Raw genomic sequence first — 56,938 nt, 5'->3', positions numbered from 1 at the left:
GCCGCGGACGTCCCGAGGGACGGTCCGAGGACCAGCGCCGGCCGGCCCGGCGCCGGGGCGGGGCGGGTCAGGGCGACGGTCGGGACGCGCGTCGTTGCGCTCACCGGGCGGCACCCGCGCCGGCGACCGGGCCGAGGTGGGGCCCGCCCGACTCGTCGACGGGTGCGCCGCGGCCGGTGAGGTGGACGAGGCGGAGGTCGGCCGGCGGGCCGCCGCGGCGGCCCGGAGCCGTGCGGGGGCTCGCACCCGGACAGGAGGACGTCACACGTGGACGGTAGGAACGCGCCACCCATCACGTCCAATACTCGTTTGCCGTCGATCCATAAGCAGGGCACATAAGATGAGCGTGTGGAGCTGCGCCATCTCCGGTCGTTCGTCGTGCTGGCCGAGGAACGGCACTTCGGCCGCGCTGCGGCGCGCCTGCACATCGCCCAGCCGGCGCTCTCCCAACAGCTCCGACAGCTCGAACGCGAAACCCACACCAGGCTCATGGACCGCTCCACCCGGCGGGTCGAGCTCACCGAGGCAGGCCGGCTGCTGCAAGACCGGGCGGCGGAGATCCTCGCCGCCGTCGACCGCACCTCGACCGACCTCACCCTGCTCGCCGCCGGCCGGGCCGGGCAGGTGCGGCTCGGGTTCGTCGGCACCGCGACCTACGACGTCCTGCCCAAGGTCGCGCTACGGGTGCGCGACGAGCTACCCGACATCGAGCTCGACCTCCGTGGCGAACTGCTCGGACCGGAGCTCATCGACCAGCTCCGTCAGGGGGAGCTCGACATCGCCGTGCTCAGACCCGGCTCCCCCGTCCCCGGCGAGCTCGAGTCCCGGCACCTCCGCGACGAGCCCCTCGTCGCGGTCCTGCCCGCCGACCACCCCGGGGCCCGGGCCGACCGTGTCCGCCTCCGGGACCTCACCGGCATGCAGCTGATCACCCACCCGTCCGGGCACCGGTCGACGATGCAGCCGCTCGTCCTCGACGTGTGCCGGCGGGCGGGCCTCGACCCCGATGTCATCGAGGTCGGCGAAACCGGGACGCTGGTCGTGTTCGTCGCCGCCGGTCTCGGATTCGGACTCGTACCGTCGTCGGTCCGGGCGCTGCGCCTCGACGGGGTGGCCTACGTCCCCCTCGCCGGCCCGCCGGAGCTCGCTCCGCTCGTCCTCGCGTCGAGGCCCGGACCGTCACCGGCCGTGGCCCGGGTGGCCGCTCTCCTCACCGCCGTCGTCTCCGACTCCGCGTCCGCCGGGCCCGGCCCGCCCGGCTGACCTGGCCCGCCGTCATCCCTCCGTCCATCAGGGCACGGCTTCGCGCCCGCCACGGATCGGGCGTTTCGCCCGGAAGTGAGTCGGCCGTCACTCGGCCTCCCCGGCACCTCATGGCAACCTCAGAGGTGACATGAGCACCCGGTCCGCGGGGGCCGAGCGACGAAAAGGGTAGGACGCACCGCATGCACGAGGCACTGAGGCCGATCTACGAGCGTGTCCTGTCACGCAATCCCGGTGAGGCCGAGTTCCACCAGGCCGTCGGTGAGGTCCTCGACAGCATCGGTCCAGCGGTCGGCAAGCACCCCGCCTACGCCGACGCGAGGATCGTCGAGCGGATCTGCGAACCCGAGCGGCAGATCATCTTCCGGGTGCCGTGGGAGGACGACCACGGCGGAATCCACATCAACCGCGGGTTCCGCGTGGAGTTCAACAGTGCGCTCGGGCCCTACAAGGGCGGCCTGCGGTTCCATCCGTCGGTGCTGCTGGACACGGTGAAGTTCCTCGGCTTCGAGCAGGTGTTCAAGAACGCGCTCACCGGGCTGCCGATCGGCGGGGGCAAGGGCGGCTCGGACTTCGACCCACGGGGCCGGTCGGATCGCGAGATCATGCGCTTCTGCCAGAGCTTCATGCTGGAGCTCTACCGCCACATCGGGGAGCACACCGACGTCCCGGCCGGCGACATGGGTGTCGGGGCGCGCGAGCTCGGCTACCTGTTCGGCCAGTACAAACGCATCACCAACCGGTACGAGTCCGGCGTGCTCACCGGGAAGGCCCTCATCTACGGGGGCGCCCAGGTGCGGCGCGAAGCCACCGGCTACGGGACCGTCTTCTTCGTCGAGGAGATGCTGCAGGTACGCGGCGAGTCCTTCGAGGGCAAGGACGTCGTCGTGTCCGGCTCGGGGAACGTCGCGATCTACGCCATCGAGAAGGTCCACGAGCTCGGCGGACGGGTGGTGGCCTGCTCCGACTCGGACGGGTTCGTCCACCACCCGGACGGGATCGACCTCGACCTGCTCAAGGAGGTCAAGGAGGTCGGACGGGAGCGGATCAGCACCTACGCCGACAAGGCTGCCGGTGCCACCTTCGTCGACGGCGGGTCGATCTGGGAGGTGCCGTGCCAGGTGGCGCTGCCGTCGGCCACACAGAACGAGCTCGACGCCGACGGTGCTGCGGCACTCGTGCGCAACGGCTGTGTCGTCGTGGGGGAGGGCGCGAACATGCCGACCACCCCGGCCGCGCTGCGCGTGCTGACGGAGGCAGGGGTCGCGTTCGGACCCGGTAAGGCCGCCAACGCCGGGGGCGTCGCCGCGTCGGCGCTGGAGATGCAGCAGAACGCGTCGCGGGACTCGTGGACGTTCGACTACTCCGAGACCCGGCTGCGCGACATCATGCGTGACATCCACGCCCGGTGTCATCGGACCGCCGAGGAGTACGGGGTTCCGGGCAACTACGTGGCCGGGGCGAACATCGCCGGCTACGCGCGGGTCGCCGAGGCGATGCTCGCCCTCGGTCTCATCTGAACCGCACGGAGGGCACGACTCTGAACCGCACGGAGGGCACGACGAGTCGGGCTGTGTGCGTCGGCGGGCGCCACAGCCGCCCGATCTCGGGGTGCCACCTCGGCCCGGCCCGCATCGAACGACGTCGTCGCGACCCTCGATGCGAGCACGGCGTGGCCTGACGTCTCGACGCGGGCCGCGCCGCACCTCCCGCGTGGGCGAGATCGCCCGGCCGGATCAGGTTGTCGGCCAACGGGCGACCCGTTCGTCGTGGTCGTGCGGGAGCGACGGTGCAACCCCCGGTGCGCGCTCGGGCAGCCCCGCGGAGAAGCGGCCGCCCGCGTGGGCCGGCTATCGCGCGTGACGTTCCCCTGCGCGAGGGCTGGTCCGGCCGCGGCAGGACGCTGAGCCGGCGACCGGGGTGCGTCGAACCGCCGTGCGTGGTGTGCCGGGACCCGCTGCCCGGGCCGATGTGCCCGCCAGGCCCGCGCTCGCGGTCGCGGCCTCCCCGTACTTCGCGCGGAGAGCCTGGTCGGCGGCGTGCTCGGCGGCTTGCACGAGATGCTCGGGGTCGACGTACGTGCTCAGCCGCGCGGTCCGCAGCAGGAGCGAGTAGGTCAGGGCACCGCCCGGCTGCTCGCCCGCTCGGTCGCCGGCTTCCGCCCCGTCCTCGCTGATGAGGTCGAGTTGCAACGTGGCGGGGACGTGGATGGCGATGGCGGCCAGGACGACCGCTTCGGCGTGGGAGCGCTCGATGTGTCGGGGAAGGTGCAGGCGCAGCAGCCCGGCGACGGCCGTCATCTCACGAGGACCGGTCGGTGCCGGCGGCGCTGCCGCTACGGGGCGCGCGGCACGGCGATGGTGGAGCCGCCTCGTGCGAAGGGACCACGGAGCCGAGAACGGTGTGCATGTTCGTCACCGACCCCGTGACGCCGAGGACTGTGCGCTTCTGGGCGGACGTGATCACTGCATTCCTTTCGTGCGCGAGCGTCGCGCCGTCGGCCCCCGCACGCGTACGTCTGACCGGACGAACTCCGTGCGCGGGAACAGGTGGACGGCGGACACACGGTCTGAGGGGCGGCAGGCGACAGAGCCCACGATGCCCCGGATCCGGCGCAGCCGCAGGGGCGCTGACACACCAACAAGGAGGGGCCCACAGTGCCGGGGTTCGGCAACGTGTCGCGACGGCGCTGAGCACGTCACGACGAGCGGTGCCGCCCGCGGCGGAGCCGACGGGCCGGACCCGGATCAGCCGAGGCCGGAACCCACCCACGCAGCGGCCCGTCAGTCCCGAGCGGCCGGGGTGGGCAGGTCGCGCTGGGGCCAGCCGAGCAGCCGGGCGCCGAGAGTGGCGGCGTGCACGGTGAAGCGATTGGCGGGGTCCGTCGGGTCGTACCCGGTGAGGTCGGCGATCCGGTCCAGCCGGTAGGTGACCGCCCGCACCGACAGTTGCAGCCGGCGGGCGGTCTCGGTCACGACGCAGCCGGCCGCGAAGTAGGCGTCGAGGGTGGCCAGCAGGGGACCGGCGCCGCCGCGGGCCTTCGCGAGTGGGCTCATCACCGCATGGACGAGGTCGGTGATGGCGGGCTGGTCGCGCAGCAGGACCCGGTAGATCAACAGATCCTCCGCGCGGACGACGGGGGTCTCGAGGCGCAGGCGCGCGGCCATCCCGAGCGCCTCGCGCGCCTCCTCGTACGAGCGCGCGATGCCGTACGAGCCGGGGTGGGGCCGACCGACCGCTATCCGCCACGGGCCACCGCGAGGGGCGCGACGCAGATCGGAATGCATGAGCTCGCCCAGGCCACGCGTCTTACCGACGGCGCCCGAGCCGGCGGTCGTGGCGGGCGCGACGACGACGATGCTGCCGTCCTTGGTCGCGACCAGTACGTCGCGGTCCCCGATTCCCTGGACGACTGCGCGTTCGAGGCTGCTCAACGCCGCCTCGGCATCGGCGAGGCGGCCGGTGGGCGTGGCCAGGGCGACCTGGTGCGGCTGGGCCATGTCCATCCCGAAGGGCTCGGCCCGCTCGACCAGCGCACCGACGTCGGCGTCGCCGCGGAGCAGATCCTCGATGAGCTCGCGGCGCTGGGTCTCCTCGCTGCGCATCATGTCGCGGCGGGCGGCGGTGTACCCCTCGGCGAGGCTGGCCACCGCACGGTCGACGGCACGCATGACCGCCTCGGCCGCGGTCGCGGTGGTGTCGGCGTCCGGGAACCTGACGACCGCGGGAAGCTCGCGCCACAGCCGCCACGCGGCCGACAGGTACAGCTGCACGGCGTTCCCGGCCGAGACGCCGAGCTCCGCGGCGCGCCGGCCGTTGAGCCCGACAGCGTCGAGTTCACCCTTGTCCGGTCGGCGCCCGGTCGTGGCGGCCTCGGCGAGCACGGGGAGGAAGCCGCCGAGCAGTTCCACCGGCACGCCACCGGCGCCGCGGCTCGCGTCGCGCGCCACCCGCTCCAGCCAGGCCGGGTCGGGAAGCTGCTCTGACAGCCGCGGTGCCTTCGCCGGTGGACGGGTCATTTCTCATCTCTCTCTACGGGGCCACCTCCGAGTGTGCTCGATGCCGGATTTCCGAACTGCCGGGGTACGGCAATCCGGTGACCGCCGACGTGAGAGGGATCAGGGCTCGGGGACCGGCGCCAGCCGTTTCGTGCCGCGGTCGGCTCACCTGCGTGCGCGCGGGGGTGTCGCCGACCGGGTGCTGCCCGGCCGCGTTGCCGGGGGCGGCGGCACGAAACACGAGGTGCGCGTCGCCGATGTTCGGCGACGCGCACCGATGAACCTGAGTCGTCCGCGCCGACGGCGCCGGGCCGCTCGTCAGCCGGCAACCCGGTCGGTCGGCGACCACGTGTCCGGGCGGTAGGGGACGGCGCGGAGCAAGGTGACCTCCATCGACTGCCCGTTCGAGAGGGTGTACTGCACCTTCTCGCCCTGCCTCCTGCCGGGCAGGGAACTCCCGAGAGGGGACTCCAGCGAGCAGATCATGAGGTCCGGCGGGTAGGCGCCGTCCTCGTTGTGGGCGAGCAGGAACGTCTCGGTCTCCTGATCGTCCTCGTACCGGATGGTCAGCAGCATCCCCGGTTCGGCCACCCCGTCATCGGGTGGGGCCTGCCCCACCAGCGGGTTCTGCAGCAGCTCCTGCAGCTTGCGGATCCGGCTCTCGCGTTCCCGGCGTTCGGTCAGCAGCTGCTGGTCGGTGTGGGGGTCGGAACTGTCACCGGCGAACTGCTCGTTGGCGAGACCACTCATGCCGTGATCACGCTGACGCAGCAGTTCGACGAGTTCGTTCTTCAGTCGCTCGTAGGCACTCTCTGCAAGCCAGACCTGCGTCTCGGCCATCCGTCTACTCCTCGGGAATGTTCTGGTGGGGCGCACCGCGCTACCGATGCCGCTTCGGTGCAGATGACGATGAGCACGGCCCGTGGTGACCCGGACCGTGCTCGGGAGCCGCGTTGCGGCGACGCCGTGGGTGCGTCGGCAACCCACTGCTGCCCCGACTCCGAGTCCCTTCCGCCTGACCGCGGTTCGGGGCTCTCGCGGCATCGTTGCTGCCACCTCTACCACAACGGCGATGGTGGTTCCCCGAGGTTGCCGGGCGCCGGAAAGCTCGACCGCGTCCAGATTGCGGACCCATGGCCTGACGACCTCGGACTCCACCGGGCATGGTGGGTCGTGGGCCTGCCGCAACCTCCCTGCATCACCCACCGGCAGGCCCGCCAACCGCGTTCGCGAGACCCGTCGGGCCGGCCGACGATCAGCGGGCGCACCGATTCGTCGGCATCGCACACGTCGTTGCCCGGATGCGCTGTGGCGGCGGCGGCGCAGCCGCACGCGGTCGGCGATGTGGGCGGGTGCGGCTCCCGTCGCCGCGTCGGCGACGAGGTGGTCCTCGGACCAGGGCCCGGCCGCACGGCGCGGAACCGACGTCTCGTCGACGGCCGTGACGGCCCGCCCCCAGCCGAGCGGGACACGGGTCCGGACTCCGGGACACGGCACCGCGAGGGGCTCGGCGAGCCCGGGCACGCCGAGGTCTAGTCCGCCGCGTCCTTCCACGCCTGATCGACTCGTTCCTGGGCCCGGTCGAGGGCTGATCGGGCTGCGGCACGCGGAACGTCCGCGGCGAGGCGCTGCGCCGTCTCGGCAGCGCGCCGGTCGGTCAGCACCCGCTCGACGCTCGCCCGGAGCAGCCCGAGCGCCGCCGCCGTGGCGCCCGGTCCCACACCGGCGTCGTCCAGGTCGACGATGTACTCGTCACGGTCCTGCTGCGCGGCTTCGGCCGCGGCTCGCGCATCGACGAGGCGCGCCTGTCGGGCGAGCAGCTCGTCGCGCTGCTCGTCGGCGAGGGGTAGACCGTCGCTCCGGCCCAGGTCGTCGTCGTTCCCGGCCATGCCCCGGATCGTAAGACGGAACCGTGCTCGCCGAAAGCGGAGGCAGGCGCGAGCGGGCGGGGTCCGGAACGGCGGGGCCGGCCGGTCGCGCGACGAGCCGGGCGCTGTCGTCAGCGCGGGATCGCCGGCCCGCCCGATCTCACCTGAACCCCTGCCAGCGCAGCGGGTCGCCCTCCAGCGCCGCGCGGTCCCAGTGGGCGTGCTCGGCCGCGGCCTCGTAGGTGGAGTGCAGGAACTCGGCGACGAGCTTCTCCGGGTCCGCTGCGGTCCGGACGGCCTCGTAGGGCAGCAGGAACTGCTGGAACTCGTCGCTGAAGAAGGCCTCCTCCGGTCGGATCGGGTGGGTTCGGAAGCCGTCGGGCTCGGGATAGGCGTAGGAGTAGAACGCGCCCTCCTTGCCGCCGCCGGGCCAGAACCCACAGCTGGACAGCTCGTGGGAGTAGCCCTCGACCATCACCCAGTCCCCGCAGTTCGGTGCGCCGCCCGGGTGGGTGGGGGCGGGACGGCCGGAGAAGCGGGTGCAGGCCAGGTCCATCGCGCCCCAGAAGAAGTGGACGGGGCTCACCTTGCCGAGGAAGTGCGACCGGAACTCGCCGATGACCCGGTCCGCCGCGACGAGCTGGCGCCAGAACAGGTGCGCGGCGTCGGCGTCGTAGGACGCGTGCTCGTGGTCCGCGGCGAACGGGATGGCGGGATCGACCTCGTTGGGGCCTGCCGAGATCGTGGCCTCGATCCCCAGCTCGCCCAGCGCCGACAGGGTCCGGTCGTGGAACTCGGCCACCGACATGGGGGCCAGCGCGATCTCCCGGGTGCCGCCGTCGCTGCTGCGGATCCGCAGGCGGTGGTCGACGAAGTCGAACTCGATGTCGAACGACCCCGAGGCGTGGGGCACGGCCGAGGTGGTCAGGCCGCGGGGTGAGACGTAGAGCGTTACCTGCCACCAGTGGTTGACCAGCGGTGCGTGGGCGAGGCGGATCTTGCCGACGATCTGGGTCCACATGTGCAGGGTGTCGCGGGTCGCGGTCCAGGCCGCCACCTCGAGTGCGGGCCAGGCGGCGGTGGCTGCGGGGTTCGTCATCAGATCGTCTCCGTGGGGGCGTCGGTGAGGCCATGGTGCCCGACTCCCGGCCGTGCGGGGCCGGCGCGGGCCGGACCGGTCACAGGACGTGCTGGCCGTACATCTCGCCGAGGGGGTCGGAGATCAGCTCGATCCGGGCGCCGTCGGGGTCGCGGAAGTAGACGGACACGTCACTGTGCACGGCGTGCTCGACGCCGGCGTCGGTGAGGCGACCGACGAGCTCCTCCCACCGCTCGGGTTCGACGCTGATGGCGATGTGGTGCAGTCCGCCGAGCACCTCGGCGTACGGGCCGACGTCGAGTCCAGGGAAGTCGAAGAAGGCCAGCAGGTTGCCGTTGCCGATGTCGAAGAAGAAGTGGGAGGAGCCGGGGTAGTCGCGGTTCTCGATCAGCTCGGTGAGCGGGAAGCCGAGCACGTCCTGGTAGAAGCGGACGGTGCGTTCGACGTCGGCGGACACGAGCGCGGTGTGGTGCAGTCCGCGGGCGGTCGAGGCGGGACGCTCGCCTGCGGGGCGCAGGTGCGCGGAGCGGATGCGGGCGCGTTCGGCTTCGTGCACGTCGGAGGTGGAGGTCATTGCGTGGTCCTCTCTCATGCGCCGATCGTGGCGTGCATCTCCCACACCAGGATCTCGGCGGGTTCGGTGGCGGTCACCCGCTGGCCGCCGGTGGCGGTGAAGCGGACGGCGTCGCCGGCGGACAGCGGGCCGGCGCCCTCGAGGGTGACGTCGCCGCGCGGGACGAACAGGTGGAGGTAGGGGGCCTCCGGCAACTCGACGCTCTGGCCGGGCTGCAGCCGCGCGACGTGGAGCGCCGCGTAGCGGTTGCGGATGCGGATCGCGGCGTCGCCGTGGGCGTCCATGCCGGACGCGACGGGGACGAGCGCGCCGCTGAGCAGTGCATCGTCGATCTCGAGCTGCTCGTAGCCGGGGGTGATGCCGCCCTCGTCGGGCACCACCCACATCTGTACGAAGTGGACGTCGTCACGGTGCTCGTCGCCCTGCAGCCGCCAGGAGTCGTTCTTCTCGCTGTGCAGGATCCCCGTGCCGGCGCTCATCCGTTGGGCGAGGCCCGGGTAGATGACGCCGCTGTGCCCGGTGCTGTCCTGGTGGACCAGCGATCCCTGCATGACCCACGTGACGATCTCCATGTCCCGGTGGGGGTGGGTCTCGAACCCACTCCCGGCCGTGACGACGTCGTCGTTGTTGACGAGCAGGAGCCCGTGGTTGGTGTTGTCCGGGTCGTGGTGGTGACCGAAGGAGAAGGAGTGCTTGCTGTCCAGCCAGTCGATCCGGGTGGAGAACCGGTCGTCCGCACGCCGGACGTCGGTCCGAGGGGTCAGGGTGGGGGTGCTCATGTCCGGTCCTCCGTGGGTGTTCGGGTGTGTGGCGTCAGGCCTGACGGATCGCGGAGATCTCGAACTCGAGGACGATCTTGTCGCTGACGAGGACGCCACCGGTCTCGAGGGCGGCGTTCCAGGTGATGCCGTAGTCCTTGCGGTTGATGGTGGTGGTGCCTTCGAAGCCGATGCGCTCGTTGCCGAACGGGTCGGTGGCCTGCCCCTCGAAGGTGAACGGCACCGTCACGGACCTGGTGACGCCCTTGATCGTGAGGTCGCCCGTGATGTCGACGCCGTCGTCGGTGGCCGTGACCGCGGTGGAGCGGAAGGTGATCGAGGGGTACTGGTCGAGGGCGAGGAAGTCGTTGCTGCGCAGGTGACCGTCGCGGTCGGCGTTGCGGGTGTCGATGCTGGCGACCTCGATGGTCAGCTCGACGTCGGACTTGCCGAGGTCGTCGCCGTCGATGTGGGCGGTGCCGGCGAACTCGTTGAACCCACCCCGGACCTTGGTGACCATGGCGTGGCGCGCGACGAACCCGATGCGGGTGTGGCTGGGGTCGACGGCGTAGGTGCCGGTGAGGGAGGTGAAGGCGGTCGCGGTGGTCATGTCGTTCCTTTCGAGAACATCTTGTTGACGTGTCATGTACTTTGCCCAACGCTTGGTGACATGTCAACTATTCCGGTAGAGTGATCCGCGTGACTCGATGGCTCGACGCACGGGAGCAACGCGCATGGCGCGGCTACATCGCGATGCAGGCGCAGCTGAACGCGGAGCTGCACCGGCGGATGCAGGCGGAGTCCGGGCTCTCCCTCGCCGACTTCGACGTCCTCGTCGCGCTCACCGACCGCACGCCCGAACGGATGCGCGTCCTGGAGCTGGCTCAGGCCCTGCAGTGGGAGAAGAGCAGGCTCTCCCACCACCTGTCCCGGATGCAGAGACGAGGGCTGATCGAGCGGGAGGACTGCCCCGACGACGCGCGGGGCGCCTTCGTGCTGCTCAGCGCAGAGGGCCGGCGCGCGATCGAGGCCGCCGCGCCACCCCACGTCGCCGCGGTCCGCGAGCTCGTGTTCGACGGCCTCGACGATGCGGACGTCGACGCGCTCGCCCGGATCGCCGACGCCGTACTGGCCCGGATCGCCGCGCCCCGCTGAGGCGCGCGGGGCGCGGCGTCGAGACCGGTCGGGTCACCCCGGTCCGGCGCCTCCCTGTGGCCCGCGTCCGGGCGGGAGCGGTTCCTCCTCGAACGTGCCGGCCTGCTCGCCCAGCTGCGGCGACCGGGCCCGCATCGCCGCGTACCAGGCCAGACCGATCACGACCAGCCCGAGGAAGATCCAGGGCATCAGGTTGAGCGGGTAGTCGGGCACCGGGACGAGGTTCTTGTAGAAGACGTAGAGCAGCGCCGCGGCGACGACGACCGCGAGGACCACCGAGAGCGGGTTGAGCTCTCCGCGCCTGCGCAGGAAGGCCGGTAGCGCGACGGCCATCAGCAGGTAGGCCAGCATGTAGCCGAAGGTCCCGATCGTGCCGGTGTAGGTGAACACCTCGAGGGGCTCGAACCCGACGAGCACCAGGATGACCGGCACGACGAGCACGACCGGCGCGATGACGGCGATCGCCACGTGCGGGGTCTTGTGCGTGGGGTGTGCCCGGCCCAGCCTGCCGGGGAGGATCCCCTCCTCGCCCATCGTGTAGAGGATGCGCGACGAGGCGTTGATGCAGGCGATCGTCACGGCGAAGAACGACGCCGTGATCCCGAGGTCGACGATCCAGGAGACGCCGCCGAGCCCGTAGAGGCCGGCCAGGTCGCTGATCGGTGCGGTGCTCTGGCCGAGGGTGCCGGGGTCGCCGAACCCCCGGACCATCGTGTAGGCCGCGAAGATGTACAGGATGCCGACGAGCACCGCGCTGCCGAGCACGGCGCGGGGGATGGCGCGGTGCGGGTTGCGCGCCTCCGCGCCGAGGCTGGCGGCGCTCTCGAACCCGACGAAGCCGAGCACCCCGAGCACGATGCCGAACGCGACGCCGTCGAACGACAGACCGGAGAAGGAGAACTGCGCGCTGTTGCTGCCTGCCGGGTCCCCGGCCAGCACGGCGATCAGCACGACGAGCACGGCGGCGACCGAGACGATCTCCAGCACCAGTCCGACCCGGGTGGAGATCTTGATTCCGATGATCGCGAATGCGGCGGCCCCGACCGCGGTGATCACGAGGATCACGCAGACCGCGATCGTACCGCCTGCCGGCAGGCCCAGTCCGCCGAGGAAGGCACCGAAGTAGAGGCCGGCGCCGACCACCCCGATCATCGCGATGAACGCGTAGCCGATGACCAGGCCCCATCCGGCGGTGAACGCGCTGGCAGGCCCGAGCCCGCGGGCCACGTAGCTGTACAGCGATCCAGAGGAGGCGAACCGGCGGCCGAACTGCGTCGCGACCAGGCCGACCAGGATGACGACGACGGTTGCGCACACGTAGGACAGCCACGCGCCGTTCCCGGCGTAGAGGGCGATCAGCGCCGGGGTGGTGGCCATCGCCGCACTCGGAGCCATCCCCGCCACCGACTGCGCCAGCACGTCCACCTGGGTCATCGACCCGTGGGCCAGCCCGGTGTCCGAGCGCGTCACGGGCTGGTCGGCCTCCGGCGCGCTCACTCGGACACCCCCTGCGGCGACACCGCACGGCCGTTGCCGTTGCCGTTGTGGGAGTGCCCGTCGGTGCCGTGACAGGCCGCGGCCGAGCGGGGCATGTCCAGGGCGGGGTTGCCGTCGAAGAACCCGACGGGCTTGAGCGTGAACCCGATGTAGGACGCCGGCATGACCGGCCAGTCCTCGGGCCGGACCACGTGGTGCGCGCCGAAGCTGTACCAGACCACGACGTCCTCGTTCTCCAGCGGCCGGTCGGCCTTCTGGTACTCCAGGAGTCCGCCGGGTGATCCGTGCTGGTTCGGATAGTCGCCCGCGGCGTAGCGTTCCTGCGGGTCGTACCGGGTCACCCACAGATGCTTGTACGCGAACTGGGCGCGGGCGAACGCCTGCGACCCCTCCTGCTGCAGGGGCAGGACGTTGTCGCCGGGCATGAGCTTGTAGCCGGTCGGGTGCCCGAGCTCGGTGATCTCGTTCGGGTTCACGACGTACCAGACCCGGGCGATCAGCGGGTCGATCAGCCGCCGGGCCTCGCTCTCCCGCCCCAGCAACGTCTTCTGCGACACCCAGGCGTTGCCGTACGGGTTGTCCGGGCCGAGCGGCACGGCCGCCGCGTCGACCTCGTACACGGAGTTGCGGTCCCCGTCGACCTGCATGTCCAGGCGGACGTTGAAGAAGTGCTGGTGGTGGGGCCCGTAGAGCCCGGGTGCGACGACGACACCGTGGCGGGGTTCCACTCCCTCGGCCAGCGCGCCGGTCGAGAGGACACCGGTCAGCTTCACCTCGTACTGGATGCTGCCGTCGGTGTAGAGGTACCAGAAGAAGCCGTACTCGTAGTTGCCCACCGTCGCGATGCAGGAGATGACCAGCCGGCGGGACCGGCGGACCTCGACCTTCTCGGTGCGGAAGTCGGTGTGCTTCCAGCTGATCCCGTAGTCCTCCTCGTGCATGCAGATCGCGTTGGGGATGGTGACCGGCCGGCCTTCCTGGTCGTTCGCGGTGGCGTCGAAGTAGAAGATCTCGCCGAGGCAGTCGCACCCGAGGGTCAGCGGGTTGAGCAGCATCCCGACGCCGTACTCGCCCTCGTCGAAGACGTTCTTGATCCGGTGCGTGGGTGCGGGGTCCCCGTACGGGATGTACATCTCCGACAACGACGCCCGGTAGAGCACCGGCCGCAGCCGGCCGCGGTCCTCGTAACCGACCTGGTGCAGGACGAGACCCTCGCGCGGGGTGTAGCCGACGCGCAGTCGCCAGTTCTGCCAGCTCACCGCGTGTCCGTCCACGGTGAAGCTCGGGCCCTCCGGCTGTGCGATTTCCAGCGGTCTCACGTCGTCGCGCAGCTGCGTGAACGCGGGCCGGTTGTCGTCGTCGAACATCAGCTCGGGCACGTAGTTGCCGGACTTGGGTGGCAACGGCACGACACCGTGGTCGCGAACGTCGATGACCTCCATCGTGTCCATGTCGAGCAGCACGATCAGCCCCTCGACCGGCCGGGCGTACCCGTTGTCGTCCTCACGCGAGCGGACGAACGTCAACGGCCGCAGGAGCCGTCGTCCCGCCGGGTCCTCGATGTCGTAACCGGCCGCCCACGGGTCGATCATCGCGAGCGAGAAATCGGTGACCCCCCGTTTGCGCATCGCCTCCTGCCATCGCGGGTCGGCGCGGGTGATCTCCTCGGCGCTGAAGAACTCCTCGAGCATCACGCTGGGTTGCACGTCCTCGACGACCCGCCACGACGTCACGGCACCGCCGGTGAGGGAGACGACCGCCTCGACCGTCTGTTGGTGACGACGGTCGTAGAGAACGACGAACGCGGCCCGCTCGGGGACCGGGCCCCCGTTCCGATCATGGTCGAGTACCTCGCGCTTGTCCGGTTCGTGCAGTGTCACGGTGACGAAGCGGACCTTCTCGTCGAGCTGCTGGTGTTCGTGCAGGATCTCCGCTGTTCGCCGGATCTCGACCGGGTCGAGCGGTTGCAGTGGGTTGGTCGTGCCGGTGCGAACCTCGGGTGACTGGACGGACACGAGTCCTCCTCCGGGGGAGACACAGGGGGCTGACCTGCAGGCCTGCCAGAAGGGCGACGGTAGCCCTGCGTAGCGGGTCCAACAAGAACACGCGCGCGGGGTGGACGGGATGGAGTAAGCACATGCGATCCCGGACGGTCGCGGTGCCGGCGTTCGACGACGCGCAGCTTCTCGACGTCACCGCGCCGTTCGCCGCAACCGCCCGGACCGACCTGGGCGTCGGCAGAGGTCCTACACGCCGAGGAGGTCTGCGGCACGTTCCCGGTGCAGGCGTGGCGACCCGAACAGCTCGTAACTGGACCGGGCCCGCCTGAGGTAGAGGTGCGCCGGGTGCTCCCAGGTGAAACCGATGCCGCCGTGGACCTGGATGTTCTCGGTCGCGGCGCGCACGAACACCTCGGACGCGGCGGCCGCGGTGGTCGCGGCGAGCAGCGGTAGGTCGGGGCCGTCGACGGAGGCGGTCCACGCGGCGTGGAGCAGGGCTGCCCAGGCGGCTTCGATCTCCAGGTGGAGGGTCGCGCACGTGTGCCTGAGAGCCTGGAAGCTGCCGATGGGCCGACCGAAGGCGCGCCGGGTCGTGGCGTACTCGACGGCCATGCGCAGGCATTCGCGCGCGCCGCCGATCTGTTCACCGGCGAGCGCGAGCAGGGCGAGGTCGTCGGCCTGGGACGGCGCGGCGCCGGCGAGCGGAACCGCTGCGACGTCGGTGAACGTCAGTGTGGCGAGTTCGCGGGTGCTGTCGAGGGCGGGCAGCCGGGTCCGCGACAGGCCCGGACTGTCGGCCCGCACCAGGTGGCGGCCGACCACGATCAGGTCGGCGGACGCACCGTCGACGACCCACGACGCCTCGCCGCTCAGCCGGTCACCGTGCGCTGCGACCGAGGAAGCGGTGGCCACGGTGGCCACGCACGACCCCGAGGCGATGCGGGTGAGCCATTCCGCCGCCGGCGGGTCGTCGCACCGCCGGAGGACCTCGGCGGCGTACAGCGTGCTCAGCACCGGCTCGGTGGCCAGCACGCGTCCGAGCTCCGCCATGACGACGACGAGTTCGACCGGTCCGGCGCCCGTTCCGCCCAGGTCCGCATCGATCGTCAGCCCGGGAACTCCGAGCTCGGCCATCCTGGCCCAGACCCCGGGGCGCCTGCCGTGGTCGCCGGACCGGTCGACCGGCGCGACGTCGTCGAGGAACCTCCGCACGGTCCCGCGCAGGTCCTCCTGCTCGGCACTGAGTCCGAAGTGCACGTCACGCCTCCCTGGACGAGGGCAGCCCGAGGATTCGGGAGGCGATCGTGTCGCGCTGGATCTCGCTCGACCCGCCGTAGATCGTGCGTGCCCGGGCGTTGAGGTAGTCGTCGGTCCAGGCGGCGGCGGAGTCGGCGGGGCTGCCCAGCGGTTGCGGGCGGAGCCATTCGGCGGCGCGCGGCCCGGTCGGTGCCAGGACCGACGGGCCGAGGACACGCATCGCCAGGTCCGTGACGGTCTGGTGGTACTCGGCGGTGAGCAGTTTGACCAGCGACGACTCGGGCCCGGGCGGGTCTCCGCGCAGGCCGGCGGTGAGGGCGGTGAGGGCCAGGCAGTACAGCTGGTGGACGCGGCCCCAGCAACGCGCGACGTCCTGGCGGACCAGGGGGTCGGCGGTGAGGCCCTGCGCACGGACCAGGGCGACGAGCCGCTCCAGCTCGATCCGGTGGCCGATCGCCGCGGCGTACCCGACGGCGCCGCGTTCGAAGCCGAGCAGGGCCAGCGCGACGCGGGCGCCGCCACCCGGGCCGCCGACGACGTCGTCGAGCCGAGCGCGGGCGCCGTCGAGGAAGACCTCGCTGAACTCGGTCTCGCCGGTGAGGGTCCGGATGCCACGGACGTCGACGCCGGGCTGGTCGAGGTCGAGCAGGACGAACGACAGCCCCCGCGAGCGCGGCGCGTCGGGATCGGTCCGGACGAGGGTGAACATCCGGTTCGCGGTGAGGCCCGCGGTCTGCCAGACCTTCTGGCCGTGCAGGACCAGCTCGTCGCCGTGGCGGTCGGCGCGGGTGCGGAGTGCGAAGAGGTCGGATCCGGCGTCCGGTTCGGAGTAGCCCTGCGCCCAGCGGATGTCGCCGTCGAGGGTGGGGCGCAGATAGCGGCGACGCTGCTCCTCGGTACCGAGGGTGAGCAGCGTCGGGCCGATCAGGTTCAGGCCGAAGGTGTCGTTGGGGTGCGGATGGGTGGGGACACCGGCGCGGGCGAACTCCTCGACGAGGACGGCCTGTTCGGCGAGGCCGAGCCCGCCCCCGCCGTACTCCGCCGGCCAGGAGACGCCGAGCAGCCGCTGCTCGCGCAGCGTCCGGCGCCAGTCGAGGAGGAACGATGCGCGGGCCTCGGGAGCGAGCGCTCCGTACCCCGGCCAGCCCGGTGGCAGCTGCTCGCCGAGGAACTCCGTCACCCGTGCCCTGAACCGCTGCTCCTGCGGCGTACTCCGGAGGTCCACGTCACGCCGTTCCGCCGACGGGTTCGTGCTCGCCGAACCGGCCGGTGCCGAAGTAGGCCTCCTCGACGAGGTCCCGGTCGGCGAGCAGCGCGGCGGCGTCCTCGGCCAGGACGGCGCGCCCGTGGTTGACGACGACGCCGCGGTCGGCGACCTGCAGCGCCAGCTCGATGTGTTGCTCGACGAGCACCACCCCGATGCCGTCGGCGCGGGCGAGCCGGCCGATCATCGGCAGCAGGTCCTGCACGATCTTGGGGGCGAGCCCGAGGCTCATCTCGTCGACGATCAGGACCTTCGGCCGGGCGAGGAGCGCCTTGGCGATCGCGAGCATCTGTTGCTCGCCTCCGGAGAGGAGGCCGGCGCGCCGCGACCCGAGTTCGAGCAGGGCCGGGAACCTCTCCAGCACCTCCTGCTCGTGGCGGGGGTCGCGTTTGCGGGCGGCGAGGCGCATGTGCTCGCGGATCGACAGCGACGGGAACAGCCCACGGTCGTCGGGTACGAGCAGGACCCCGTTGCGCGCCAACTGGTGTGGCCGCCGACGGCCGAGGGGTGCGCCGAGCACGCGCACCTCGCCGCCGAGGAGCGGGACGAGCCCCACCATGGCCAGCAGCGACGTCGTCTTGCCCGCACCGTTGGGTCCGAGCAGTGCGACGACCTCGCCGGCGCGCACCTGGAGGGTGAGGTCGCGGATCGCGGGCACGCCGTTGTATCCGGCGGTCAGGCCGTCGACGGACAGGAGCGGTGCGTCAGACATGGCCGGCCTCCGTCGGGGTGCCGAGATATGCCGCGACGACACGCGGGTCGGTGCGCGCCGCCGCGGGGTCGCCGGTGAAGATCTGCGTCCCGAACTCGAGCACGGTCACCCTGTCGCACACGTTGAGGACCAGCGACATGTCGTGGTCGATGAGGAGGATCCCGGGCCCGGCGTCGGCGATGGCGCGCAGCCGCAGGGCGAGTGCCCGGCTCTCCATGGAGTCGAGGCCGGCGGCCGGTTCGTCGAGCAACAGGACCGTGCAGCCCCCCGCGGCGGCGCGCGCGACCCCGACGAGCTTCTGCTGTCCGAGCGAGAGGTCGCGGGCGAGGGTGTCGGCGACGTCGGTCAGCCCGACCATCTCCAGCGCGGTGTCGACGACGTCGCGCCCGGTGCGCCGGCGGCGCCCGAACACGTCGCGGGCCAGTGCCGTCCACCCCGCCCCGCGGGCGGCGACGAGCAGGTTCTCCGTGGTGGAGAGGTTGCCGAACAGCTCACCGGACTGCCACGTCCGGGACAGCCCGGCCGCCCGTCGCTCGTGCGGGGGCAGGCCGTGGATCCGCATCCCGTCGAGCTCGATCTCGCCCGTCATCGGGGTGAAGCCGGTGAGTGCGTCGACGAACGTGGTCTTGCCCGCACCGTTGGGCCCGATGAGCCCGACGATCTCCCCGGGCCGCACGTCGACCGAGACCTCGGAGTTGGCGACGAGCCCGCCGTAGCGGACGGTCAGCTCGCGCGCGCGGAGTCCGTCAGACACGGGTGGCCTCCTCTTCCCGGCGTGGGGCGTCGACGGGTGGGGACGAGTCCGGCCCGCGGAGTTTCCGCCGGACGAACTCGACCTGGTGGCGTACCGCGCCGGCGATGCCGACGGGGTTGAGGATGGCGGTGAGGACGAGGGCGAGCCCGAGGACGAGCTCGTAGTACTCGCCCAGGTCGAGCCAGGTCCGCATCAGCACGTAGCTGATCCCGAGTGGCCCGATGAGGCCCGCGACGAGGGAGCCACCGATCGTGGTGATCCCACCGAGATAGGCGACGGCGAGGAGGTGCAGGCCTGCCATCACGGTGAACGACTCGGCGGAGAGCTGGCCGCGGCTGAACCCGATGAGGCAGCCGGCGACGCCGGCGACGAAGGCCGAGAGCGCGAAGCCGATGACCTTGGTGCGGCGGACGTTGATGCCGCTGGACTCGGCGGCGCGTTCGTTGGCGCGCACGGCGAGGAAGGCCCGGCCCATGTCGCCCGACGCGACCCGCACGAACACCCAGATCATGATCGCGACGATCGCGAGCACCATCAGGGAGAACGCGAGCCGTGACACGTCGCGGCCCTCACGGACGGCGAGGTCGAGCCCGAACAGGGTCGCGTCGGCGATCGGGTTCCCCTCCGGGGGGCTGAGGCTGTAGTTGTTGAAGATGAAGCGCTCGATGCCGAGCCCTGCGGCCAGTGTGACGATGGCCAGCTGCGCGCCGCGGATCCGGAACGCCGGCAGCGCCACGAGCATCCCGAGCGCCGTCGCCAGCAGCGCGCACAGGATCATCGACAGCGGGAACGGGATCCCCCAGTCGACCGACGCCTTCGACAGTACGAACCCGGCGGCTCCGGCGAACGCGGTCTGCGCCAGCGAGATCTGCCCCAGGTAGCCGGTGAGCACCACATAGGACATTGCGAGCAACGACAGGATCAGCGACGTGGTGAGCCCGAACCGGATGGTCCCCTCGGTGAGCGCGAGCGCGACGCCGGCAGCCACGAGCAGCCCGATCGCGACGAGGGGTCGCATCCGGGGGATGGGGACGTCGGGCAGCCGGATCTGGTGGGTCGCGCCGCGGGTGGGCAGCCGCTTGCCCGTCAGGAACAGGATGATCATGACGACGGCGAACGGGATGACCTGGTCGAGCCCGGACTGGGCCCACACCGGCCACCACGGCTGCGTCACGAGCAGGCCGATCAGTGACTGGAACGCGCCCAGCCCTATCGCCGCGACGACCAGGATCGGGATCGACTCGAGTCTGGCCACGAGCAGCACGGCGAGCGCAGGCACCACGAGCAGCCCGAAATAGTCGGCGTTGAGGCCGGTCAGGGAGCTCGCGAGGATGACCGCGACGGTGCCGAGGAACGCCGCGCCCGCCTGTGCGATCGCCGCCAGCCAGCTGGGCGAGAAGCCCATCAGCACGGCCGCGCGCTCGTTCTCCGACGCGGCGCGGGTGGCGACGCCGATGCGGGTGAACCGCAGGTAGCACCACACCAGCGCCGCGAGCACCACCATCACGAGCGCGATGAACAGCTCGCGGGTGGGGACGGGCGCGCCGAGCAGCGTGACGGTCCCGCCGGGGACGAACGACTCGACGTCGATCTTGTTCGGCCCGAACCGGAGGACGACCAGCGCCTGGATCGTGATCAGGAGCGCGACCGAGACGACGACCTGGGCCAGCACGGAGTTCTGCCGCACCGGCCGGAACGCCAGGTAGTGGACGGCGAAGCCCAGCGCGATCGCGGTGGCCAGCGCGATCGCGAGGGCTGTCGCCGTCGACGGCGGCTCGCCCAGGTCGACGGAGCCGACCGGGAACACGAGCCTGCCGGTGATGCGCAGTTCGGCGAAGACGTAGGCGCCCCAGGTCGCGATCGCACCCTGTGCGAAGTTGATCATTCCCGTCGCGCGGTGGACGAGAAGCAGTCCGCTCCCGAGGCCGATGTAGACGGCCCCGAGCCCCAGTCCGAGGACCACGAACTGCAGGACGGTACCCACGTTGGCTCCTTCCGTTCCCTGCCGAGCTGTTTACCTACCGAGCTGTCTACCTACCGAGCTGTTGCGTGCCGAGCTGTCCCGACGGTTCCGGGTCGGTCGTCAGGAGCTCTGCAGCGCCTTCGGGTCGAGCTCGATGAACCCGTCGGGGTTGACCGGCGCGAGGCTGCCGTCGGGCTGGACGTTGAAGAAGATGGCCTTCTTGCTGCACGCGGACGGGCGGCCCGGCCACTGCTGGCCGTCGCAGGTGATCGCGGGCCCGGCGAAGCTCGGCATGTCCTTCACGGCCTTGAGGGCCGTCGTGACCGACTCCGGCGTGAAGTCGCCCTGCACCGTCTTGAGGACGTTCGCGAGGTTGATCATCCCGGCGAACGAGTAGAGCGAGCGGGCGGACTGCTCAGTCTCCCGGTTCACCTCCTTCATCGAGGAGGCGAAGTCGTCGAGCTGCTGCTGGACGGCGGCGGGGGCGTGCGGTCGCGACGCAGGGAGCCAGATGCGGGGCTGCAGGATCGCGCCGGCCGCCTGCTCCTTCATCGCCGCGATGAACTGTGAGCACGATCCGGCGTACAGCGTTCCCGAGTAGCCCTGCTGGCGCAGGGCCTGGAAGAACCCGGTGCAGCCGTCCTCGGTGAGCGACAGGTTCCCGGCGACGTCGGGCTTGCCGGACAGGGCCGTCGCGGCGAGGACCTGGAAGTTGACGCTGTTCGCCGGCGTGTAAATGGCCGACACGCTCACGCCGAGGTTCTTGGCCGCGGGCTGCACGAGCTTGTCGATGAACGCGTGGCTGCCCGCGTTGTCGGACGCCGCGAGCGTCACGACGCGCTTGTCGAGGCGCTGCACGACCGTCACCAGGCCCAGCGCGCTGGTCTCGAGGGGGCCGGAGAAGTAGAACGCCTGGCCCCACGGGAGGGCGTCGGGGATCGCGGTGGCGCTCAGCTCGCCGACGATCGGGGTCCCGGCACCGGTCAGCACGGGAACGCCGGCCGAGGACGAGGGGTCGTTCGCGTCGAAGACCACGGGGACGTCGGACGACACGAACTGGTTGGCGCAGTTGACGGCCGTCTCGGGGCTTCCGTCGCCCTGGCAGATCTCCAGCTTGATCGGCCGGCCGTTGATGCCGCCCATCTTGTTGTTGATGTACCACTCGGCGGCCTGGGCGCCGTACTCGCTCTGCGGGTACGCGGCGGTCGTGCCCTTCGTGGGTGCCTGCACCCCGATGACGACGGGCTCGCCGGTGAGCCCGCCGGCGCCCCCGGTCCCGCTGTCACCGCCCGAACTGCAGCCCGCGAGCGCCAGCGCCATCGCTGCCGCGCAGGTGGTGAAGATCGTTCGCATCTTCATGGAGTGGGTCCCTTTCGAAGGGGTGGCGGAATCCGCGAGATCACGGGATGGGTGGGGAGGACGCGTGGCACTGCGGGCGGACCGTCGGTCCCCCGTCAGGCGCCGGTCGGGCTCGACGGCGTTCCCGGCGCGGGGCGCGAAACTTGACGGGCTCGCAGAGTTGCGGTGAAACGGGGTGTCTGATCGATGCGGCCGCGACGAGGCGACCCGATCGGCAGCGGCCGGCTCCGGTTCGTAGACACGGCGTCACGCTCCTGGTCACGAGGGTGTCGAGGACAGCCGCGCTACGCTGTGCGGCATGAACCAAAGCGGCGAGCATCGAGAGAATTGCGCTTGACACCCTCTCATGTCAACCACTTCACGACGGCGGTCGGCGCCACGCGGTCGAGGGGCCGTGAGACGACGGCCGGTACCGTGCGGGGCCGTCCGGGTACGCTCGCCGGTCCCACCTTCACGCCATCAGCGCTCCGAGGAGGCGGCTCATGACCAGGAACGATGATGGCCAGGAGGGGAAGGACACGCAGTTCGACGACGACCCGGCCGAGCCGCGGGGAGAGCTCAACCGGTACACGGCGGCGCTCGGGCCCAGGGCCCTGAAGACGCGACGCCGTCTGATCGACAGCGCTGCCGAGCTGTTCCGCGAGAGGGGCTACGTCGCGACGACGGTCTCCGACATCGCCCGCAAGGCCGGCGTCAGCCTGGCGACCTTCTACGTGTACTTCGCAGAGCGGTCCGACGTCGTCATCGCGCTGCTCGACGAGGTCGTCGGCGACGTGATGCGGCAGGGGGTGGGGAAGTGGGATCCGCGCAGCGGCCGGGCGGGGCTGTCGCGCGTCGTGTCGTCCTACGTCGAGAGCTTCGCCAAGCACGCGGAGTTCTTCGCGATCCGCGAGTCCGTCATCCACGCCGAGGAGCGGATGCTCGAGCAGTACGTCCAGTACAACCGGCACTTCCAGGACACGTTCGCCCGCTACCTGGAGGAGGGCGTCGCGCTCGGGCTGGTCCGCAGCGACCTCGACTCCCACGGGATGGCGCGGGCGATGACGTTGATGATGGAGCGGTACTGCTACGACGTGTTCGTGCTCGGCTCCTCGGGCGACACGCCGTCCGTGACCGACGTCGCGCACCTGCTGGCGACGCTGTGGGCGGACGCGATCGACCTGGCCGAGAGCGCTGTCCGGCCGCGCGTCACCGCCGCTGGACGGCCTCTCAAGTAACGACGGCCGTCGGCCGACGCAGTTCATCGCCAGTTGTCGACGAACCTGCGGCCTTGACGCTCTGCGTCTGCGTAGCTAACTTGACGACCTGTCAGGTGAGGACCTCTCAGGTTCCTCCCACGTGAGTTGCGCCGACTGCCGCAGGGGGCTTCGTGAAGTTCGGCATCGTCTTCGAGATATCGGTTCCGCGGCCCATCCGTCCGGGCGTGGAGAAGCAGGTGGTCGACAACTGCATCGAACAGGCCGTGCTGGCCGACCAGCTCGGGTTCGACCAGGTCTGGGCGGTCGAGCACCACTTCCTCGAGGAGATCTCGCACTGCTCCGCACCGGAGATGCTGCTCGCCGCGATCGCGATGCGCACCGAGCAGATCCGGCTGGGCTTCGGTATCGCGGTGTGCGTCCCGCAGTTCTCCCACCCCGCGCGGATCGCAGAGCGCGCCGCGATGCTCGACGTCCTCTCCGGCGGACGGGCCGAGATCGGCACCGGCCGGTCGGCGACCTGGACCGAGCTCGGCGGGTTCGCTGCCGACCCCGACGAGACGAAGAAGACCTGGGACGAGTACGTCCGCGCGATCCCGCGGATGTGGACGCAGCCCACCTACAGCCACCAGGGCCGCAGCTTCTCCATGCCGGAGCGGGCGATCGTCCCCAAGCCGCTGCAGGACCCGCACCCACCGCTGTGGGTGGCCGTCACCTCACCCGGCACCGAGGTCGACGCCGCCGACCGCGGGCTCGGCTGCCTCGGCCTCGTCGTCGGGGGAATGAAACGCCAGGAGGAGACGATCGCGACCTACCGTCGTCGGATCCAGCTGTGCGACCCGGTCGGCAGCTTCGTCAACGAGCAGGTCAACACCGTCAACTTCATGTACTGCCACGAGGACCCGGCGCACGCCATGAAGCGGGGCGCCCAGCTCTCCAACCACTTCAACTACCTCGCTCCCCAGCAGCTCTTCGTGAAGGAGATCTACCCGACGCAGTCGTACGCGACCGACGGGCTCTTCTCCGCGCTCCGTCAGGAGGCCACCAGCTCCGGCGACCCGATGAAGATTCCGGACGGGATCGCTATCGGGGACCCGGACCGCGTCATCCGGTCGCTCAAGCAGTGGGAGGCCATCGGCGTCGACCGCGTCGTGTTCATCCTCAACAGCGTCGAGACGATCCCGCAGGCCGAGGTTCTGGACAGCCTGCGGCTCTTCGCCCGCGAGGTCATGCCGGCCTTCGGGCACACCCCCACCGTCGCCCCGGCGTCGGCGGACGAGGTCGCCTGATGCCCGACTTCGGCACCCTCTCCGTCGCGGCGTCGACGGCCCCGGTCGTCGACCGGTTCGTCACGGAGCCCGTCGTGATCACCGACGCCACGCTCCTGCAGGTCATCTGCGAGATCGGCGTGGCAGGCCAGCTCGACGTCCTCCCCCCGGCCCTGCACCCGACGAGCCCGCCCGTCGCGATCTGGCAGCTCCTCGACGTCCACGACAGCCCGTGGGGCGCGTTCCGGCTGGCCAGCATCCGCGTCGGTGCCCGGGCCGCGACGAAGTCCCGCAGCTTCCTCGCCCACGCCTTCGTCGACAATCCCGACGCCGGCGCCGCGCTGCGGGACTCGTGGGGCTTCCCCTGCGTCGAGGCCGAGGTGGGGCTGCGCGTCGGCCACGACCGCGTCGCGGGATGGGCGGACGTCGGGGCAGACACCCCGTTCGACGTCGAGCTCGAGGACCCGGCCCCCATCGCGAGCGGCTCGATCTACTACGCCCCCAGCATGAACCTCGCCTCGACACCGCTCGGGACCAGGCTCCTGCAGGTCGATCCCGAGTACCTCGTGAAATCCGTCGCCCGGGGCCGCCCGCAGGTCAGGCACCGCCCGGGCCTCGTCGACGACCGGCTCGCACCGACGTGGCCGATCTCCGCGACGTCCGCGACGGTCGACATCACCCTTCCCGCGATCCGCTTCGTCTGCGACCCGGCCCTACCCGCAGCGCAGGGCACCGAGGCCGTGACACCGGCTGCGTCCTGACATGACCGAGAGGAGTCCGATGAGCAGGATCCCGTACCTCACGCAGGAATGGCTCGACATGTCGACAGCGGTGATGGAGCCGATGCCGCCGTGTCCCGGGGCGACGTTCGTGATGCAGTGCGTCATGACCGAGGCGCCCGGCGGGGGTGACGTCGTGTTCCACCGTGTCTTCGACGACGGCCGGCTCCTGCGCTCGGTGCTCGCGGGCCACGAGGCGCCCGACGTCGTCCTCTACTCGACCTACGACGACAGCATCCTGCACCTCACCGGTGGCCTCCCGGAGAAGGTGGCGTTCCGCTCCGGCCGCATCCGGCCGGAGGGCGACGTCGAGAAGCTGAGGACGCTCACCCCGCTCAGCCGGTCGGCCGAGTACCTCGCCGCCGTCGACGAGATCGCCCGGCGCACGGACTTCTCCGCGCCGTCGCAGCCCGCATAGTGTTCGCCCGCAGGGCCGACGGCGCGGCGAGTCGCGGGAGGCGACCTTGATCAGTTTCGTGGAGATGCTGGAACTGCCTCGACGACGACCCGGGGCGGGAGCGGCCTTCATGACCCCGGGCGGCCCGGCCCGCGAGCTCGAGGAGCTCTGGACAGACGTCCATCGCCTCGCCGACGCGCTGGTGGGGAAGGGGTTCCGGGCCGGGCACCGGGCCGCGATCCTCGCGACCGACAGCTACGAGTACATGGTCGTAATCCTCGCGTGCATGCGCGTCGGGATCGTCTACGTGCCGCTGAACTACCGGCTGGCCCCACCCGAGCTGGAGACCGTCCTCGCGCACGCGCGGCCCGAGCTGGTGTTCGTCGGCGACCGCTACGCCCCGATCGTCGAGGAGTCGACGGCCGCCCGGGACGCCACGACGGTCGCGCTCGACCCCGACGGCCGCGCGCAGCTGCAGTTCCGCGACCTCGTCGAGAGCGGGCGGGACCGCCCGCACGAGCGGAGCACGGGCGACGAGGACGTCGTCGCGGTCTGCTACACGAGCGGGACCACCGGGCAGCCGAAGGGCGTCATGCAGTCCCAGCGGGCCATGAAGACCGAGATCTGGCGGCAGAGCCAGTTCCCGGGATCGCTCGGCGACGTCCGCTACTCCGCCTCGCCCATGTTCCACGTGGCGGGCCACCGCACGATCTTCACCCACCTGGCCCGGGGGTTCACCTCCGTCCTGCTGCCGCAGTTCGACGCCGCAGCACTGGCCGACCTGGTCCGCGGCACCGTCCTGGACGGCGCGTTCCTCGTCCCGACCATGCTCGACCTGCTCCTGGACGAGCTCGGCCCCGGCACCTTCCGGCTCCCGCAGCTGCACTACGGCGGGTCCACCATCTCGCCGCGACTGCTCTCCCGTGCCATCGAGCACCTCGACGCCGAGATGTTCAACCTGTTCGGCAGCTCCGAGACCGGCCTGGTCACCGTCCTCGACGCCGCCCACCACCGTGCGGCGCACGCCGGGCGCCACGAGCTGCTCGGGTCGCTCGGCCGGGCCGCCCCCGGCGTCGACGTCCGGGTCCTGGACCCCGACGGCGCCGAGGTCCCCGACGGCGAGGTGGGCGAGATCGTCTGCCGCACCGACGGCGCCCTGAGCGGGTACCTCGAACAGCCCGAGGCCACCGCCGGGGTACTGCGCGACGGCTGGGTGTGGACCGGTGACCTCGCCCGTCGCGACGCCGAGGGCTACCACTACTACATGGGCCGCAGCCGCGACCTCATCATCCGTGGCGGGGAGAACATCTACCCCCAGGAGATCGAGAGCGTCCTGTCGGCCGTCCCAGGCGTCACGGACGTGGCCGTTCTCGGCGTTCCCGACGAGCGTTGGGGCGAGTCGGTGGTCGCCGTCCTGGAATGCCGCGGTGCGGCGCCGTCGACCGACGACGTCCGGCGGCTGTGTCAGGAACGGCTCGCCTCGTTCAAGGTCCCGGCCCGGTTCGTGTTCGCCGGGGAGCTGCCCCGGACCGCCGCGGGAAAGATCGCCAAGTACCGGCTGCGCGACGAGCTCGGCAGGCGGCCGTGACCGAGCTGCGCTCCGAGCGTGAGGACGACGTCCTCGTCCTCACGCTGAACAGGCCGGACCGGCGCAACGCGCTCACCGTCGGCCTCGTCGCCGCGCTGGCCGGGGCGATCGCGGCCGCGCCCGACACCGGTGCGCGCGCCGTCGTGCTCACCGGGGCACCACCTGCCTTCTGCGCCGGCGGTGACCTCACGGAGCTGTCGGGGATCGCCGCGCGGGGCGCGCTGGCGGTCGGCGAGACGATCTACACCCGGTTCCACGACCTGGTGCGCACGATCTCGACGGTCCGGGTTCCCGTGATCGCCGCGGTCGGCGGCCCGGCGCTCGGCGCCGGCCTCGACCTCGCGGCGGTGTGCGACCTGCGGATCGCCGGTACGGGAGCGACCTTCGCCAGCTCCTGGATCGGCGTCGGCCTGGTCCCCGGGATGGGCGGGGCGCTGTGGCTCACCAGGTTGCTCGGTGGCGCCCGCGCCGCCGAACTGGTCCTCACCGGACGGCGAATCGATGCCACCACCGCGGAGCGCTGGAACCTCGTCAACGAGGTCGTACCCGACGGTGCCGAACGCAGGCGGGCGACCGAGTGGGCGCGGGAGCTCACCGCCCTCCCACCCGTGGCCCTGGCCCGCAGCAAACAGGCGCTCCGCCGGTCGCTCACCGACGGAGCCGACAGCGAGCTCGCGGCCCTCGGGTCGATCCAGGCGAGCCTGCTCACCGGTCCCGAGTTCGACGAACGGACAGCCCGCTTCCGGAACTGACGACAGACTAGGAGCCCCCACCATGCGTGACGGAATGTTCGTGTTCGACAACGTCGTCCACATGTACGACAACAAGGCGAGCAACATCGGGCCCCGCGGGGAGCAGGTCGCGCGCAACCTGCACGGCTTCGGCGTCGCCCTCTCCAACGACCAGTACCCGGCCAACGACCACTTCCTCGGCGAGGAGCTGAGCGTCGAGGAGGCCGGGCGGATCCTGTTCGAGGAGTCGGAGACCGACATGGCCATGGCCCAGACGGTGCCGCTGTTCGGCTGGTGGAAGGACGGGTTCTCGCCGGCCCGGCGCCAGTACGCGCTGAAGGAAGCCTTCCCCGACCGTGTGCTGTTCTGCGGCGGCGTCGACCCGCTGTTCCAGGGCGTCGAGGGCGCCTGCAACGAGATGACCCGCCAGGCCCAGGAATGGGGCTCGGTCAGCTTCAAGTACTACCAGGCCCACGACAACTCGCTGAGCTGGCGGATCGACGACCGCCGGATCGCCTACCCGATGTGGGAGAAGGCGCTCGAGCTGGGGATCACCAACGTGCAGTTCCACAAGGGAGTGCCGTTCGGGACCGAGCGCATGGAACACATGCACCCCACCGACATTCAGCAGGCCGCGATCGACTTCCCCGAGCTGACCTTCGTGATCCACCACCTCGGCGACCCCTACATCGACGAGTCGATCAGCGTCGCCGCACGGAACCCGAACGTCTGGCTGGCCCTCTCGGCGTGGATCAACATCTACCCGATCATGCCCAGGGAGGCGCTCAAGCGACTGGGCAAGGCGCTGATGAACGTCGGTCCGGACCGGCTGGTCTGGGGTTCCGAGGCGTTCGTGTGGCCCAACGTCCAGGGATACATCGACCTCTTCGCGAACCTGGAGATGCCCGAGAACCTCCAGGAGGACTACGGGTATCCGCAGATCACCCGCGAGACCAAACGGAAGATCTTCGGGGAGAACTACGCCCGCCTGATGGGCATCGACGTCGGCCAGAAGCTCAAGACGATCCACGGCAGCGACGGACGGACCCCGTGACGACGACCGAGGCCGACCTCCGGCAACGGGTCGACGCGGTCATCGTCGAGCACGTCGGCCGGTTCCTCGACTCGCACGGAGGAGCGGTCGCGACCGCATCGGTCACGGCCGACGGCGACGTCACCCTGCAGTTCGACGGCGCCTGCCGGGCGTGCCCCGCGGTCGCCACCACCTTCTTCAGCAAGGTCGCGCCGATCGTGCGCGCCGTCCCGGGGGTCCGCTCCGTGCACGCCCCCAACGTCAACGTCTCCGAGGCTGCGGTGCAACGCATCCTCGCCCTCTCCGCGCCCCCGCGCCGCACCCCGGAAAGGTGACCACCATGTCCGATCCCACCTTCGCCCCGCCGACGGTCAGCGCCTCGCTCACGCGCGCGCTGCTCGACGCCGCGATTGCCGCGTCCGAGGCGCACGGCCAGGCGAGCGCGATCGCCGTCGTCGACAACTCCGGAGTGCTGAAGGGCTTCGTGCGTATGGACGGGGCCGCGCTGCTCACCGTCCAGATCGCGCAGGACAAGGCCTACACCGCGGCGTCGTTCGGGCTCGCCACCCACGAATGGCACGACTTCATCAAGGACGACGCCCCGCTGGCCGACGGCATCGTCCACACCTCGCGCCTTGTCGTGTTCGGCGGCGGATACCCGATCAAGGTCGACGGTGCCGTCGTCGGCGGGATCGGGGTGTCGGGCGGGCACTACACCGACGACATGAAGATCGCGACGGCCGCGCTGTCCGACGCGGGTCATCCCGCCTGACCCGGGGCGCGGTGGGTGATCGGATCTCCCGCCGCGCCCTCCGGGCGGATACGGTCCCGACATGGCTGATGCGGTTGCGCGCCTGGACCTGATGAACGCGTTCGCCGACACCTACCGGCGGCGGCATTTCGTCGACGAGCACTACGACCTCGCCGACGGCTATCTGCAGACCACGCTGTCCGACGACCAGCACATGCCGCTGCGGTTCTTCGTCGACTACAACAACGCGTGGTGGTTCGAGATCGTCACCGGTGTCGACGTGCCGGCCGTCGGCTACGACCCGGACAGCGACTCGGGGTTCATCGTCCTCGACATCCGCTACGACACGCAGACGTTGCGCGCCATGCAGCACGTGCACTTCGGCGAGTCGACGATCAACCGGATCCGGACGTACGCGTCGGGGTCGTTCTTCACCCGGTCGCATCCGCTGGTCGAGCTGGACGCCGCCGGGAACACGTTCTGGCTGGAGACCGGCTACCGGATGGACGAGTCCGTCGCCGCCGCGCAGGCGTTCCTCGACTCGCCGCGGGGGAGGGAGTTCGGCTCGACCGAGCCGACGGCACGCCCCGTGGAGCGGATCCGGACGAACCTCGAGGCGTTCACGGCGGGCTGAGGTCGGCCGGCGTCGCGCCGGCGGCCTCGGCCCGGACCTCGCGGAACCGCGTCGGGCTCAGCGCAGCGGCGGTCGCGTCGAGAAGGCCGGCGGTGATGTCGGTGATGGGCCAGGGCATGCCGCCGCGGAGGTTGTCGGCCTCGGCGCCGGCGAGGGCGCGGGCGGCGCCGACGTGGTCGCCGGTCAGGGCGAGGGCGCAGCCGAGCACGAGCCGACGTCACGGCTGCGGAACCCTGCACCGGTGACGACGGTGAGGTCGGCGCCGACCTTGGGGACGTCGGCGGGGTCTGCGCCGCGGGCGAGCTCGAGTCCGCTGTGGAGCATGCGCCTGCCCTCGTCGGGGCGTGCCTGCATGAGCTGTACCGCTCCGGTCCACGCGTGCACGACCGCGTCGTCGGCGACGTTGCCGATGTCCGCCGGGCCTGCGGATTCGTCGACGCTGCCCTGTCCGACCATCACGGGCAGTCTTCTCCGCGCGAACCGTGATGCCCAGGGTCTTCGTCGCACACACATGGACAAGTTCGCGTCGCCAACTAACGTGAGGGCATGCGGATCGGCCTGCACCTCTCGGACCTGACCTATCCCAACGGTCCCGCCGCCCTCGCCGACGACCTCACCCGCATCGTCGTCGCGGCCGAGGACGCCGGGTTCGCGCGCGTCAGCGTCATGGACCACGTGTGGCAGATCGCCGTCCACGGCCCGCCCGAGCACGACATGCTCGAGGCCTACACGACGCTCGGGTTCATCGCCGCCCGCACCAGCCGCGTCGAGCTCCTGACGTGGGTGACGGCCGTCAGCTACCGCGCGCCGGGGATGCTGGCCAAGCTCGTCAGCACCCTCGACGTGCTCTCCGGAGGCCGGGCCTGGCTCGGCGTCGGTGCCGCCTGGAACGCGGAGGAGGCCGCCGGCCTCGGCCTCGACTTCCCGCCCCTGTCGCAGCGGTTCGAGATGCTCGAGGAGACCGTCCAGATCTGCCGGCAGATGTGGGACCCCGAGAACGACGGCCCCTACGACGGCAAGCACTACCACCTCGGCCGCACCCTCAACGTGCCCGCGCCGCTGCACCGGCCGAAGATCCTCATCGGTGGTGGCGGGGAGAAGAAGACGTTGCGGCTCGTCGCCAAGTACGCCGACGCGTGCAACGTGCTCAACGGACCCGAGATCGCGCACAAGCTCGCGGTGCTGCGCGGGCACTGCGAGACCGAGGGCCGCGACTACGGCGAGATCGAGAAGACCGCCCAGGTCGTCCTGGAACTCGGCGACGGGAAGGCGGGTGTCGACGAGTTCCTGACGACGCTGCGGGGCCTCGCGGCGCTGGGGGTCGACTCCGTGCAGGGCAAGATGCCCGGAGTGTGGGAGATCGAACGCATCGAGCGGTTCGGCCGCGAGATCATCCCGGCGGTCGCCGAGCTCTGAGACGGCCCGGCAGGAACCCGACGCCCGCGGTGGGCCGTCGCGCAGCACGGTGCGGCGGCGGATGCGCCGCCCGCCGTGAGCGGTGCGCCGTCGACGGTGAGGGTGGCGTGGCGCGGGTGGACGCCCGTCACATTCCCGGCCGCGGCGTCACGTCGCCCCCTCGATCGCCGTCGGGTGTGCCCGGACCGCGACGGATATCGTGACCCGACGATCCGGCCGAGCGGAGGACGCGATGACCGAGCCGCCGGAGCAGCGGCGCATCCTCCGCGTCCTCGTCGCCGCCCAGATCCTCAGCGGCGCAGGGCTCGCCGCCGGGATCACCGTCGGGGCGCTGCTGGCCCAGGACATGCTCGACACGACGGGCCTCGCCGGCCTGCCGACCGCCCTGTTCACCGTCGGGTCCGCCGCTGCGGCGGCCGGGGTGGGCCGGTTGTCCGACCGGGCCGGGCGTCGGGCCGGGCTGACTTGGGGCTACGCGGTCGGCGCACTGGGGTGCGTGGGCGTCGTGATCGCGGCGGTGATCGGGAACGTGCCGCTGCTGTTCGCGTCGTTCCTCGTCTACGGCGCGGGCACGGCGACGAACCTGCAGGCCCGCTATGCCGGCGCCGACCTCGCCGAACCGGCGCGGCGCGGGCGCGCGGTCAGCGCCGTACTGGTGGCGACGACCCTCGGCGGCGTCCTCGGCCCCAACCTGGTCGCACCGATGGGGACGCTGGCCGGGGCATGGGGCATTCCGCCGCTGGCCGGGCCGTTCCTGCTGGCCGGGGCGGCGTACGCGGTGGCGGCGCTGGTGTTGGGGCTCCTGTTGCGCCCCGACCCGCTGCTGCGGGCGCGCGAGCTCGCCGTCCCCGCGGCGGCGGTCGAGGCCGCTGCGCCGGAGGCGAGGAAGGGCGGTGTCGTCCTCGGCGCCTCGGTCATGATCCTCACGCAGCTGGTGATGGTCGCGATCATGACGATGACGCCGATCCACATGGCCGCGCACGGTCACGGCCTGGGCGCGGCCGGGTTGGTGATCGCGATCCACGTCGCGGCGATGTTCCTGCCCTCGCCGATCAGCGGGCGCCTGGTCGACCGCGTCGGCGCCGTCCCGGTCGCGGTCGCGTCGGGGGTGACGCTCCTGGCCGCCGGAGTGCTGGCCGCGGTCGCGCCCGGCGAGTCGCTCGTCGTCCTCACGATCGCCCTGGCGTTGCTGGGGGTGGGCTGGAACCTGGGCCTGGTCAGCGGCACCGCGATCATCACCGACGCCGTGCCGCTCGAGCGGCGGGCGACCACTCAGGGCACCGTCGACGTCGGCATCGCGATCTCGGGGAGCGGTGCGGGGCTGGCGTCCGGGCTCGTCGTGGCCGCGGCGGGGTTCCCCGCACTCGCTCTCGCCGGTGCCGCCTTCGCGCTGGCGATCGTCCCGATCGTCGCGCTCACCGGCCGGGGTCGACCCGCCACGCCGGTGGTCGACCGGGGCTGAACCGCCACCGCCGCAGAGTCCGGAGGTTCGGGCGGTTGAGGTCCGCCGCGCCAGTCATATCTTGACATTTGAGGTACCTGAATGTCAGCGTTCACTCCATCGCGCAGCCTCAACGTCGAGATGCAGGAGTGACATGGACGACAGCCTCACGATTCCGAAGGTCATCTCCGTGGACGATCACGCGGTCGAACCTCCGGATCTCTGGACCTCCGCCGCCCCGGCGAGCATCAAGGACCGGGTGCCGCGCGTCGAGCGCGCCAACGCCCGATTCGGCTGGGCCGGTGGCAAGCACGTCGTCGAGCGCCGCGCCGACGGCGACCCCTGCGACTTCTGGCTCTACGAGGACTACGAGTGGCCGTTCTCGCAGACGTTCGCCTCGGTGGGCGTCGAGGAGGTCGACAACGTCCCCACCAACTACGACATCATCCGGCCCGGCGCCTGGATCCAGTCCGAGCGCCTGCGTGACATGGACGACGACGGCGTCGAGGCCGCCCTCTGCTTCCCGAACACGTTGCCCCGCTTCTGCGGCCAGACGTTCTCCGAGCGCACCGACAAGGACCTCTCGTTCTGGTGCCTGCAGACCTACAACGACTGGATCATCGACGAATGGGGTGGCGGCGCAGGTCGCAACCGCCTACTCCCCGCGGTGATCGTGCCGTTCTGGGACGTCGACCTCGCGGTGCGTGAGCTCGAGCGCTGCACCGACAAGGGCGCGGTCGCCCTGTCGTTCTCGGAGAACCCCGCCAACCTCGGGTTCCCGTCGCTGCACACCGACCACTGGGACAAGCTGTTCGCGGCTTGCGAGGAGACGCAGTCGACCGTCGCCATGCACATCGGCTCCGGGTCCCGCGTCTACGCGACCTCGGACGACTCGCCGTTCATCGTGTCCAGCTGCATGCTCTTCGTGAACCCGATGGGCTCGATCCTCGACTTCGTCTTCTCGGGCACGCTGGAGCGGTTCCCCCGGCTCAAGCTCATGTACCTGGAGGGCCAGGCCGGCTGGGTGCCCTACGTCTTCGAGCGCGCCGACAAGCTGTGGGCCGAGCGGGGCAACAACGCATTCGGGTCCGACCTGAAGCACAAGCCGTCGTCCTACATGGCGGACAACGTCTTCCACTGCATCTTCGACGACGACACGGGCCTGCGGATGCGCGACGTCGTCGGAATGGACCAGATCTGTTTCGAGACCGACTACCCGCACCCCGACGGCAGCTTCCCGAACACCCGCTCGACCATCGAGAAGATGTCCACGGCGAACGGCCTGAACCAGGCGGAGGTCGACAAGCTGACCCGCCTCAACGCGATCCGTGCGCTGAGCCTCGAGCGGTTCGGGTTCACCAGCTGAGCGACCAGGCCGCCGATCCGGACGCGGATGCTCCCGCTCCACGACGAGTGAGTAGTCAACGATGATCGAACTGCGCAATCCTCGCGCGTTCTTCGAACCGCTGTGCGTGGGCGCCCCGCGTCCGGCTCCGGCAGTGTCGGCGGAACCGTCCAGGATGATCCACTTCTTCGATCCCGGCAACGAGCGGATGCGCGCGAAGCTGCCGGACCTGGCCCGCCGGGTCGACGTCCTGCTCGGCAACCTCGAGGACGCCGTTCCGGCCGACCGCAAGGACACCGCCCGGACCGGCCTCGTCGAGGCCTGCCGATCGGGCGTGCTCGACGGAGCTCGTGTCTGGTGCCGTATCAACGCCCTCGACAGCCCCTGGGTGTTCGACGACGTCACGACGCTGGTGTCCGAGGCCGGCGCACACCTCGAGGTCCTGATGGTCCCCAAGGTCGAGGGGCCACGCGACATCCACTTCCTCGACCGGCTGCTCGCACAGCTGGAGGCGCGGGCAGGCCTGACGCGCCAGATCGGGCTGCACGCCATCGTCGAGACCGCGCTGGGTGTCACCAACCTGGAGGCGATCGCCGCGTCCAGCCCACGGATGCAGGGGATGAGCTTCGGCCCGGCCGATCTGGCGGCGTCACGGCGGATGCGAACCCTTCGCCCCGGCGGGCCGCACCCCGGCTACCGCACCATGGACGACGGCGACACCTCGGCACGGGCCAGTGTCGTCCAGGATCTGTGGCACGCCTCGATCGTGCGGATGGTCGACGCCTGCGCGGCGTTCGGGCTGCTGCCCTTCTACGGCCCGTTCGGCGACATCTCCGACCCGGAGGGCTGCGAGGTCCAGTTCCGGGCAGCCGCCGTGCTGGGCTGCGTGGGCGCGTGGTCGCTGCACCCCGCCCAGATCGAGATCGCGCGCCGCGTGTTCACCCCGCCCGCCGACGAGGTCGCCGCCGCCCGGCGGGTCCTCGACGCCCTCCCGGACGGTTCGGGGGTCCGCATGATCGACGGCCGGATGACCGACGACGCGAGCTGGAAGCAGTGCCGAGCGATGGTCGACTTCGCCGACGCCGCCGCCGCCCGCGACGCCCGGATCGACGCGACCCTCGCGGGAGCGTCGACGTGACCGACACCGACGGCTCCCGTGCGCTGCGCGCCGAGATCCGGGGCTGGTTCGAGCAGGTCCTGGCCGCGGAGGTGTGCCTCGATCGCGTCCCCGGCTGCGCGCTGACGGAGGAGCAGGACTTCGCCGAGCGGCGCCGCTACGCCGGCGTCCTGACCCGTGACGGCTGGGCGGGGCTGGCGTGGCCGCGCGAGTGGGGCGGCCGCGGCGGCGGGTATCGCGAGCGGCTGGTGTTCGCCGAGGAAGCGGCCCGTGCCGACGCGCCCGACCCGCTGAACCGCCTCGGCGTCGACATCATCGGCCCGGCCATCGACGTGCTGTGCACCGACGAGCAGAAGCGCCGCTTCCTGCCACCGATCCTGCGCGGCGAGGCCATCTGGTGCCAGGGCTTCTCGGAGCCGGGGGCCGGATCGGACCTGTCGGCGCTCTCGACGCGCGCCGAACGCGTGCCCGGGGGCTGGCGGATCAACGGCCAGAAGGTGTGGACGTCGTTCGGGCAGTATGCGGACTGCTGCGTCGTGCTGGCCCGCACCGACCCGACGGTCCGCCCGCACGCAGGGATCAGCGCGTTCGCGGTGCCCATGGACGCGCCGGGCGTCGAGGAGCGGCCGATCCGGCAGATGACCGGCGGGTCCGACTTCTGCGAGGTGTTCCTCACCGACGTCCACGTCGCCGACGCCGACCTGCTCGGGGCCGAGGGCGACGGCTGGAAGTTCGCGATGACCGCGCTCGGGTTCGAACGGTCGATCAACTTCCTGGCGCGCCAGGTGCGGCTGACCAGGAACGTCAGCGACCTCGTCGTCCAGATCCGGGCCAACGCCACCCGGGTGCCGTCACGGGCCAAGGAGCGTGTCGTCGGCATCCACGCCCGGGCGATGGCGCTGCAGGCGGTCGTCGAGGCCAACATGGCCGCGCTCGACGCCGGTGGCGTCCCGGGTGTCGAGACCAACGCGTCCAAGGTGTTCTGGAGCGAGACCTACCAGGGCATGACCGATCTCGGCGCCGAGCTGGAGCTGACCGTCCCGGGGTTCGGCGACGGGCTCGGCGCGGCCTGGACCAGCTCCTACCTCGCCGGCCGCGCCACGACCATCTACGCGGGCACCAGCGAGATCCAGCGAAACATCATCGCCGAGCGTGGACTCGGCCTCCCACGATGAGGAGGACGCAGTGACCAGCACGCTCGCCGAGGACGAGCTGGCGGAGATCCGCGGCCACGTCGACCGGTTCTTCGACCGGCGTGTGGACGCGGTCGCCGACCGGCCCGTAGTCGACCGGCCGCTGCACGAGGACATGGGTGACCTGGGCTTCTTCAGTCAGGGCCTGTCCGACGCACTCGGCGGCCTCGACCTGCCGCCCGCCGCGGCCGCCGCCATCGCGGCCGGGGCCGGCCGGGCCCTGGTGCACGGCCCGTGGCTCGACCAGCTGGTCGTCGTCGAGCTGCTCGCGGCCACCGCGCCCGAACAGCTCCCGTCGCTGCTCGACGGTCGGGTGCTCTGCTCGGTCGCCTTCGCCGGTGCCGAGCTGGTCCACGACCCCCTGACGGGGACGCTGAGCGGCACGGTGGCACGGGTGCGGTTCGGTCGCCACGTCGATCGCTGGTGCCTGGTCACCAGCACCGGGACGCACCTCGTGGCCGCCGGGGCGCCCGGGGTCGCCGACATGGTCGAGGAACCCGTGATCGACCCCAGCTGGGCCTCCTACACCGTGACGTTCGACGGCGTCGTGCCCGACCTCTCCGTCGCTCACGGCCCGGAGCTGCACGAGCGGATGCACAACCGCGCCAAGGGGTTGCTCGCGTGCTTCTCCGTCGGTGCGGCGCAACGGGTCCTGGAGATCGCGGTCGAGTACGTCAAGACCCGCAAGCAGTTCGGCAAGCCCGTCGGCTCGTTCCAGGCGGTCAAACACCGCCTCGCCGGCTGCTACATCGAGCTCGTCCACGCCCGGGCGCTCGCCACCCGGGCCGTCGACCACGACGACCGGACCGTGGCCGCCGCGGCGCGCGTCCTCGCCGACGAGGCGTTCCGGCACACCGCCGAGGGAGCCCTGCAGGTCCACGGCGGCGTCGGGTTCACCGCCGAGGTCCCCGTCCACCACTACGTCAAGGCCGCGCAGCAGGCGCGTGCATGGCCGCTGCCCATCTCCGACGAGCTCGACCTGCTGCGCTCGGCACTCGAGATGGACCTGCTGCTGCCGGAGCCGTCGTGAACACGCCCTGGTCCACCGCGATCGCCCGCGTCGACGTCGACGACGTCCTCGTCCGCGGGTACCCGCTCTCGGAACTGGTCGGCGAGGTGTCGTTCGTCGACATGGTCTTCCTCGTCCACACCGGTGAGCTGCCGGACCTGCACCGGCGCCGCATGCTCGACGCCGTCTTCGTGACGCTGATCGAGCACGGCATCTCGCCCAGCACGATCATCAGCCGGGAGCTCGCGACGTGCGGCACCCCGATGCAGGCCGCCATCGCGGGCGGCGTGCTCAGCATCGCCGACTGGCACGGCGGGTCCGGCGAGGACCTGGCCGAGACACTGGTGGCGCTGCTGGAGCGCGCGGGCGCCGACGCCGGGGACGAGCAGATCGAGGCCGTCGCGACCGACCACGTCCGGGCCCGCCACAGCGCAGGGATGCGGTTCGAGGGCTTCGGACATCCCCAGCACCCCGAGGGCGACCCCCGCGCCGGGACGTTGCTGCGCCTCGCCGACGAGTGCGGGACCGCGGGCGACGCGACCCGGCTGCTGCGCACCCTCGCCGCGGTGATCACCCGTGAGGTCGGGAAGAGCTTGCCGCCCAACGTCACCGGCGCCGTTGCCGCCGTCCTGCTCGACCTGGGCTTCTCGTGGCGGGCCATGCGCGGGCTGGTGATCGCACCGCGCACGGCGGGACTGGCCGCGCACGTCGTCGAGGAGCTGGACCAGGGCGCGCGCTGGCGGCACGCCCCCGCCGACGAGATCGAGTACACGGGCCCCGCACTGCGGGCGCTGGACCGGAAGGGAGCAGCCACGTGACCGCGACCATCGCCCCGCCGGTGTTCGACGCCGTGCCGGGTCTGCGGGAGAGCCACGGCGACGTCATGGACGAGGCCGCCCGCGTCGCCGCCGACCTCGCGCCGCTGGCCGCCGAGGCCGACGAGATGTCGACGCTGCACCAGCCGACGCTGGACGTCCTGCGCGACAGCGGGATCCTGCGCCACATGGTGCCCGCCCGCTGGGGTGGTCACCGGGAGAGCGTCGACCCCGTCTCGGTGTGCGTCGTTCGCGAGGCCCTGCTGGGGGTGTCCTCGCACGCGGACTCGCTGTTCGGACTGCAGGGCATCGGCAGCCACGGCATCGCACTCGTCGGCACCGACGAGCAGCGCGACCACTGGCTCCCGAAGGTCGCCGCGGGCGAGGTCCTCGCGGCCTTCGCGGTCAGCGAGGACGGCGCCGGCTCCGACGTCAAGCGCATGTCGACGACGTTGGAGGCCCGCGGCGGACGGCTGCACCTCGAGGGGGAGAAGTCGTTCATCTCCAACGCCGGGATCGCGGGCTACTACGAGGTCGTGGCGCGTGAGGGCGACGGCTTCTCCGCGGTGGTCGTCGAGGCCGACACCCCCGGCCTGACCACGTCGCCGGTGCCGGAGCTGCTGGCCCCGCACGTCGTCGGGCGGGTGCGGTTCGACGGCGTCGAGCTGCCGGAGTCGGCGCGGCTCGGCCCCGCGGGCGCCGGGTTCGAGGTCGCGCTCGGCACCCTGGCGATGTTCCGGATCAGCGTCGCCGCCGGAGCGGTGGGGCTCGCCCAGCGAGCGCTCGACGAGGCCACCCGCCATGCCACCGGACGCGAGCAGTTCGGCCGGCCGCTGGCGAAGCTCGGTCCCGTCGCCGGGCTGCTCGCCGACTCGTGGGCCGATGTCGCCTCGGCGCGACTGCTCACCTACCACACGGCCCGGCTCGCGACGGCCGACCCGCGGGCCCACCTGCAGCACTCGTCGCTGGCCAAGCTCGCCGCGACCGAGGCCTGCTCGCGCGTCGTCGACCGCGCGGTGCAGGTGTGCGGGCGCTGGGGCCTGGTCCGCGGATCGCAGGTCGAGCGCTGCTACCGGCAGTCCCGCGCGATGCGGATCTACGAGGGCGCCTCCGAGGTGCTGCGCCTCGGGATCGCCCAGCAGCTGTGCCACGAGGTCACCCGATGAGGACCGCACGCGAGATCCTGGGAGTCCCGAAACAGACGGGGTACGTCGTCGAGGACCTCGACGCCGCCGTCCGGTTCTGGACGACGACGCTGGGCGTCGGCCCGTTCTTCGTCGCCGACGGGTTCGAGATCGAGGACTTCCGCCACCGCGGCAGGCCGGCGCCGATCACGATGAGGCTCGCGCTCGGCTCCTTCGGGCCGGTGCAGGTCGAGCTGATCGAGCTGGTCTCCGACGGCCCCTCGGACTTCCACGACTTCCGCACGCTCCACGGCTCCGGGCTGCACCACCTCGGGTTCTGGACCGACGACTTCGCCCGCGACGACGCGGCGCTGCGCGAGCTCGGGTTCGTCGAGCTCCACGCCGGGCGGACGCCGGGCATCGGCGAGCCGTTCGTCTACTTCGACGCCACGGTGCACCCCGGGACCGTGATCGAACTGTCGCAGGCCGACGGGGCCAAGGGCGTGATGTTCGCCGACATCGAGCGCGAGGCCCGCGGCTGGGACGGCCGCGACCCCGTGCGGCCGCTGCGCGACGCGATGGTGCGCGCGACCGAGACGTACCGCGCAGGAAGGGCCACCACGTGACCGGGACCATCCAGACCTACGGCCGGTTCGACCCCGTGTTCGCCGACCGCGCCGACTGGTCGCTGCCCACGGTGCTGCGCGCCAACGCCGAGCGCTACGGGGACAAGGTGTTCCTCGAGTCGCCGTCGGAAGGGCTCGCCTTCACCTACCGGCAGATGCTCGACGACGCCGAGCGTGTGGCCGGAGCCCTGCTCGCCCGTGGGCTCGCGCCCGGCGACCGGATGCTGATCATGTCCGACAACCGGGCCGACTACGTCCGGGCCTGGTTCGGCGCCGCCCTCGCGGGCATCGCCGAGGTCCCGCTCAACACCGCGTACTCCGGGCGCTTCCTCGCCCACCAGGTGTCGACGACCGCACCCCGCTGCGCGGTGATCGAGCCGCAGTTCGCCGAGCGGTTCGTCGCCGAGCGGGACGCCTGCGCGAGCATCGCGACGGTCGTCGTCCTCGACGCCGAGGGTCGCGACGAGGCCCTCGCCGCCCTTGCCGGCGCCGGATGGGCGACCACGACGTTCGAGGAGCTCCTCGCGGCCGAACCCGCGACGGAACTGCCGACGATCGCGGCGCGCGACCTCGCCTCGGTCTTCTTCACCTCCGGCACCACCGGGCTGAGCAAGGGCGTGATGATGGCCCACGCCCACATGCACTTCTTCGCCGAGGAGTGGGCGCACATCACGCGCCTGACCAGCGACGACATCTACTTCACCTGCCTGCCGCTGTTCCACGGCAACGCCCAGTTCGTGACGGTCTACCCCGCGCTCGTCGCCGGCGCCAAGACGGTGATCCAGCGGCGGTTCTCGGCGTCGTCCTGGGTCGGCTGGCTGCGCGAGTACGGCGCGACCGTCACCAACCTCATGGGCGTCATGATGGAGTTCCTCTGGAAGCAGCCGCCGACGGCCGACGACGCCGCGCACCGGCTGCGCTGCGTCAACGCCACCCCCACGGCGTGGACGCTGGAGCAGCAGTTCAAGGAGCGCTTCGGGGTCGAGACGATCGTCGAGGGCTTCGGCACCACCGAGATCTCCTCCCCGATCGCGACGCCCTACGGGGCCGACCGCCCGACCGGGGCGTGCGGGCTCGCGCTCGACCAGTGGTACGACGTGACGCTGCTCGACCCCGACACCGACGACGAGGTGGCTGCGGGGGAGATCGGCGAGCTGGCCGTCCGCCCGAAGGTCCCGTGGATCACGACCCTCGGCTACTACGGCATGCCGGAGAAGACCGTCGAGGCGCTGCGCAACGTCTGGTTCCGCACCGGCGACACGATGCGCCGCGACGAGGACGGCTGGTTCTTCTTCGCCGACCGGATCAAGGACGCCCTGCGTCGCCGCGGGGAGAACATCAGCTCCTACGAGGTGGAGCTCGCCGTCCTGGAGCACGACGGCGTCCGGGAGTGCGCGGTCATCGGCGTTCCCGCCGACGAACGTGGCGGCGAGGAAGAGGTGATGGCCGTCGTCATCCGGGCCCCCGGCTCGCAGGTCGACGCCGCGGAACTGTGGGAGTTCTGCGACGGCCGGATGCCCGCCTTCGCCGTGCCGCGCTACATCCGGTTCGTCGACGAACTCCCCAAGACCCCGACGCAGCGCGTGGAGAAGGCGAAGCTGCGGGCCGAGGGTGTCGGTGCGACGACGGCCGACCGGGACGCGTCGTGACGGCGCCCCTGGGGCAGGGCGTCCGCACCGAGCGTCGCGGCGACGCGTGGTGGGTCACCCTCGACCGGCCCGACCGCGCCAACGCCTTCGACGAGCCGATGCGCCGCGCGATCATCGCCGCCCTCGACGAGGGTGCCGCCTCCGGCGCGGCGGCGACGGTGCTCACGGGCGCCGGGCGCTCGTTCTGTGCCGGCGGGCTGCTGGAGGACATCGCGTCCGCGACCCACCCCGAGATCCGGGCCCTCTACTTCGGCAGCCTGGAGCTGTTCGAGGCGATCCGCAACCATCCGCTGCCGGTGGTGGCCGCGGTCAACGGGCCCGCCGTCGGCGGAGGCGTCGAACTGGTCGGAGCCTGCGACCTCGCCGTCGCGGCCGAGCACGCCTGGTTCTCGATGAACAGCGTCCGCGTCGGCAGCGCGCCCGTCCTCGGCGGTACCGGCGTCCTCGCGCTGGCCATGGGAGAGAAGCACGCCCGCGAGGCGATGATGCTGGGCGGGCGGCACACCGCCGCCGACGCGATGGCCCGCGGCTGGGTCAACCGCGTCGTGCCCCGCGACGACCTCGAGGCCGAGGTCGGCTCGATCGTGGTCGAGCTGGCGAAGGCGAGCCCCCGGTCGCTGGAGATCGCCAAGATGTCGGCGAACGTGTGGTGGAACATGAGCCGCCACAGCATGGTCGCCGGGCTGGAGGCCCTGGTCCGGTCCTTCTCGTCGGGTGACCTCCACGAGGGGGCGCAGGCGCTCCTGGAACGGCGGGAGCCGCAGTTCCGCATGGCGGCGACGTGAGTCCGCGCGCGCAGGCCCGGGAGGCCCGATGGATCTCGGGCTGAAGGACCGCGTCGCGGTCGTCACCGGCGCCGGTCGCGGGCTCGGGCTCGCCATCGCGACGGCGCTCGCCGATGAGGGCGCCACCGTCGTCGGCACCGCCCGCACCCGCGACGGCCTCGACGCGGTCGAGGCGATCGCCGACCACACGATCGGCGTCGAGTTCGACGCGCGTGACCCCGACGGCGCGACCGCGCTGCTCGACACGGCGCTCGACCGCGCCGGGCGGGTCGACATCCTCGTCAACAACGCGGGGATCGCACCCACCGGGACCCTGGAGACCCAGGGCCTGGTCGCACTGCGCGACGTGTTCGAGGTCAACCTGCTGACCCCGGTCGCGCTCGCGCTGGCCGCACTGCCGGCGTTCCGTGCCGCCGGCGGCGGCCGGATCGTCAACATCGCGTCGACGGCAGCGCTGCGCGCACAGCGCACGGTCGCCGCCTACTCGGCGTCGAAGGCCGCATTGCTGCGGGTCACCGAAGCGCTCGCGGTCGAGCTCGCCCCCGACGGGGTCCGCGTCAACGCCCTCGCACTGGGTGCGTTCGCGACCGGGATGCAGGGGGACCTGCTGACCGACCCCGAGCAGTACGCCCGCCGCACCCGACGGATCACCGTGCAACGCATGGGAGACCCGGCGGAGGTGGGTTCGTTCGTCGCCTATCTCGTCTCACCCCACGGTGACTTCCTCACCGGCACCACGTACGTGCTCGACGGCGGCGAGTCCGCACGCCTCTGACACCCCCTTCGACGAAAAGGGTCAACGATGACTCACAGATTCCGACGCGGTCGCCGCGCAATGACGCTGCTGCCCGTCGCACTCGCGTTCACACTCGTCGCCGCGTGCGGCAGCGGCTCCGGCGGCTCGGAGGCCGCCGCGGGCGGCGACTTCGACGAGATGATCAAGATCGGCATCAACGAGTCCGTCACCGGGCCTGCCGCGAGCAACGGCGCGCCCTTCCGCGACTCGGCACGCTTCGCGATCGACCAGGTCAACGCCGACGGTGGCATCACCGTCGACGGCAAGCGCTACGGCTTCGAGGCCGTCGAGCGCGACAACGAGACCGACCCGCAGAAGGCGATCGGGATCGCGCAGGAGTTCTCCCGCGACGGCGTCAGGTTCGTCCTCGGTCCGGGAATCTCCTCGGTGTTCTCGCCCGCCTACGAGTCGATGCAGGGCACGGACGCCCTCGTGTTCTCGGCGGCCGGTGTGGCGACGTCACTCGTCGGCAAACCGGAGGCGCAGAACCTGTTCTCACCGATCAACCCGCAGGCCGGTCCCGAGGGCCTGATCAAGAACGCTGCCGACGCGGCCGCGGAGAAGTTCCGCCCGACACGGGCCGCCATTCTGCTGCCCAACGACCCGCTGGGTGAGCTGCACGGCAACGGGTTCAAGACGGCGTTCGAGGCCGCCGGGGTGCAGGTCGTCTACAACGAGCGCTTCGGCGCCGACACCGTCGACTTCGCCCCGTACGTCACCCAGCTCAAGGCGCTCAACCCCGACGTCGTCGTGGTCGGCCCGCTCGACCGCTGGGTCGAGCCGATCCTCACCGAGGCCACCGCAGCCGGCTTCACCACGCCGGCGTTCATCGGCAGCCCCGGTGTCTCGCAGGCGCCCTTCGGCAAGTTCCCGGCGGTCACGAAGGCCATGGTCACGATGGTGACCCGTGCCGTCGACAATCCTGCCGACACCTCGCTCGACGCCTTCCGCACCGCGTACAAGGCGCACTTCGAGAAGGACCCGGGCCCGAGCTCGTTCTGGTCGCTCATCTACTTCGACTCGGTCAACATGCTCGCCCGGTCGATGCAGGTCGCGGGCACCGTCGACGACCTCGACGCCATCTCCCGCACGCTGGTGAGCTCGCCGGAGGTCACCCGGTACCCGGCCCGGGCGCTCGACCTGACGTACGACGAGAAGCACCAGGCCCACTACCCGATTCAGCACCAGTTCATCGTCGACGGCCAGCGCTCCTACGTCGGCTGACGACGACGACCGGCGAAGGTGTAGCGAGATGAGTAGCGAGCTCTTCTTCCAGGCCATGGTCAACGGGCTGATGCTGGCAGCGCTGTACGCGTTGGTGGCCCTCGGCCTGACCCTGATCTTCGGCCTGCTGGACGTCGTGAACTTCGCTCACGGCCAGCTCATCCTGCTGGGTGCTTACGTGCTGTCCAGCATCGTCGACATCGGCGCGAGCTTCTGGGTCGCGCTGCCGATCGTCGTCGCGGGGCTGGTCGTCCTCGGCGTCGTCCTGGACATGGCGCTGTTCGCCCGTGTCCGGGACGAGCCGATCAACGGGCTGCTCATCTCGCTCGGCCTCGTCGCGATCCTGGAGAACGCGTTCCACGTGATCTACGGCCCGGACCTGCGCCGGGTACCCGCACCGATCGACGCGGTGATCGACATCGCCGGCGTCCGCATCTCGGGGAACCGGCTGCTGGTCATCGTGGTGACGGTCGTCGTCCTGGTGGCGCTGTCGTACTTCCTGCGCCGGACCCGGACCGGGAAGGCGATGCGGGCCACCGCGGAGGCCGACGAGGCCGCCGGGCTGATGGGCATCCGGGTCGAGCGGATCCGGCACATCGCGTTCGCGGCGGGTGCCGGCCTGGCCGGCCTGGCCGGCGTGCTGATGGCGACGGTCTACCCGATCGAGCCGTCGCTGGGCGAGGGCCCGCTGATCATGGGCTTCGCGGCGTTGATCCTCGGCGGCTCCCGCAGCCCTCTCGGTGCGGTGCTCGGTGCGGTCGTGATCGGCACGGTGCAGAGCTTCGGCACGACGTACCTGTCGTCGTCGCTCGCCGACGTGCTCGTCTTCGCGTTCCTGATCCTCATCCTGTTCTGGCGTCCTCAGGGACTGCTTCGCGCCCGGTTGGAGACGGCCCTGTGAAGAGCGGCCCTGTGAAGAGCGGTCCTGTGAAGAGCGGTCCTGTGAAGGCCTTCCTGACCCACCCCACCCGGATCGGGTGGATCGGTGTGGTCCTGCTCGCCGTGCTGTTCGCGACGATCGGCGACCCCACGTACATCCACCTCGGCAGCCTCGTCGCCATCTGGGCGTTGTGGGGCAGCAGCTTCAACCTGATCTGGGGTTACGCGGGCCAGTTCTCGCTGGCCCAGGTCGGGTTCGGCGCCGTCGCCGGCTACTCGGTGGCGATCCTGACCACGCGCTACGGCTGGTCGTTCTGGGCGGCGGTGCCGCTCGCGATCGCGCTGACGGTGCTGTTCAGCGTCGTCGTCGGCTACTTCAGCCTGCGGCTGTCCGGGTTCTACTTCGCGATCATGACGTTGGCGTTCGCGCTGCTGGTCGTGCGCGTCATCTCCAGCAGCGAGCTCGCCGGCCGCTCGACGGGGATCAAGTCGAACTTCGACATCGGCACCATCTCGCTCGGGCCGCTGGAATGGGACCTGACGTCGCGCACCGGCGGGTTCGTGCTGCTCGCCTTCGTGCTCCTGGCGGCCGTGCTGGCCTTCATCGGCCGGATCGAGCGCAGCGGCACCGGCTGGGCGCTCAACGGGTTGCGCGAGGACGAGACGCTGTCGCGCTCGCTGGGCATCGAACCGCTGCGGTTCCGCCTGGTCGGGTTCATGGTCAGCGCGGTCATCGCCGCGATCGGCGGCATCCTCTACGCGACGTACCTGCGCTACATCTCGCCCGGCTTCTTCGGGTTGCCCGCCGTCATCGCGATGATCGCGCTGGTCGTACTGGGCGGCAGGGGTTTCCGGTTCGGACCGGTCCTGGGGGCCGTCGTGTACATCGCGATCACGCAGTGGCTCGAGGTGGGCGGGGAGTGGGGCGACGGCGTGTTCGGTGCGCTGCTCATCCTGCTGGTGCTGTTCGCGCCCAAGGGACTGCTCGGGATCGACCTGCGTCGACTGCGGCGCCGGCCCGAGCGCCCGGCTCCGACCGACGACGATGACCCCGCCGCGGCGCAACCGCCGCCGCCGACCCGTGAGAACCAGGGAGCGAAGGCATGACCGCGGACGTGGCGCCGGGCGAGGTGCTGTTGGAGTGCACGGACCTGGTCAAGAAGTTCGGCGGGGTGGCGGCCGTCGACGGCGTCGGTTTCGGGCTGCGCGCCGGAGAGGTGTCGGCCCTGATCGGGCCGAACGGCGCCGGGAAGACGACGGTGTTCAACCTGCTCAGCGGGTTCCTGACGGTCACCTCGGGATCGATCGCCTGGCGAGGGCGCGACATCACGTCCGCGAAGGCGACGGCCCGGGCCGGGTCGGGGCTCGTCCGTACCTTCCAGCAGCCGCGGGTGTTCGCGGCACTGACCGTGCGGCAGAACCTGGTGACGGCGACGCACACCGTCGTCCCGTCGCGGGTACTCGCGGACCTTCTCGGGTCGCCCGCCGCGCGCCGTCGGGCCCGCGAACGCCGCGGCCTGGCAGACGAGCTGCTCGAACGTTTCGACCTGGGCGCACACGCCGAGGTCGCGGCGGGGGACCTGCCCTACGGCCTGCGCAAACGGCTGGGCCTCGTGCTCGGGGTCGCGGCGTCGCCGACGGTGCTGCTGATGGACGAGCCGGCAGCCGGTCTCAACGACGCGGAGGTCGAGCTCCTCAAGCAGGACCTCGCGACGATCCGCGGGTCCGGCGTGACGATCTGCATCGTCGAGCACCACATGGGGCTGATCATGAGCGTGTCCGACCGCGTCATGGTCATGGAGACCGGGCGGATGATCGCCGACGGCACCCCGGCGGAGATCGCGAACGACGAGCGGGTCGTCACCGCATACCTGGGACAGGGGGCCACGGCGTGAGCTGGCTGAGCATCGACGACATCCACGTCCGGCGCGGCCATTCGTCCGTTCTGCGTGGTGTGAGCATCGATGTCGAACAGGGCGAGGTCGTCACCCTTCTCGGCTCCAACGGAATGGGGAAATCGACGACCCTGCGTACGCTCTCCGGCCTTCACCGCCCACATCGTGGGAAAATCATGTTCGACGGCACGCGGATCGACCGCCGCCCTATGCATGAGATAGTGAGGGACGGCGTCGCGCACGTTCCCGAAGGTCGTCAGGTATTCCCGGCGATGACAGTGCGCGAGAACCTGGAGATGGGCGCATTCGTGCGGCGCTCCGCGAGCGAGGGCATCGAGGAGGCGGTTCGGCGGTTCCCTGTCCTGGAGACGTTCCTCGACTCGCCGGCCGGGTCGCTCAGCGGTGGCCAGCAGCAGATGCTCGCGGTCGCGCGCGGGCTCATGAGCAAACCGCGGCTCCTCCTGCTCGACGAGCCGACGCTGGGGCTCGCTCCACTCGTGGTCGCCGAGATCGGCGCGATCATCCGATCGCTGCGGGAGGAAGGAGTGACGGTGCTGCTCGTGGAGCAGAACACCGCACTCGCCCTTGACGTCTCCGACCGCGCGTACGTTCTCGTCGAAGGTCGGGTCGAGCTGTCCGGTCCGTCCGCGGAACTGCTCGCCAGTGGGGAAATCAGAAAGGCGTACATGGGCATTTGAGAGTTGATTCTCGACTTCTCCGACGATTCCAGGGGACACACACGTGGTAGAGGTTCCACAGCACGCGAGCAGGGACGGGGCGGTGACGCGCGCCGCCGCGCTGCAGCGCCAGCACAAGCCGACGAAGACGGCGATGCTGCTGGCGCACTCGATCATCGAGGAGCTGGCCGAGGGCGACCACCCGGTCGGCAGCATCCTCGCGACCGAGAAGCAACTGCTCGAGCGCTACAACGTGGGCCGGGGCGTCCTCCGGGAAGCGTTGCGGTTCCTCGAGATCCAGGGCGTGCTGTGGACGAAGTCGGGCCCACGGGGAGGGCTGGTCGTCGGCGCCCAGGACGGCTCGCACCTCGGCAGCATCATCACGATGCAGATGCAGGTGCTGCGGACGCCGCTGGCGTCGGTCATCGAGGTGCGGGAGGTCGTCGAGCCCCGCGCCGCGGGCCTGGCCGCCGAGCGGGCCACGATGGAGCAGCTGGAGAACCTCGGGGCCTCGGTCGAGGAGATGCGCAACACCATCGGCGACGTCGACCCCTTCCTGCGCAGCAGTGCCGAGTTCCACGACCTCATCGCCTGGAGCGCGGGCAACGACCTGTTCCGGCTGCTCACCACGTCGCTGCACTGGATCACCGACCGCACCGCGCTCGGCATCGACTACTCCGAGCGTCGCCAGCGCGCTGTGCTCACCGCGCACGAGCAGATCTACGAGGCGATCCGGAACAACGACGCCGACGCGGCCGAGAAGCTGATGCGGAGCCACGTCGTCGACTTCCGGCGTTACCTGGAGAGCCGCTACCGCGAGACGTTGCAGGCGCCGCTGCGCTGGGAGCAGGCACTCTGATTTGCCGCCGTCACCGCCGCAGCAGGAAGTCGACGACGCGCTGCTGCGCGGCGGCGGCGTCGGGGTGGGTGTAGAGCGCCAGATGAGTGCCGGTGTCGAGGGTGAGCAGCTCGGCACCGGGCACCGCCGCGGCGGCGTGGTAGCTGTGCTCGGGCGGCAGGTCGGCGTCGGCGGTGCCCTGCACGACCAGCGTGGGCGCGGCGATCCTCTCCAGTTCGAGGCTCGTGATCTCGGCGAACCGGTCGATGTCGTTGGCGAACCCGGCCCGGCGGGTCCTGTCCTGCTCGGCGGTCGGCCCGAGGGCCAGGACGAAGTCGCGCTTGACGGGGTCGGCGAAGACCTCGGCCACGCGCTGGTCGAGCTGCTCCCGCGTCAGGTCGCCCTCGGCGGAGAGCGCGCCGCGGACGTACTGCTCGGGCTGGTGGGAGGCGAGCAACCGCATCAGCCACCGGCCGGGGGCCGAGGTGAACATGAGCCGGGTGGCGAGGTCCTGGTCGGGCAGCCTGTAGGACTCGCTCACGGCGGCGAAGGCGACGAGTGCGTCGACTCGGTCGGGGTGGCGGACGGCAAAGCGGTAGCCGCTCGGCCCGCCACCCGACCAGGAGAAGACGCCGGCCCGGGCGATGCCGAGCTCGTCGAGGAGGGCGGCGACGAGGTCGGCCTGGTCGTCGGCGGTGGTGCGGCCGTCGAGCGGGGTGCCCAGGTAGCCGGGGCGGGAGAGCAGGACGGCGGCGATCTCGTCGCGGGGCAGGAAACCCGCCATCAGCGCGGCGGCGTCGACACCCCCGGGGCTGCCGTGCAGGACGACGACCGGGGCTCCGGTGCCGACGACGGCGTACTCGACGATGCCGAGCCGGGTCCGGGCCGTCTTCGTATCGATCATGACTGCGTCCTTTCCGATTTCCGGTGACGTGGGGGAGCATCCGGGCGGCGAGGAGCGCCGCGGCGAGGGCGAGCAGGGCGGCGACGGCGAACCCGAGAGCGACGGCCCCGGTGAAGGGGCCGATCCGGAAGAGACTCGGGTCGAGCAGGGTGCGGCTCGGGTGGCGCGGGGTGACCGGCCGGGCGTGAGCCATGAGGAGCAGCCGGTTGTCCAGGATCTCCGCGACGGCCGACGCGCGGCGGTCGCCCGGATCCGAGGTCACGGCGCCAGGCTATTGACGACGGGACCCTGCCGCGTGATCCATGAGGATGACGCGGGGATCTCCGCACCCGGGGGCGGCGCGATCCGGACGTCGGGTGCGGTCGGGCGTGGCTCACCGAGGAGCTGCGGGCGGTCGCGAGGCCGGACCGGGCGGGGCGGCCACGTCAGCGGCCGGATCTCCGACGGAGAGCATCGCGACTCATGACGCCGACCGGACCGCGATGTCGGCGTAGGCGTCGCGGAAGGCGTCCAGGCGGTGCAGGTCGAGGCGGTCGACGCGCGGGTCGTCGGGGTCGGGGGTGCTGGTCGGGCCGAGGCGGACGGTGTCGATCCCGGCGCTGCGGAAGACGACGCCGTCGGTGCTGCCCGTCCAGTCCCGGATCTCGGTGGGCGGGCTGCCGCAGTGGCGGGTCCAGGCGTCGACGGCCGCGGCGACGACCGGCCGGTCGGCGGGGGTGACGCCCGCGGCGTGCAGGGTCTCCGCGGTCACGTCGACAGCGAAGCCGGGCAGCGCGGCGTCCACCTCGTCACGGAGCGACGCCGCGAGCGACGAGGGGTCGTCGCCGGGGACGGTCACGACGTAGAGCCGCAGGTCGACGACCGCGGGCAGCAGGTCGGGCTTCTGGCTGCTCCCGGCGTGCAGCGCACCGATCCCGGCCTCGCCGCCGATGCCGTCGGCACGGCCCCGGCGGGCGGCGACGTAGGCCTCCCGCCAGCGCGCGACCGCGGCGAGGATCGTGCCCGTCGAGGTGAGGATGCCGCCCGCGGGTGTGGCCGACGCGGGTGCGAGAGCCGCGCCCCAACCACCGGTGACGCGCAGCCGCAGGTAGCAGGCCCCGGGTTCGGCGCGCAGGACGGCGGGCGGCCCGCACTTGGCGATCACGACGGCGTCGGGACGCGGCCCGGTGGCGAGGTGGGCGAGAGCGCCCTGGCTCGACGCCGGGTGTACCTCCTGCGCCGCAACGGGTCCGGGCAGGGTGCTGCGGTGGGTTCCGGCGCTCGCGAGCAGCAGCTGAACCGATCGGTGCGGGCGGCCCGCGGCGGCGAGCAGGAACCCGGCGACGGCCGCCGCGGCCGGCGCCCGGGCGACCCCGAGTCCGAACCCGGCGACGGTGTCGCCGTCGACCCGCAGCGTGGGCAGCGGATCGCTGCGCCCGGTGATCGCGGCGTCGTCCGCATCGGAACCGGACAGGGACGTGTCGAGGTGCGACGCGAGCAGGAGCGCAGGCGAGCCGGTGCCGACCGTGCCGACCACGTTCCCGCCCGCCGGACCGACCCGGTCGACCCGCCACGACACGTCGGGCGCCGCGACGCGGGCCCACGCGACGAACGCCTCCGCCGCGGCGAGCTCCGCGCCGTGGGGCGCGGGCGTCGCCGCGAGGACCCGCAGGACGTCGAGGACGGAGGGAGCGCTCAGAACCGGCCCCAGTCGTCGGCGGCCGGGCGCCAGACGTCGATGTTGCGGGGGTCGGCCGGCATGTGCCGGGCCCGGTGCGTCTCGTGCTCCTCCGGGGTGAAGACGCGGTGGCTGTCGCACAGCTCGAAGCGCGGACCGTGCTTCGGGTCGTGCAGGTAGAACGCGATCGACGTCGACGCCGAGTGGTTGACCAGGTCGGAGGCGATCGGGGATCCCTTGTAGAGCGCCCGGGCCCGCATCCGCATGACGTGGTCGAAGCTCTTCATCGCGAAGCACAGGTGCGCGACGAAGGTCCCCGGCTCGCGGTTGCGCGAGATTGCCAGGCTGTGGTGGTAGCGGTCCTCGCAGCGGAAGAAGGTCGTCGAGCCGACGACGTGGTCGCTGGGGATGAAGCCGAGGACATCCTGGTAGAAGGCGACGGTGGCGTCGAAGTTGTCGGTGACCAGGAACGGGTGGACGAGGTCGAGCGGCCGGATCTCGACGTGCGGCGCCTCGGCGTACTCCTGGAAGTCGACGAACAGCTCGACGACCAGGCCGTTGGGGTCGACGGTTGCGAACCCCTGCCGGCACAGGGCCTGCTGCCGCTCCTCGAGGTCGCGGATCTCCATGCCGGCGTCGGCGACGCGCTTCTGCAGGTCGGCGAGCACTTCGTCGTTCTCGACGCTGAAGCCCACGGCGACGGTGTGCCCGGCCTCGCGGTGCGGGGCCGCGATGAGCTCGATGGAGTGGTGCTCGATGTCGGCGCGCAGGTAGGCGCGGTCGTCGGTGCGCCCTTCGAGTTGGAGGCCGACGTGGTAGATCAGGAATTGAATGGTCGCCTCGATGTCGGGGACCTCGATGCGGGCGTACTCCATCCCGAACGGCGCACGCCGGCGCGTCGGTGCAGTCATCATGTCTCCCTCACTCGGCGAGTACTCGTAGCTGACGATCGCCCGCTCGGCCACGACGGGCCGGAAGACTTCGGCGACGAAGGTCTCGTGGCGCTCGCTGGACAGATACTCGGTCAGCTCCTGCTCGGTCCGGAACTCGACCGTGAACGCGTGGGTGAACCGGTCGTCGCGGTTGCTGCGGTTGACCCCGCTATGGAAGTTGATCATTGCGGGATGGTGGGCCGGGAACTCGTCCATCGCGGCGACGACGGCCGCGGCCTGCTCCGGCGTGACCTCGGGCCTGAACCGGTAGGCGACGATGTGGCGGATCACAGGATGAAGCTCAGTCGGGCGCCTGCGGTGAGGTGCTCGTGGGCGAGGACGGCGCGACGGAGCAGGAAGCGCAGGCCGCCCTCAGTGACGCGCAGCCGGTGTTCGTAGCGCCCGACGTAGGAGTTCATGCCGCCGTCGCGGGAGCGGTGGACGATGAAGTTGGCCGTGAGGCGCAGCTCGTCGCCGTCCTGCTCGGCGAGCCGGACGTTGGAGATCATCCGGTGGGTCAGCGACGGCGGGTTCTCGGCGTGGGCCTTGCGGCTCTTGAGCCGCTTGACCCGGGCCTTGATCAGGTTCCAGTCGTCGCAGACGAAGTAGCCGCTGACGGCAGCGGGCAGGTGCGGGTTGTCGGTCGTCGGGACCTCGGAGCGGGCGCCCTCGACGAACAGCGACAGCCAGTCGTCGTAGCGCTGTGCGTCGAGGAGGTCGGCCTCGGCGTAGAGGAAGTCCTCGACCTCGGACCGGGTGACGACGCGGGTCGGTACCCCGTGGGCGATGGTCACCGGGTCACCTCCTGGGCCTCGGCCCCGAGGCCGGCGAGGATCTCGTCGAGGCCGTGGGGGCGCTTGCTGGGCTGGGGGACGGGCTCGGCCCGCGGCGGGGGCGGCGTCCCGATGTCGACGGGGTCCTGACCGATTGTGCGGACCCAGTGCCGCCAGAAGCCGCGCATCGCGCCCTCGTCGGTGGAGCGGCCGCGGTCGTCGGTGAGCTCGGAGGCCATGCCGCGGGACATGTCGCTGTAGTCGAGCTCGGTGCGGGCGTCGCCGGCGGTGGCCTCGATGCCACGCTGGACGGCCTCGTAGGCCTCGATGTCGTCGGGTGTCGCGAGCCCGCCGGGGCCGACGAAACTGACCATCGTCCGCATCCGCAGGTCGCGGACGTCCGCGTCCTCGACGCGGGGCACGAGCTGCCAGGCGCGGACATCGGTGTGGCCGGGGGCGACCGGTTCGAGCTGGCGGATCGACAGCCCCTCGAGGTCGAACAGGAGCAGGTTGGGGAAGACGAACAGGATGTGGCTCTCGTCGGCGACGAGGTGCGCGCGCTCGGAGCCGAGACGTTGCTCCATCTCGCGGCGGTGCTCCGCGGTGCGCTCGCGCTCGGCCTCGCCGAAGCGCGGCTCCCACAGCATGCTGATCCGCCCGCCGTGGCCGGTGAGGATCAGCAACGAGTGGCCGTTGCCGAGGTTGTAGGCGTACTGGTCGTCGTCGTCGACGGCGAAGCCGGTCTCGCGCAGGTACCCCACGAACGTGTTGTGCGTCGGGGAGAAGTGGTAGCCGTCCATCGCGTTCTCGACGCCGAGCTTCCAGTTGCCCTTGACGCTGTAGAGCTGCGTTCCGGGCAGAACCTCCATGCCGCCGACGTGCTGCTCACGGATCATCGTGAGGTAGTCGGCTGCTGCGCCGAGGTGCTCGTGCAGGGGTGGGACGTCGGCGGTGAAGGAGACGAAGACGAAGCCCTCGAACGTCTCCAGGCGGGCGACCGGCCGAAGCGCCATGCTCTCGCGGAAGTCGTCCCCGGAGTAGGCGACCTGGTCCGGGATGGCCGCGACGTCGCCGTTGTTGCGGAACGTCCATGCGTGGTAGAAGCACTGGAAGAGCTTGGTGGAGCCGCGCGACTCGCGGCACAGCACGGTCCCGCGGTGCGGGCAGCTGTTGAGGAAGGCGTGCAGCTCGCCCTCGGTGTCGCGGCAGAAGATCAGCGGTCGGCCGCCCAGGTTGCGCACGACGAAGTCGTTCGGTTCGGGGATCTCGGTCTCGTGGCCGAGGTAGAGCCAGCTCCGGTCCCAGATCCGTGCGCGCTCGTCGGCGAAGACGTTCTCGTCGCGGTAGGCGCTGCGGTGGACCCGGAACGTCAGTGTGTCCCAGTCCTGGACGACCAGGGGAGTGTCGGTCGCGGTCCGCTGGCGTTCCGCGCCGATCGAACCTCGGCGTTCGGTCACAACACGTGCTCCCGTCTGCCTCCCGGCGGGAGGCGGCTGGCCGTCTAGCGTTCAAAAATGCGAGACGGCATCTTGCATGTCGCTACACCCATTGTGTGCGACGCAGGCGGCATGTCAACTCCCCGCGGCGCGTCGTCGCAGGCCGCGCACCCGTCGCGACGAGGGCGCGGCACAGCGCCGCCGCGTCCCGTGACGCGGCGGATCGGGAGTGGCGTGGGGTGCCTCAGCCGGCGGCGTCGTTGGGTTCGGTGGTCCCGAGATACCCCGACAGCTCGTTCGACGTCGTGAGCAGGGCGCTGGCAAGTGGACCGTCGCCGGCGGGCTCGACCGACGCGGTCGTCCCCACGATCGCCATGGCGCCGACGAGCGCCGGACCGCGGAACACCGGGGCCGCGATCGTCCGCACGCCGTTGACGGCCGGCACGTTCACCGAGACACCGTCGCGCCGGATCATCTCCAGCTCGGCCCCGAGTTCCGCGTCGCGTCGCAGCACCTTCGGCAGGCCGGGCACCTCGTCGGGGGACCAGGTGCAGAACACCCTGCCCTGTGCCGACTGCACGGGATCGAGCCGCGACCCGATCCGCACGCTGATCCGGATGACCCGGTCGGTGTTGTCGACCGAGCGCACGATGATCGGTGACTCGCCGTCCCACACGCTCAGGACGACGGTCTCGTTGACGTCACGCACCAGCCGCTCCATGAACGGCTCGGCCGCGCTGATGATCGGCAGTCCGGCCCGGGCGGCGGCGCCGAGCGTCAGGACCTGGGGGCCGAGGGAGAACAGGGCGGTGCGCTCGTCGTAGCGCAGCAGCTTCGCCGCGCGCAGCGCCTTGGTGTAGCGGTGGGCCGTGGCTTTACTGGTGCCGAGCCGCTCGGTGATCTGGTTGAGGCTCAGGAACGGGTTCGCCGGGGTGAACGAGTCCAGGATGACGGCGGCACGTTGCACGGTCTGGATCGTGGGCGCCGTGGCGTCCCCACGGGGGACATCATTACCCAACGTTGTCACCGAACCTCCCGGCATGTGTGGCACACCGTCGACGACGGCGCGTGGAGCAGTATCGACGACGACGCGCTCATGCGGGCCTGGCCTCGGCGACGGCGGGGTGATCGGTACCCACCCGGCCGATGCCCTGGGCGCCACCGGGCGAGCCCAGCTCGCCGAAGAACTCGGCGTTGACGCCGGCCCAGTGCGCGGCCGCGGCGGGCAGGTCGTCGTGATGGAAGATCGACATCTGCGGGCAGACGGCCTCGCAGGCGCCGCACTCGACGCACTCGTCGGGCTGGATGTAGAGCATCCGGGCACCCTCGTAGATGCAGTCGACCGGGCACTCTGTGACGCAGGACCTGTCCATCTCGTCGATGCAGGACTCCGTGATCACGTATGGCACGTGGGGTTCATCTTTCACAAGGCGGTACGGGAGGGTCGTTCTCAGGAGACGGCGGAGGACTCCTGCGCGCGCAGCTCCGCGAGGAAGTCGGCGCGCGGCGGGCAGAAGATGTCGATGTTGATGCAGTCGCCCCCGATCGGGACGATGTGGTGCGACGAGCCCCGCGGCACCAGCAGCAGCGAGCCGGCCGTCATCCGGTGCGGCGTCCCCGCGACGTGGTAGTCGCAGGTCCCCTCCGCGATGTAGACGAGCTGGTCGAAGTCGTCGTGGCTGTGCGGGTTGAGGTCCATGCCGGCTTCGAGCCGGTGCCAGGCGATCATGACCTCGTCGGTCGAGTAGAGCTTGCGATGCACGCCGGGCCGCACGGTCACCTCGGGGAGCTCGTCCCAGTTCACGGCGAGGCCGTACAGCAGCGGGTTGCGGGCCTGCTCGGTCATGGTTCCTCCACGGTCTCGGGTCGATGGGCGGCCAGTGCGGTGCCGAGCAGCTGCAGGTCCGAGCCCAGCAGGACATAGGTCGCAGTGGTGAGGCCCAGCCCGTCGACCGCGGAGCCGGCCGGGGCCCAGCCGCCGAACGCGACGCCCGCCGCGGCCGCGGCCCGTTCGATGCCGGCGATCTCGTCGCGCAGCCTGTCGGCGTCGGTACGGACCGCGGGGTCGAGGCCGAGCGCGACCTGCAGGTCGGTGGTCCCGACGAACACGACGTCGAGCCCGGCGGCGAGCGTCTCCACCGGGTCGGCGGTCGGCCCCTCGATCTGGCCGACGAGCAGTGGTGGGTTCTCCCGCTCGGCGTCCAGGTAGCCACGCAGCCTGGTGCCGCCGTAGCCGGCCGCCCTGTGGCCGAGGCTCACCGATCGGTCGCCGGCGGGGCTGTAGTGGGCGGCGGCGCGCAGTGCGTCGAGCTGGGCCAGGCTCGCCAGCGACGACAGCTGGATGCCCGCCGCCCCCGCTTCCAACAGTCGGTTGACCAGCGCCCGGTCGACCGTCGGCACCCGGACGACGACGGGCAGCCCCAGTGCGTCGCCGTGCCGCACGAGCGCGAGGGCCTCGCCGTCGGTGAGACCGGAGTGCTCCAGGTCGACGACGGCCAGGTCCCAGCCC

The 56,938-nt window shown here is 71.3% G+C and carries 60 protein-coding genes (2 of these 60 only partly in view); 31 read left to right on the top strand and 29 right to left on the bottom strand.

The features are described 5' to 3' along the window. Positions 1–104, bottom strand: partial view of an alpha/beta fold hydrolase gene (locus AB7F12_RS00590; RefSeq protein ID WP_428496897.1) — the 5' portion only. 724 nt of this gene lie to the left of the window's left edge; the window shows 104 of its 828 coding nt (coding positions 1–104); the start codon lies at positions 102–104; its stop codon lies beyond the left edge, outside the window. Further along, entirely contained in the window at positions 101–265 is a 165-nt protein-coding gene (locus tag AB7F12_RS00585; RefSeq protein ID WP_428496898.1) for a hypothetical protein, read from the bottom strand. Before AB7F12_RS00585 ends, AB7F12_RS00590 begins: the two co-directional genes overlap by 4 nt. Before the next feature lie 83 nt (positions 266–348). On the opposite strand from AB7F12_RS00585, the gene AB7F12_RS00580 reads away from it, so the two are divergent. Both AB7F12_RS00580 and gdhA read left to right on the top strand, forming a co-directional pair. Beyond that, positions 349–1,263, top strand: coding sequence for a LysR family transcriptional regulator (locus AB7F12_RS00580; RefSeq protein WP_428496899.1), 915 nt, complete (start codon positions 349–351; stop codon positions 1,261–1,263). A 182-nt stretch (positions 1,264–1,445) separates the two neighbouring features. Next, positions 1,446–2,783, top strand: coding sequence for an NADP-specific glutamate dehydrogenase (gene gdhA / locus AB7F12_RS00575; protein WP_428496900.1), 1,338 nt, complete (start codon positions 1,446–1,448; stop codon positions 2,781–2,783). 330 nt (positions 2,784–3,113) lie between these two features. Here the strand turns inward: gdhA and AB7F12_RS00570 are convergent, their stop codons facing one another. The 8 genes from AB7F12_RS00570 to AB7F12_RS00535 form a co-directional block, all read right to left on the bottom strand. After that, positions 3,114–3,563, bottom strand: a complete 450-nt coding sequence (locus AB7F12_RS00570; protein ID WP_428496901.1) for a hypothetical protein — start codon at positions 3,561–3,563, stop codon at positions 3,114–3,116. A gap of 483 nt (positions 3,564–4,046) precedes the next feature. Further along, complete coding sequence (locus tag AB7F12_RS00565) at positions 4,047–5,282, bottom strand: PucR family transcriptional regulator (protein ID WP_428496902.1); 1,236 nt, start codon at positions 5,280–5,282, stop codon at positions 4,047–4,049. A gap of 297 nt (positions 5,283–5,579) precedes the next feature. Further along, the gene (locus tag AB7F12_RS00560; protein ID WP_428496903.1) at positions 5,580–6,101 is read right to left on the bottom strand and encodes a GreA/GreB family elongation factor; all 522 of its coding nucleotides are present in this window, start codon (positions 6,099–6,101) and stop codon (positions 5,580–5,582) included. Positions 6,102–6,793: 692 nt separating this feature from the next. After that, complete coding sequence (locus tag AB7F12_RS00555) at positions 6,794–7,150, bottom strand: hypothetical protein (protein WP_428502829.1); 357 nt, start codon at positions 7,148–7,150, stop codon at positions 6,794–6,796. 139 nt (positions 7,151–7,289) lie between these two features. Further along, a complete protein-coding gene (locus tag AB7F12_RS00550; RefSeq protein ID WP_428502830.1) occupies positions 7,290–8,228 on the bottom strand; it encodes a DUF5996 family protein in 939 nt (312 codons plus the stop codon). A gap of 79 nt (positions 8,229–8,307) precedes the next feature. Beyond that, positions 8,308–8,802, bottom strand: a complete 495-nt coding sequence (locus AB7F12_RS00545) for a VOC family protein (RefSeq protein WP_428502831.1) — start codon at positions 8,800–8,802, stop codon at positions 8,308–8,310. 14 nt (positions 8,803–8,816) lie between these two features. Then, positions 8,817–9,581, bottom strand: coding sequence for a pirin family protein (locus AB7F12_RS00540; protein ID WP_428502832.1), 765 nt, complete (start codon positions 9,579–9,581; stop codon positions 8,817–8,819). A gap of 34 nt (positions 9,582–9,615) precedes the next feature. Next, a complete protein-coding gene (locus tag AB7F12_RS00535) occupies positions 9,616–10,170 on the bottom strand; it encodes a YceI family protein (RefSeq protein ID WP_428502834.1) in 555 nt (184 codons plus the stop codon). Positions 10,171–10,259: 89 nt separating this feature from the next. On the opposite strand from AB7F12_RS00535, the gene AB7F12_RS00530 reads away from it, so the two are divergent. Then, a complete protein-coding gene (locus AB7F12_RS00530; protein ID WP_428498575.1) occupies positions 10,260–10,715 on the top strand; it encodes a MarR family winged helix-turn-helix transcriptional regulator in 456 nt (151 codons plus the stop codon). Positions 10,716–10,748: 33 nt separating this feature from the next. Here AB7F12_RS00530 and AB7F12_RS00525 read toward each other — a convergent pair whose 3' ends face one another. The 8 genes from AB7F12_RS00525 to AB7F12_RS00490 all read right to left on the bottom strand — a co-directional run bounded on the left by AB7F12_RS00525 (position 10,749) and on the right by AB7F12_RS00490 (position 21,521). Beyond that, the gene (locus AB7F12_RS00525; RefSeq protein WP_428498576.1) at positions 10,749–12,212 is read right to left on the bottom strand and encodes an APC family permease; all 1,464 of its coding nucleotides are present in this window, start codon (positions 12,210–12,212) and stop codon (positions 10,749–10,751) included. Next, complete coding sequence (locus AB7F12_RS00520) at positions 12,209–14,227, bottom strand: primary-amine oxidase (RefSeq protein ID WP_428498577.1); 2,019 nt, start codon at positions 14,225–14,227, stop codon at positions 12,209–12,211. The genes AB7F12_RS00525 and AB7F12_RS00520 overlap by 4 nt, the downstream gene beginning before the upstream one ends. A 231-nt stretch (positions 14,228–14,458) precedes the next feature. After that, a complete protein-coding gene (locus AB7F12_RS00515; RefSeq protein ID WP_428498578.1) occupies positions 14,459–15,469 on the bottom strand; it encodes an acyl-CoA dehydrogenase family protein in 1,011 nt (336 codons plus the stop codon). Between the two features lies 1 nt (position 15,470). Then, the gene (locus AB7F12_RS00510) at positions 15,471–16,694 is read right to left on the bottom strand and encodes an acyl-CoA dehydrogenase family protein (protein ID WP_428498579.1); all 1,224 of its coding nucleotides are present in this window, start codon (positions 16,692–16,694) and stop codon (positions 15,471–15,473) included. 1 nt (position 16,695) lies between these two features. Continuing rightward, a complete protein-coding gene (locus tag AB7F12_RS00505; protein ID WP_428498580.1) occupies positions 16,696–17,445 on the bottom strand; it encodes an ABC transporter ATP-binding protein in 750 nt (249 codons plus the stop codon). Then, a complete protein-coding gene (locus AB7F12_RS00500) occupies positions 17,438–18,199 on the bottom strand; it encodes an ABC transporter ATP-binding protein (RefSeq protein WP_428498581.1) in 762 nt (253 codons plus the stop codon). Before AB7F12_RS00500 ends, AB7F12_RS00505 begins: the two co-directional genes overlap by 8 nt. Further along, on the bottom strand, positions 18,192–20,183 hold the full coding sequence (locus AB7F12_RS00495) for an ABC transporter permease (protein ID WP_428498582.1): 1,992 nt from the start codon (positions 20,181–20,183) through the stop codon (positions 18,192–18,194). Before AB7F12_RS00495 ends, AB7F12_RS00500 begins: the two co-directional genes overlap by 8 nt. Positions 20,184–20,282: 99 nt before the next feature. Next, complete coding sequence (locus AB7F12_RS00490) at positions 20,283–21,521, bottom strand: ABC transporter substrate-binding protein (protein WP_428498583.1); 1,239 nt, start codon at positions 21,519–21,521, stop codon at positions 20,283–20,285. Between the two features lie 482 nt (positions 21,522–22,003). Between AB7F12_RS00490 and AB7F12_RS00485 the strand changes: the two genes are divergently transcribed. The 10 genes from AB7F12_RS00485 (at position 22,004) to AB7F12_RS00440 (ending at position 29,898) form a co-directional block, all read left to right on the top strand. Further along, positions 22,004–22,738, top strand: a complete 735-nt coding sequence (locus tag AB7F12_RS00485; protein ID WP_428498584.1) for a TetR/AcrR family transcriptional regulator — start codon at positions 22,004–22,006, stop codon at positions 22,736–22,738. 152 nt (positions 22,739–22,890) lie between these two features. Beyond that, positions 22,891–24,006 carry an LLM class flavin-dependent oxidoreductase gene (locus AB7F12_RS00480; RefSeq protein WP_428498585.1) on the top strand — a complete coding sequence of 372 codons (1,116 nt, stop codon included), beginning with the start codon at positions 22,891–22,893 and terminating at the stop codon, positions 24,004–24,006. Further along, on the top strand, positions 24,006–24,746 hold the full coding sequence (locus tag AB7F12_RS00475) for an acetoacetate decarboxylase family protein (protein ID WP_428498586.1): 741 nt from the start codon (positions 24,006–24,008) through the stop codon (positions 24,744–24,746). The genes AB7F12_RS00480 and AB7F12_RS00475 overlap by 1 nt, the downstream gene beginning before the upstream one ends. Positions 24,747–24,765: 19 nt before the next feature. Next, positions 24,766–25,182, top strand: coding sequence for a hypothetical protein (locus AB7F12_RS00470; protein WP_428498587.1), 417 nt, complete (start codon positions 24,766–24,768; stop codon positions 25,180–25,182). Between the two features lie 46 nt (positions 25,183–25,228). Beyond that, positions 25,229–26,749: a class I adenylate-forming enzyme family protein gene (locus tag AB7F12_RS00465; protein WP_428498588.1), complete on the top strand. Its 1,521-nt coding sequence runs from the start codon at positions 25,229–25,231 to the stop codon at positions 26,747–26,749. Continuing rightward, on the top strand, positions 26,746–27,501 hold the full coding sequence (locus AB7F12_RS00460) for an enoyl-CoA hydratase/isomerase family protein (protein ID WP_428498589.1): 756 nt from the start codon (positions 26,746–26,748) through the stop codon (positions 27,499–27,501). Before AB7F12_RS00465 ends, AB7F12_RS00460 begins: the two co-directional genes overlap by 4 nt. Positions 27,502–27,523: 22 nt before the next feature. Continuing rightward, positions 27,524–28,534, top strand: a complete 1,011-nt coding sequence (locus tag AB7F12_RS00455; protein ID WP_428498590.1) for an amidohydrolase family protein — start codon at positions 27,524–27,526, stop codon at positions 28,532–28,534. Beyond that, positions 28,531–28,848, top strand: coding sequence for a NifU family protein (locus AB7F12_RS00450; RefSeq protein ID WP_428498591.1), 318 nt, complete (start codon positions 28,531–28,533; stop codon positions 28,846–28,848). Before AB7F12_RS00455 ends, AB7F12_RS00450 begins: the two co-directional genes overlap by 4 nt. Positions 28,849–28,853: 5 nt before the next feature. Continuing rightward, positions 28,854–29,285 carry a GlcG/HbpS family heme-binding protein gene (locus AB7F12_RS00445; protein WP_428498592.1) on the top strand — a complete coding sequence of 144 codons (432 nt, stop codon included), beginning with the start codon at positions 28,854–28,856 and terminating at the stop codon, positions 29,283–29,285. Between the two features lie 61 nt (positions 29,286–29,346). Continuing rightward, the gene (locus AB7F12_RS00440; protein ID WP_428498593.1) at positions 29,347–29,898 is read left to right on the top strand and encodes a hypothetical protein; all 552 of its coding nucleotides are present in this window, start codon (positions 29,347–29,349) and stop codon (positions 29,896–29,898) included. Here AB7F12_RS00440 and AB7F12_RS00435 read toward each other — a convergent pair. Next, positions 29,885–30,106 carry a hypothetical protein gene (locus AB7F12_RS00435; RefSeq protein ID WP_428498594.1) on the bottom strand — a complete coding sequence of 74 codons (222 nt, stop codon included), beginning with the start codon at positions 30,104–30,106 and terminating at the stop codon, positions 29,885–29,887. The two genes, AB7F12_RS00440 and AB7F12_RS00435, sit on opposite strands and share 14 nt — an antisense overlap. After that, positions 30,082–30,357, bottom strand: coding sequence for a hypothetical protein (locus tag AB7F12_RS00430; RefSeq protein ID WP_428498595.1), 276 nt, complete (start codon positions 30,355–30,357; stop codon positions 30,082–30,084). Before AB7F12_RS00430 ends, AB7F12_RS00435 begins: the two co-directional genes overlap by 25 nt. Before the next feature lie 87 nt (positions 30,358–30,444). On the opposite strand from AB7F12_RS00430, the gene AB7F12_RS00425 reads away from it, so the two are divergent. The 18 genes from AB7F12_RS00425 (at position 30,445) to AB7F12_RS00340 (ending at position 48,748) form a co-directional block, all read left to right on the top strand. Then, entirely contained in the window at positions 30,445–31,314 is an 870-nt protein-coding gene (locus AB7F12_RS00425; protein WP_428498596.1) for an LLM class F420-dependent oxidoreductase, read from the top strand. A gap of 232 nt (positions 31,315–31,546) precedes the next feature. Beyond that, a complete protein-coding gene (locus tag AB7F12_RS00420) occupies positions 31,547–32,776 on the top strand; it encodes an MFS transporter (protein WP_428498597.1) in 1,230 nt (409 codons plus the stop codon). Between the two features lie 133 nt (positions 32,777–32,909). Next, positions 32,910–34,121: an amidohydrolase family protein gene (locus tag AB7F12_RS00415; RefSeq protein WP_428498598.1), complete on the top strand. Its 1,212-nt coding sequence runs from the start codon at positions 32,910–32,912 to the stop codon at positions 34,119–34,121. A gap of 70 nt (positions 34,122–34,191) precedes the next feature. Beyond that, positions 34,192–35,238 (top strand): HpcH/HpaI aldolase/citrate lyase family protein, encoded by a 1,047-nt coding sequence (locus AB7F12_RS00410; protein ID WP_428498626.1) that lies wholly within the window; start codon positions 34,192–34,194, stop codon positions 35,236–35,238. Then, complete coding sequence (locus AB7F12_RS00405; RefSeq protein WP_428498599.1) at positions 35,235–36,392, top strand: acyl-CoA dehydrogenase family protein; 1,158 nt, start codon at positions 35,235–35,237, stop codon at positions 36,390–36,392. The genes AB7F12_RS00410 and AB7F12_RS00405 overlap by 4 nt, the downstream gene beginning before the upstream one ends. Positions 36,393–36,402: 10 nt before the next feature. Then, on the top strand, positions 36,403–37,440 hold the full coding sequence (locus AB7F12_RS00400) for an acyl-CoA dehydrogenase family protein (protein ID WP_428498600.1): 1,038 nt from the start codon (positions 36,403–36,405) through the stop codon (positions 37,438–37,440). Next, complete coding sequence (locus AB7F12_RS00395; protein ID WP_428498601.1) at positions 37,437–38,237, top strand: citryl-CoA lyase; 801 nt, start codon at positions 37,437–37,439, stop codon at positions 38,235–38,237. The genes AB7F12_RS00400 and AB7F12_RS00395 overlap by 4 nt, the downstream gene beginning before the upstream one ends. Beyond that, on the top strand, positions 38,234–39,400 hold the full coding sequence (locus tag AB7F12_RS00390; protein ID WP_428498602.1) for an acyl-CoA dehydrogenase family protein: 1,167 nt from the start codon (positions 38,234–38,236) through the stop codon (positions 39,398–39,400). Before AB7F12_RS00395 ends, AB7F12_RS00390 begins: the two co-directional genes overlap by 4 nt. Further along, positions 39,397–39,984, top strand: a complete 588-nt coding sequence (locus tag AB7F12_RS00385; protein WP_428498603.1) for a VOC family protein — start codon at positions 39,397–39,399, stop codon at positions 39,982–39,984. The genes AB7F12_RS00390 and AB7F12_RS00385 overlap by 4 nt, the downstream gene beginning before the upstream one ends. Further along, complete coding sequence (locus AB7F12_RS00380; protein WP_428498604.1) at positions 39,981–41,633, top strand: AMP-binding protein; 1,653 nt, start codon at positions 39,981–39,983, stop codon at positions 41,631–41,633. The genes AB7F12_RS00385 and AB7F12_RS00380 overlap by 4 nt, the downstream gene beginning before the upstream one ends. Further along, positions 41,630–42,418 carry an enoyl-CoA hydratase/isomerase family protein gene (locus AB7F12_RS00375; RefSeq protein ID WP_428498605.1) on the top strand — a complete coding sequence of 263 codons (789 nt, stop codon included), beginning with the start codon at positions 41,630–41,632 and terminating at the stop codon, positions 42,416–42,418. The genes AB7F12_RS00380 and AB7F12_RS00375 overlap by 4 nt, the downstream gene beginning before the upstream one ends. A 28-nt stretch (positions 42,419–42,446) precedes the next feature. After that, positions 42,447–43,193: an SDR family NAD(P)-dependent oxidoreductase gene (locus AB7F12_RS00370; RefSeq protein ID WP_428498606.1), complete on the top strand. Its 747-nt coding sequence runs from the start codon at positions 42,447–42,449 to the stop codon at positions 43,191–43,193. 60 nt (positions 43,194–43,253) lie between these two features. After that, complete coding sequence (locus AB7F12_RS00365; RefSeq protein ID WP_428498607.1) at positions 43,254–44,438, top strand: ABC transporter substrate-binding protein; 1,185 nt, start codon at positions 43,254–43,256, stop codon at positions 44,436–44,438. Between the two features lie 28 nt (positions 44,439–44,466). Beyond that, a complete protein-coding gene (locus AB7F12_RS00360) occupies positions 44,467–45,339 on the top strand; it encodes a branched-chain amino acid ABC transporter permease (protein ID WP_428498608.1) in 873 nt (290 codons plus the stop codon). Between the two features lie 26 nt (positions 45,340–45,365). Beyond that, on the top strand, positions 45,366–46,424 hold the full coding sequence (locus AB7F12_RS00355) for a branched-chain amino acid ABC transporter permease (protein ID WP_428498609.1): 1,059 nt from the start codon (positions 45,366–45,368) through the stop codon (positions 46,422–46,424). Further along, complete coding sequence (locus AB7F12_RS00350; protein ID WP_428498610.1) at positions 46,421–47,212, top strand: ABC transporter ATP-binding protein; 792 nt, start codon at positions 46,421–46,423, stop codon at positions 47,210–47,212. Before AB7F12_RS00355 ends, AB7F12_RS00350 begins: the two co-directional genes overlap by 4 nt. Then, the gene (locus AB7F12_RS00345) at positions 47,209–47,910 is read left to right on the top strand and encodes an ABC transporter ATP-binding protein (RefSeq protein WP_428498611.1); all 702 of its coding nucleotides are present in this window, start codon (positions 47,209–47,211) and stop codon (positions 47,908–47,910) included. Before AB7F12_RS00350 ends, AB7F12_RS00345 begins: the two co-directional genes overlap by 4 nt. Positions 47,911–47,992: 82 nt before the next feature. Continuing rightward, a complete protein-coding gene (locus tag AB7F12_RS00340) occupies positions 47,993–48,748 on the top strand; it encodes a FadR/GntR family transcriptional regulator (protein ID WP_428498612.1) in 756 nt (251 codons plus the stop codon). 10 nt (positions 48,749–48,758) lie between these two features. Here AB7F12_RS00340 and AB7F12_RS00335 read toward each other — a convergent pair whose 3' ends face one another. The 9 genes from AB7F12_RS00335 to AB7F12_RS00295 all read right to left on the bottom strand — a co-directional run. Next, positions 48,759–49,631 carry an alpha/beta fold hydrolase gene (locus AB7F12_RS00335; RefSeq protein WP_428498613.1) on the bottom strand — a complete coding sequence of 291 codons (873 nt, stop codon included), beginning with the start codon at positions 49,629–49,631 and terminating at the stop codon, positions 48,759–48,761. Between the two features lie 460 nt (positions 49,632–50,091). Then, positions 50,092–51,189 (bottom strand): hypothetical protein, encoded by a 1,098-nt coding sequence (locus AB7F12_RS00330; protein WP_428498614.1) that lies wholly within the window; start codon positions 51,187–51,189, stop codon positions 50,092–50,094. Between the two features lie 116 nt (positions 51,190–51,305). After that, on the bottom strand, positions 51,306–52,511 hold the full coding sequence (locus AB7F12_RS00325; RefSeq protein ID WP_428498615.1) for a VOC family protein: 1,206 nt from the start codon (positions 52,509–52,511) through the stop codon (positions 51,306–51,308). Beyond that, positions 52,508–53,014 (bottom strand): aromatic-ring-hydroxylating dioxygenase subunit beta, encoded by a 507-nt coding sequence (locus AB7F12_RS00320; RefSeq protein WP_428498616.1) that lies wholly within the window; start codon positions 53,012–53,014, stop codon positions 52,508–52,510. The genes AB7F12_RS00325 and AB7F12_RS00320 overlap by 4 nt, the downstream gene beginning before the upstream one ends. Beyond that, the gene (locus AB7F12_RS00315) at positions 53,011–54,450 is read right to left on the bottom strand and encodes an aromatic ring-hydroxylating oxygenase subunit alpha (RefSeq protein ID WP_428498617.1); all 1,440 of its coding nucleotides are present in this window, start codon (positions 54,448–54,450) and stop codon (positions 53,011–53,013) included. Before AB7F12_RS00315 ends, AB7F12_RS00320 begins: the two co-directional genes overlap by 4 nt. Before the next feature lie 223 nt (positions 54,451–54,673). Further along, a complete protein-coding gene (locus AB7F12_RS00310; protein WP_428498618.1) occupies positions 54,674–55,396 on the bottom strand; it encodes an IclR family transcriptional regulator in 723 nt (240 codons plus the stop codon). A gap of 127 nt (positions 55,397–55,523) precedes the next feature. Then, positions 55,524–55,838 (bottom strand): ferredoxin, encoded by a 315-nt coding sequence (gene fdxA / locus AB7F12_RS00305; RefSeq protein ID WP_428498619.1) that lies wholly within the window; start codon positions 55,836–55,838, stop codon positions 55,524–55,526. A gap of 41 nt (positions 55,839–55,879) precedes the next feature. Then, the gene (locus AB7F12_RS00300; protein ID WP_428498620.1) at positions 55,880–56,275 is read right to left on the bottom strand and encodes an AraC family ligand binding domain-containing protein; all 396 of its coding nucleotides are present in this window, start codon (positions 56,273–56,275) and stop codon (positions 55,880–55,882) included. After that, on the bottom strand, positions 56,272–56,938 hold the 3' portion of the coding sequence (locus AB7F12_RS00295; RefSeq protein WP_428498621.1) for an aldolase/citrate lyase family protein. It continues 119 nt past the right edge of the window; only the last 667 of its 786 coding nucleotides appear in the window; the start codon falls outside the window, past its right edge; the stop codon is at positions 56,272–56,274. Before AB7F12_RS00295 ends, AB7F12_RS00300 begins: the two co-directional genes overlap by 4 nt.

The sequence above is a fragment of the Pseudonocardia sp. genome, assembly GCF_050250275.1.
Taxonomy (GTDB): domain Bacteria; phylum Actinomycetota; class Actinomycetes; order Mycobacteriales; family Pseudonocardiaceae; genus Pseudonocardia.
Note: the sequence above shows the minus strand (reverse complement) of the source record. Positions and strands in the feature narration are given on the sequence as shown.

Bases quoted from the DNA above. Each gene is read 5' to 3' on its own strand.
- AB7F12_RS00565 (WP_428496902.1), bottom strand. From the start codon at position 5,282: ATGACCCGTCCACCGGCGAAGGCACCGCGGCTGTCAGAGCAGCTTCCC.
- AB7F12_RS00545 (WP_428502831.1), bottom strand. From the start codon at position 8,802: ATGACCTCCACCTCCGACGTGCACGAAGCCGAACGCGCCCGCATCCGC.
- AB7F12_RS00440 (WP_428498593.1), top strand. From the start codon at position 29,347: ATGGCTGATGCGGTTGCGCGCCTGGACCTGATGAACGCGTTCGCCGAC.
- AB7F12_RS00475 (WP_428498586.1), top strand. From the start codon at position 24,006: ATGCCCGACTTCGGCACCCTCTCCGTCGCGGCGTCGACGGCCCCGGTC.
- AB7F12_RS00350 (WP_428498610.1), top strand. From the start codon at position 46,421: ATGACCGCGGACGTGGCGCCGGGCGAGGTGCTGTTGGAGTGCACGGAC.
- AB7F12_RS00470 (WP_428498587.1), top strand. From the start codon at position 24,766: ATGAGCAGGATCCCGTACCTCACGCAGGAATGGCTCGACATGTCGACA.
- AB7F12_RS00550 (WP_428502830.1), bottom strand. From the start codon at position 8,228: ATGACGAACCCCGCAGCCACCGCCGCCTGGCCCGCACTCGAGGTGGCG.
- AB7F12_RS00455 (WP_428498590.1), top strand. From the start codon at position 27,524: ATGCGTGACGGAATGTTCGTGTTCGACAACGTCGTCCACATGTACGAC.
- AB7F12_RS00370 (WP_428498606.1), top strand. From the start codon at position 42,447: ATGGATCTCGGGCTGAAGGACCGCGTCGCGGTCGTCACCGGCGCCGGT.
- AB7F12_RS00425 (WP_428498596.1), top strand. From the start codon at position 30,445: ATGCGGATCGGCCTGCACCTCTCGGACCTGACCTATCCCAACGGTCCC.
- AB7F12_RS00535 (WP_428502834.1), bottom strand. From the start codon at position 10,170: ATGACCACCGCGACCGCCTTCACCTCCCTCACCGGCACCTACGCCGTC.
- AB7F12_RS00540 (WP_428502832.1), bottom strand. From the start codon at position 9,581: ATGAGCACCCCCACCCTGACCCCTCGGACCGACGTCCGGCGTGCGGAC.
- AB7F12_RS00445 (WP_428498592.1), top strand. From the start codon at position 28,854: ATGTCCGATCCCACCTTCGCCCCGCCGACGGTCAGCGCCTCGCTCACG.
- AB7F12_RS00505 (WP_428498580.1), bottom strand. From the start codon at position 17,445: ATGTCTGACGCACCGCTCCTGTCCGTCGACGGCCTGACCGCCGGATAC.
- AB7F12_RS00335 (WP_428498613.1), bottom strand. From the start codon at position 49,631: ATGATCGATACGAAGACGGCCCGGACCCGGCTCGGCATCGTCGAGTAC.
- AB7F12_RS00385 (WP_428498603.1), top strand. From the start codon at position 39,397: ATGAGGACCGCACGCGAGATCCTGGGAGTCCCGAAACAGACGGGGTAC.
- AB7F12_RS00300 (WP_428498620.1), bottom strand. From the start codon at position 56,275: ATGACCGAGCAGGCCCGCAACCCGCTGCTGTACGGCCTCGCCGTGAAC.
- gdhA (WP_428496900.1), top strand. From the start codon at position 1,446: ATGCACGAGGCACTGAGGCCGATCTACGAGCGTGTCCTGTCACGCAAT.
- AB7F12_RS00490 (WP_428498583.1), bottom strand. From the start codon at position 21,521: ATGAAGATGCGAACGATCTTCACCACCTGCGCGGCAGCGATGGCGCTG.
- AB7F12_RS00365 (WP_428498607.1), top strand. From the start codon at position 43,254: ATGACGCTGCTGCCCGTCGCACTCGCGTTCACACTCGTCGCCGCGTGC.
- AB7F12_RS00570 (WP_428496901.1), bottom strand. From the start codon at position 3,563: ATGACGGCCGTCGCCGGGCTGCTGCGCCTGCACCTTCCCCGACACATC.
- AB7F12_RS00420 (WP_428498597.1), top strand. From the start codon at position 31,547: ATGACCGAGCCGCCGGAGCAGCGGCGCATCCTCCGCGTCCTCGTCGCC.
- AB7F12_RS00555 (WP_428502829.1), bottom strand. From the start codon at position 7,150: ATGGCCGGGAACGACGACGACCTGGGCCGGAGCGACGGTCTACCCCTC.
- AB7F12_RS00360 (WP_428498608.1), top strand. From the start codon at position 44,467: ATGAGTAGCGAGCTCTTCTTCCAGGCCATGGTCAACGGGCTGATGCTG.
- AB7F12_RS00560 (WP_428496903.1), bottom strand. From the start codon at position 6,101: ATGGCCGAGACGCAGGTCTGGCTTGCAGAGAGTGCCTACGAGCGACTG.
- AB7F12_RS00485 (WP_428498584.1), top strand. From the start codon at position 22,004: ATGACCAGGAACGATGATGGCCAGGAGGGGAAGGACACGCAGTTCGAC.
- AB7F12_RS00415 (WP_428498598.1), top strand. From the start codon at position 32,910: ATGGACGACAGCCTCACGATTCCGAAGGTCATCTCCGTGGACGATCAC.